General features: G+C 66.3%; 52 protein-coding genes and 1 tRNA gene (2 of these 53 cut by a window edge). 31 read left to right on the top strand and 22 right to left on the bottom strand.

Annotated elements, in window-relative coordinates; all coding sequences use genetic code 11:
* The 3 genes in view from DRW48_RS03890 to DRW48_RS03880 are tightly spaced (each overlapping or abutting the next) and all read right to left on the bottom strand, a layout consistent with a single transcriptional unit that may run on beyond the window.
* Positions 1-752 carry the 5' portion of an ABC transporter ATP-binding protein gene (locus DRW48_RS03890; protein WP_114075277.1) on the bottom strand. Its footprint begins 91 nt before the window's first position, so 752 of the gene's 843 nt are visible here — the first part of the coding sequence; it begins with the start codon at positions 750-752; its stop codon lies off the left edge, out of view.
* On the bottom strand, positions 749-1,117 hold the full coding sequence (locus DRW48_RS03885) for a VOC family protein (RefSeq protein WP_114075276.1): 369 nt from the start codon (positions 1,115-1,117) through the stop codon (positions 749-751). Before DRW48_RS03885 ends, DRW48_RS03890 begins: the two co-directional genes overlap by 4 nt.
* Positions 1,114-3,057 carry an AMP-binding protein gene (locus DRW48_RS03880; RefSeq protein ID WP_199286191.1) on the bottom strand — a complete coding sequence of 648 codons (1,944 nt, stop codon included), beginning with the start codon at positions 3,055-3,057 and terminating at the stop codon, positions 1,114-1,116. The genes DRW48_RS03885 and DRW48_RS03880 overlap by 4 nt, the downstream gene beginning before the upstream one ends.
* 233 nt (positions 3,058-3,290) lie before the next feature.
* Between DRW48_RS03880 and DRW48_RS03875 the strand changes: the two genes are divergently transcribed.
* The gene (locus DRW48_RS03875) at positions 3,291-5,168 is read left to right on the top strand and encodes a PAS-domain containing protein (protein WP_114075274.1); all 1,878 of its coding nucleotides are present in this window, start codon (positions 3,291-3,293) and stop codon (positions 5,166-5,168) included.
* Positions 5,158-5,895 (top strand): response regulator transcription factor, encoded by a 738-nt coding sequence (locus tag DRW48_RS03870; RefSeq protein ID WP_114075273.1) that lies wholly within the window; start codon positions 5,158-5,160, stop codon positions 5,893-5,895. Before DRW48_RS03875 ends, DRW48_RS03870 begins: the two co-directional genes overlap by 11 nt.
* A gap of 9 nt (positions 5,896-5,904) precedes the next feature.
* Here the strand turns inward: DRW48_RS03870 and DRW48_RS03865 are convergent, their stop codons facing one another.
* Together DRW48_RS03865 and DRW48_RS03860 are read right to left on the bottom strand one after the other, a co-directional pair.
* Positions 5,905-7,866 carry a bifunctional 2',3'-cyclic-nucleotide 2'-phosphodiesterase/3'-nucleotidase gene (locus tag DRW48_RS03865; protein ID WP_114075272.1) on the bottom strand — a complete coding sequence of 654 codons (1,962 nt, stop codon included), beginning with the start codon at positions 7,864-7,866 and terminating at the stop codon, positions 5,905-5,907.
* Between the two features lie 132 nt (positions 7,867-7,998).
* Positions 7,999-9,447 (bottom strand): aldehyde dehydrogenase family protein, encoded by a 1,449-nt coding sequence (locus tag DRW48_RS03860; protein ID WP_199286190.1) that lies wholly within the window; start codon positions 9,445-9,447, stop codon positions 7,999-8,001.
* 193 nt (positions 9,448-9,640) lie between these two features.
* Here DRW48_RS03860 and DRW48_RS03855 point away from each other — a divergent pair, with 193 nt between their 5' ends.
* Together DRW48_RS03855 and DRW48_RS03850 are read left to right on the top strand one after the other, a co-directional pair.
* Complete coding sequence (locus DRW48_RS03855) at positions 9,641-10,300, top strand: peroxiredoxin (RefSeq protein ID WP_114075271.1); 660 nt, start codon at positions 9,641-9,643, stop codon at positions 10,298-10,300.
* Positions 10,301-10,303: 3 nt separating this feature from the next.
* Positions 10,304-11,170, top strand: a complete 867-nt coding sequence (locus DRW48_RS03850) for a glycosyl transferase (protein WP_114075270.1) — start codon at positions 10,304-10,306, stop codon at positions 11,168-11,170.
* Positions 11,171-11,177: 7 nt separating this feature from the next.
* Here DRW48_RS03850 and DRW48_RS03845 read toward each other — a convergent pair whose 3' ends face one another.
* The 6 genes from DRW48_RS03845 to rph all read right to left on the bottom strand — a co-directional run bounded on the left by DRW48_RS03845 (position 11,178) and on the right by rph (position 15,040).
* Positions 11,178-11,504 (bottom strand): YbaN family protein, encoded by a 327-nt coding sequence (locus tag DRW48_RS03845; RefSeq protein ID WP_114075269.1) that lies wholly within the window; start codon positions 11,502-11,504, stop codon positions 11,178-11,180.
* 151 nt (positions 11,505-11,655) lie between these two features.
* Entirely contained in the window at positions 11,656-12,855 is a 1,200-nt protein-coding gene (gene hemW / locus DRW48_RS03840; protein ID WP_114075268.1) for a radical SAM family heme chaperone HemW, read from the bottom strand.
* A 51-nt stretch (positions 12,856-12,906) separates the two neighbouring features.
* The gene (locus DRW48_RS03835) at positions 12,907-13,290 is read right to left on the bottom strand and encodes a RidA family protein (protein ID WP_114075267.1); all 384 of its coding nucleotides are present in this window, start codon (positions 13,288-13,290) and stop codon (positions 12,907-12,909) included.
* Positions 13,291-13,299: 9 nt separating this feature from the next.
* Entirely contained in the window at positions 13,300-13,698 is a 399-nt protein-coding gene (locus DRW48_RS03830) for a nuclear transport factor 2 family protein (RefSeq protein ID WP_114075266.1), read from the bottom strand.
* Positions 13,695-14,330: an RdgB/HAM1 family non-canonical purine NTP pyrophosphatase gene (gene rdgB, locus DRW48_RS03825; protein WP_114075265.1), complete on the bottom strand. Its 636-nt coding sequence runs from the start codon at positions 14,328-14,330 to the stop codon at positions 13,695-13,697. The genes DRW48_RS03830 and rdgB overlap by 4 nt, the downstream gene beginning before the upstream one ends.
* On the bottom strand, positions 14,327-15,040 hold the full coding sequence (gene rph, locus DRW48_RS03820; RefSeq protein WP_114075264.1) for a ribonuclease PH: 714 nt from the start codon (positions 15,038-15,040) through the stop codon (positions 14,327-14,329). Before rph ends, rdgB begins: the two co-directional genes overlap by 4 nt.
* Before the next feature lie 84 nt (positions 15,041-15,124).
* On the opposite strand from rph, the gene hrcA reads away from it, so the two are divergent.
* The 6 genes from hrcA to DRW48_RS03790 all read left to right on the top strand — a co-directional run bounded on the left by hrcA (position 15,125) and on the right by DRW48_RS03790 (position 22,531).
* A complete protein-coding gene (gene hrcA / locus DRW48_RS03815) occupies positions 15,125-16,186 on the top strand; it encodes a heat-inducible transcriptional repressor HrcA (RefSeq protein WP_114075263.1) in 1,062 nt (353 codons plus the stop codon).
* 13 nt (positions 16,187-16,199) lie between these two features.
* Positions 16,200-16,721 (top strand): nucleotide exchange factor GrpE, encoded by a 522-nt coding sequence (locus DRW48_RS03810; RefSeq protein ID WP_422385746.1) that lies wholly within the window; start codon positions 16,200-16,202, stop codon positions 16,719-16,721.
* 153 nt (positions 16,722-16,874) lie between these two features.
* The gene (locus DRW48_RS03805) at positions 16,875-17,879 is read left to right on the top strand and encodes a TAXI family TRAP transporter solute-binding subunit (RefSeq protein ID WP_114075261.1); all 1,005 of its coding nucleotides are present in this window, start codon (positions 16,875-16,877) and stop codon (positions 17,877-17,879) included.
* A gap of 114 nt (positions 17,880-17,993) precedes the next feature.
* Positions 17,994-20,063: a TRAP transporter permease gene (locus DRW48_RS03800; RefSeq protein ID WP_114075260.1), complete on the top strand. Its 2,070-nt coding sequence runs from the start codon at positions 17,994-17,996 to the stop codon at positions 20,061-20,063.
* Between the two features lie 145 nt (positions 20,064-20,208).
* Positions 20,209-21,768: an acetaldehyde dehydrogenase ExaC gene (gene exaC / locus DRW48_RS03795; RefSeq protein ID WP_114075259.1), complete on the top strand. Its 1,560-nt coding sequence runs from the start codon at positions 20,209-20,211 to the stop codon at positions 21,766-21,768.
* Between the two features lie 109 nt (positions 21,769-21,877).
* On the top strand, positions 21,878-22,531 hold the full coding sequence (locus DRW48_RS03790; protein WP_114075258.1) for an ATP-dependent Clp protease proteolytic subunit: 654 nt from the start codon (positions 21,878-21,880) through the stop codon (positions 22,529-22,531).
* A 54-nt stretch (positions 22,532-22,585) separates the two neighbouring features.
* Here DRW48_RS03790 and argC read toward each other — a convergent pair whose 3' ends face one another.
* The gene (gene argC / locus DRW48_RS03785) at positions 22,586-23,494 is read right to left on the bottom strand and encodes an N-acetyl-gamma-glutamyl-phosphate reductase (protein WP_114075257.1); all 909 of its coding nucleotides are present in this window, start codon (positions 23,492-23,494) and stop codon (positions 22,586-22,588) included.
* A gap of 93 nt (positions 23,495-23,587) precedes the next feature.
* On the opposite strand from argC, the gene DRW48_RS03780 reads away from it, so the two are divergent.
* The 4 genes from DRW48_RS03780 (at position 23,588) to pnp (ending at position 28,547) form a co-directional block, all read left to right on the top strand.
* Positions 23,588-24,694 carry an NAD(P)/FAD-dependent oxidoreductase gene (locus DRW48_RS03780; protein ID WP_114075256.1) on the top strand — a complete coding sequence of 369 codons (1,107 nt, stop codon included), beginning with the start codon at positions 23,588-23,590 and terminating at the stop codon, positions 24,692-24,694.
* A gap of 96 nt (positions 24,695-24,790) precedes the next feature.
* Complete coding sequence (locus tag DRW48_RS03775) at positions 24,791-25,774, top strand: calcium-binding protein (protein ID WP_114075255.1); 984 nt, start codon at positions 24,791-24,793, stop codon at positions 25,772-25,774.
* A 136-nt stretch (positions 25,775-25,910) separates the two neighbouring features.
* Positions 25,911-26,180 (top strand): 30S ribosomal protein S15, encoded by a 270-nt coding sequence (gene rpsO / locus DRW48_RS03770; protein ID WP_114075254.1) that lies wholly within the window; start codon positions 25,911-25,913, stop codon positions 26,178-26,180.
* A gap of 225 nt (positions 26,181-26,405) precedes the next feature.
* Positions 26,406-28,547, top strand: coding sequence for a polyribonucleotide nucleotidyltransferase (gene pnp, locus DRW48_RS03765; protein ID WP_114075253.1), 2,142 nt, complete (start codon positions 26,406-26,408; stop codon positions 28,545-28,547).
* 116 nt (positions 28,548-28,663) lie between these two features.
* On the opposite strand, the gene DRW48_RS03760 is transcribed toward pnp, so the two are convergent.
* The 7 genes from DRW48_RS03760 to DRW48_RS03730 all read right to left on the bottom strand — a co-directional run bounded on the left by DRW48_RS03760 (position 28,664) and on the right by DRW48_RS03730 (position 35,885).
* Positions 28,664-29,542 carry a ParB/RepB/Spo0J family partition protein gene (locus DRW48_RS03760; protein WP_114075252.1) on the bottom strand — a complete coding sequence of 293 codons (879 nt, stop codon included), beginning with the start codon at positions 29,540-29,542 and terminating at the stop codon, positions 28,664-28,666.
* On the bottom strand, positions 29,542-30,330 hold the full coding sequence (locus DRW48_RS03755; protein WP_114075251.1) for a ParA family protein: 789 nt from the start codon (positions 30,328-30,330) through the stop codon (positions 29,542-29,544). The genes DRW48_RS03760 and DRW48_RS03755 overlap by 1 nt, the downstream gene beginning before the upstream one ends.
* The gene (rsmG, locus tag DRW48_RS03750) at positions 30,320-30,910 is read right to left on the bottom strand and encodes a 16S rRNA (guanine(527)-N(7))-methyltransferase RsmG (RefSeq protein ID WP_114075250.1); all 591 of its coding nucleotides are present in this window, start codon (positions 30,908-30,910) and stop codon (positions 30,320-30,322) included. The genes DRW48_RS03755 and rsmG overlap by 11 nt, the downstream gene beginning before the upstream one ends.
* Positions 30,907-32,739, bottom strand: coding sequence for a tRNA uridine-5-carboxymethylaminomethyl(34) synthesis enzyme MnmG (gene mnmG / locus DRW48_RS03745; protein WP_162784667.1), 1,833 nt, complete (start codon positions 32,737-32,739; stop codon positions 30,907-30,909). Before mnmG ends, rsmG begins: the two co-directional genes overlap by 4 nt.
* Positions 32,740-32,747: 8 nt before the next feature.
* Positions 32,748-34,001 (bottom strand): tRNA uridine-5-carboxymethylaminomethyl(34) synthesis GTPase MnmE, encoded by a 1,254-nt coding sequence (gene mnmE / locus DRW48_RS03740; RefSeq protein WP_114075248.1) that lies wholly within the window; start codon positions 33,999-34,001, stop codon positions 32,748-32,750.
* Between the two features lie 3 nt (positions 34,002-34,004).
* The gene (rho, locus tag DRW48_RS03735) at positions 34,005-35,279 is read right to left on the bottom strand and encodes a transcription termination factor Rho (RefSeq protein WP_114075247.1); all 1,275 of its coding nucleotides are present in this window, start codon (positions 35,277-35,279) and stop codon (positions 34,005-34,007) included.
* A gap of 150 nt (positions 35,280-35,429) precedes the next feature.
* Positions 35,430-35,885 carry a CopD family protein gene (locus DRW48_RS03730; RefSeq protein WP_114075246.1) on the bottom strand — a complete coding sequence of 152 codons (456 nt, stop codon included), beginning with the start codon at positions 35,883-35,885 and terminating at the stop codon, positions 35,430-35,432.
* Between the two features lie 386 nt (positions 35,886-36,271).
* On the opposite strand from DRW48_RS03730, the gene DRW48_RS03725 reads away from it, so the two are divergent.
* From DRW48_RS03725 to DRW48_RS15840, 12 genes are all read left to right on the top strand, one after another.
* The gene (locus DRW48_RS03725) at positions 36,272-37,168 is read left to right on the top strand and encodes a shikimate dehydrogenase (RefSeq protein ID WP_114075245.1); all 897 of its coding nucleotides are present in this window, start codon (positions 36,272-36,274) and stop codon (positions 37,166-37,168) included.
* Positions 37,165-37,764 carry a dephospho-CoA kinase gene (coaE, locus tag DRW48_RS03720; protein ID WP_114075244.1) on the top strand — a complete coding sequence of 200 codons (600 nt, stop codon included), beginning with the start codon at positions 37,165-37,167 and terminating at the stop codon, positions 37,762-37,764. Before DRW48_RS03725 ends, coaE begins: the two co-directional genes overlap by 4 nt.
* Positions 37,757-38,458, top strand: coding sequence for a DNA polymerase III subunit epsilon (gene dnaQ, locus DRW48_RS03715; protein ID WP_114075243.1), 702 nt, complete (start codon positions 37,757-37,759; stop codon positions 38,456-38,458). The genes coaE and dnaQ overlap by 8 nt, the downstream gene beginning before the upstream one ends.
* A gap of 105 nt (positions 38,459-38,563) precedes the next feature.
* Entirely contained in the window at positions 38,564-39,448 is an 885-nt protein-coding gene (locus DRW48_RS03710; RefSeq protein ID WP_114075242.1) for a YihY/virulence factor BrkB family protein, read from the top strand.
* The gene (gene fdhD / locus DRW48_RS03705) at positions 39,445-40,209 is read left to right on the top strand and encodes a formate dehydrogenase accessory sulfurtransferase FdhD (RefSeq protein WP_114075241.1); all 765 of its coding nucleotides are present in this window, start codon (positions 39,445-39,447) and stop codon (positions 40,207-40,209) included. The genes DRW48_RS03710 and fdhD overlap by 4 nt, the downstream gene beginning before the upstream one ends.
* 135 nt (positions 40,210-40,344) lie before the next feature.
* Positions 40,345-43,431, top strand: coding sequence for a formate dehydrogenase-N subunit alpha (fdnG, locus tag DRW48_RS03700; protein WP_114075240.1), 3,087 nt, complete (start codon positions 40,345-40,347; stop codon positions 43,429-43,431).
* Positions 43,428-44,432, top strand: a complete 1,005-nt coding sequence (fdxH, locus tag DRW48_RS03695; protein WP_114075239.1) for a formate dehydrogenase subunit beta — start codon at positions 43,428-43,430, stop codon at positions 44,430-44,432. Before fdnG ends, fdxH begins: the two co-directional genes overlap by 4 nt.
* The gene (locus tag DRW48_RS03690; protein ID WP_114075238.1) at positions 44,429-45,130 is read left to right on the top strand and encodes a formate dehydrogenase subunit gamma; all 702 of its coding nucleotides are present in this window, start codon (positions 44,429-44,431) and stop codon (positions 45,128-45,130) included. Before fdxH ends, DRW48_RS03690 begins: the two co-directional genes overlap by 4 nt.
* A 46-nt stretch (positions 45,131-45,176) precedes the next feature.
* Positions 45,177-46,121: a formate dehydrogenase accessory protein FdhE gene (fdhE, locus tag DRW48_RS03685; protein ID WP_114077337.1), complete on the top strand. Its 945-nt coding sequence runs from the start codon at positions 45,177-45,179 to the stop codon at positions 46,119-46,121.
* The gene (selA, locus tag DRW48_RS03680; protein WP_114075237.1) at positions 46,121-47,521 is read left to right on the top strand and encodes an L-seryl-tRNA(Sec) selenium transferase; all 1,401 of its coding nucleotides are present in this window, start codon (positions 46,121-46,123) and stop codon (positions 47,519-47,521) included. The genes fdhE and selA overlap by 1 nt, the downstream gene beginning before the upstream one ends.
* On the top strand, positions 47,518-49,521 hold the full coding sequence (gene selB / locus DRW48_RS03675) for a selenocysteine-specific translation elongation factor (RefSeq protein WP_114075236.1): 2,004 nt from the start codon (positions 47,518-47,520) through the stop codon (positions 49,519-49,521). Before selA ends, selB begins: the two co-directional genes overlap by 4 nt.
* Positions 49,474-49,566 (top strand) — tRNA-Sec (locus tag DRW48_RS15840). Before selB ends, DRW48_RS15840 begins: the two co-directional genes overlap by 48 nt.
* Before the next feature lie 9 nt (positions 49,567-49,575).
* Here DRW48_RS15840 and DRW48_RS16240 read toward each other — a convergent pair.
* From DRW48_RS16240 to DRW48_RS03660, 3 genes are all read right to left on the bottom strand, one after another.
* Positions 49,576-50,064: a hypothetical protein gene (locus DRW48_RS16240; protein WP_114075235.1), complete on the bottom strand. Its 489-nt coding sequence runs from the start codon at positions 50,062-50,064 to the stop codon at positions 49,576-49,578.
* 66 nt (positions 50,065-50,130) lie between these two features.
* Positions 50,131-51,186 carry a selenide, water dikinase SelD gene (gene selD, locus DRW48_RS03665; protein ID WP_114075234.1) on the bottom strand — a complete coding sequence of 352 codons (1,056 nt, stop codon included), beginning with the start codon at positions 51,184-51,186 and terminating at the stop codon, positions 50,131-50,133.
* 93 nt (positions 51,187-51,279) lie between these two features.
* Positions 51,280-52,080 carry a response regulator gene (locus tag DRW48_RS03660; protein ID WP_114075233.1) on the bottom strand — a complete coding sequence of 267 codons (801 nt, stop codon included), beginning with the start codon at positions 52,078-52,080 and terminating at the stop codon, positions 51,280-51,282.
* Positions 52,081-52,169: 89 nt separating this feature from the next.
* On the opposite strand from DRW48_RS03660, the gene DRW48_RS03655 reads away from it, so the two are divergent.
* The 5 genes from DRW48_RS03655 to DRW48_RS03635 form a co-directional block, all read left to right on the top strand.
* On the top strand, positions 52,170-52,316 hold the full coding sequence (locus DRW48_RS03655; RefSeq protein WP_114075232.1) for a NepR family anti-sigma factor: 147 nt from the start codon (positions 52,170-52,172) through the stop codon (positions 52,314-52,316).
* Positions 52,317-52,344: 28 nt separating this feature from the next.
* Positions 52,345-52,902, top strand: a complete 558-nt coding sequence (locus DRW48_RS03650; protein WP_114075231.1) for an RNA polymerase sigma factor — start codon at positions 52,345-52,347, stop codon at positions 52,900-52,902.
* A gap of 37 nt (positions 52,903-52,939) precedes the next feature.
* Positions 52,940-54,688 (top strand): sensor histidine kinase, encoded by a 1,749-nt coding sequence (locus DRW48_RS03645; protein ID WP_241963364.1) that lies wholly within the window; start codon positions 52,940-52,942, stop codon positions 54,686-54,688.
* A gap of 71 nt (positions 54,689-54,759) precedes the next feature.
* Positions 54,760-56,217, top strand: coding sequence for a tRNA (adenosine(37)-N6)-threonylcarbamoyltransferase complex ATPase subunit type 1 TsaE (tsaE, locus tag DRW48_RS03640; protein WP_114075229.1), 1,458 nt, complete (start codon positions 54,760-54,762; stop codon positions 56,215-56,217).
* A gap of 14 nt (positions 56,218-56,231) precedes the next feature.
* On the top strand, positions 56,232-56,453 hold the beginning of the coding sequence (locus DRW48_RS03635) for a nucleotidyltransferase family protein (RefSeq protein ID WP_241963363.1). Its footprint extends 447 nt past the window's final position; only the first 222 of its 669 coding nucleotides appear in the window; it begins with the start codon at positions 56,232-56,234; its stop codon lies beyond the right edge, outside the window.

The following is a 56,453-nucleotide window of genomic DNA, read 5'->3' as shown; positions in this document are numbered from 1 at the left end:
TCCATCACGACGACCCGGTCGGACAGGTCCATGACCACGCCCATGTCATGCTCGATCAGGGCAATCGTGGTGCCGAACTCGTCGTTCACGTCGAGGATGAAGCGGCTCATGTCCTCTTTCTCCTCGACGTTCATGCCGGCCATCGGCTCGTCGAGCAGCAACAGCTTTGGCTCAGCGGCCAGGGCGCGGGCCAGTTCGACACGCTTTTTCAGACCGTAGGGCAGGCGGCCGACCGGGGTCTTGCGGATCGCCTGGATCTCAAGAAAATCGATGATCCATTCGACCTTCTCGCGGTTGGCGTTCTCTTCGCGCTCGGCTGCGCCCCACCATAGCGCCTGTGGAAAAAGGCCGGCGCGCATATGTGTCAGGCGCCCGGTCATGATGTTGTCGAGGACCGACATCCCGTCGAACAGGGCGATGTTCTGGAAGGTGCGGGCGATCCCCAATCGGGCGATCTGATAGGGTTTCAGCGCCGACCGCCGCTCGCCGCGGAACCAGACCTCGCCCTCGCGCGGGACGTAAAAGCCTGAAATGACGTTCAGCATCGAGGATTTGCCAGCGCCGTTCGGGCCGATGATCGCCCGGATCTCGCCCTGGCGGATGTCGAAGCTGATGTCCTTGATGGCGGTCACGCCGCCGAACTTCAGAGTGATGTTGCGCAGGTCCATAAGCACGGGGCCGATGCGGCGCCCATCCGGGGTGAGGCCAGCCGGCAGCCCCTCGGCCTGTGTTACATTCGCGGGCGCCGTCATGCGCGGTCCCCGCCGTGCCAGACGGCCTCGATATTGTTGCCATCGGGATCGAGGACGAAGGCGCCGAAATAACCCGGGTGATAGTCGCGCGGGCCGGGCGTGCCGTTGTCGCGTCCGCCGGCGGCCAGCGCGGCTGCGTGAAAGGCGCGCACCTGCGCCTCGTCCGTCGCGGTGAAAGCCAGATGCACCCGGCTCGGGCCGTTTTCGTCAGCAGTCTCGACATAGAGGGCGCCAGCCTCGAAGGCGGTTTCGCCCTGCCATTCGATGCCGCCGCCGAACGCTTCGAGCACTGCGGCATAGAATGCGCGGCTGGCGGCGAAGTCCGCGACGCGCAGGTGGACGTGGTCGATCACGGGCGCGCTCATGCGGCGGCCCGCGCGGCGTCTACGCCAGGCGCCACGGGAAAGACGCGGGCATCCTCCAGATGCAGGGTCGCCTTCAACTTGCCCTTGCGGCCGTCCTCATAAGTCACCTCGGTTTCCGTATATACGCTGCTGCGCCCGTCGTAGAGCGCCTCGATCAGGTCGGCGAACTTGTCCGAGATCACGCCCCGCTTGACCTTGCGGGTGCGGGTCATCTCGCCGTCGTCGGCGTCCAGTTCCTTGTGCAGGACCAGGAACCGCGCGACCTGGCAGCCCGACAGGATGGGATCGCTGGCGAGGCTTTCGTTCACGGCCTCGATATGGCCGCGGATCGTGGCATAGACGCGTGGATGGGCCGCCAGCTCCTGGTAGCTCGCATAGGCGATATTGTTGCGCTCGGCCCAGTTGGCGACCGCCGTCAGGTCGATGTTGATCAGCGCCGTGCAGAACTCGCGTCCATTGCCCAGCACCACCGCCTCGAGGATGTCGGGATAGAACTTGAGCTTGTTCTCGACATATTTCGGCGCGAACAGCGCGCCATTGGCCATCTTGCCGACATCCTTGGCGCGGTCGATGATCCGCAGATGTCCGGTCGCCGCGTCGATAAAGCCGGCATCGCCCGTCGCAACCCAGCCTTCGGCATCCTTGGTCGCGGCGGTGCTTTCGGGGTTGCGGTAATATTCCACGAAACTGCCGGGGCTGCGATAGAATACCTCGCCCGAGGGGGCGATCCTGAGTTCGACTCCCGGTGATGGCACGCCGACCGTATCGGGGCGCACCTCGCCGTCGGGTTGCTGGGTGATGAACACGGTCGCCTCGGTCTGGCCGTAAAGCTGTTTGAGGTTGATCCCCAGGCTGCGATAGAAATCAAAGATCTCCGGTCCGATCGCCTCGCCTGCGGTATAGCCGACCCGCACCCGCGACAGGCCGAGCGTGTTCTTGAGTGGCCCGAACACGAACAACCGCCCGAGGCCATAGGCCAGCCGGTCCATCGGCCCGACCCCGCGCCCGTCAAGGATCGCCGGGCCCACGCGCCGGGCCAGCGCCATGCCGCGGCGGAACATCCAGCGTTTCACCCGTCCAGCGTCCTCCATGCGGATCATGACGCTGGTCAGCTGCCCCTCGAACACGCGCGGCGGGGCGAAGAAATAGCTCGGCCCGATCTCGCGCATGTCGGTCATCATCGTCGACGGACTCTCGGGGCAGTTCACGCAGAAGCCGCACCACAGCGCCTGCCCGACCGAGAAGATGTAATCTCCGACCCAGGCCATCGGCAGGTAAGCCAGCACGTCGTCGCTGGCCCCGAGGTTGTCGAAGGCGGCGCTGGCCCGGGCAGTCTCGATCACGTTGCGGTTCGACAGCACCACGCCCTTGGGCTTGCCGGTGGTGCCCGAGGTATAAAGCATCACGCAGGTACTGTCGGCGCCAAGTGCGGCGATGCGGGCGTCCAGCTCAGGCCGAAGACGCGCCTCGGCGGCCAGGCCGGCCGCCTGCACGTCTGCCAGCCAGCTGAGGCGCTTGTGGTCGTATTTCCGCATGCCGCGCTTGTCGGTGTAGATCATTCGGGCGATTCCGCTGCCGGCGGCCTCGGCCTCGATCACCTTGTCGACCTGCTCCTGATCGCCGGCGATGACAAAGCGGGCATGGCAATGGTCCAGCACATAGGCCAGTTCCGCCGCGACCGCGTCCTGGTAGAGGGGCACCGGCACTGCGCCGCACATCTGCGCGGCCAGCATCGCCCAATAATGCGCCGGCCGGTTGCGGCCGATGATCGCGACATGCTCGCCGGGCTGCAGACCAAGGTCCAGCAGGCCCAGCGCCAGCGCGCGGACCTCGGCAGCCGCTTCGGCCCAGGTCCAGCTTTGCCAGATGCCGAATTCCTTCTCGCGCCAGGCCGGACGGCCGGCGTGCAGCGCAACATTGCGCGCCAGCAGCCCCGGCATCGAGACGGGAGCGTTGCCGCCGTCGGGCGCGATGATGGCGTCGGCACGGGCGGCCGGCGTCGCATGTGCAGTCATCCTGTCCCCCCGGACGGGCGGCACCCCGTGCCGCTGCAGCTGTCCGGCGCAAAGCTCCCCCATCGCGCCGGACCTGAACCAGTCTAGGGGCAATCCTAACCTTGATGTTGCCCGATCCTAACGAATTGTTACAACGGGGTGGGACACGGGGAAAATCGATGCCGAGCGATGCCGCAACCCGCGCCGCCCTGACCCAGTCGGGCCTGAACCTGATCCCGCAGGCAATCTCGATCTTCGATGCCAATCTGCGGCTGGCGGCCTGCAACCGCAGCTACCGGGTGATGTTCACGCTGCCCGAGGAACTGACCGTGCCCGGCGCGTCGTTCGAGGACACGATCCAGTTCCTGGTCGAGCGCGGCGAATATGGCGCGGTGCCCGATATAGAGGACGCCGTCCGCCAGCGGGTCGATCAGGCCCGCACCTTCCAGCCCCATTACATGGAGCGGACCCGCGCCAACGGCCGCACCATCAGCGTCGAGGGCGCGCCCCTGTCCGAGGGCGGCTGGATCGCAGTCTATACCGACATTACCGACATCCGCCGCCACGAGGCGATGCTGCGCGCCCGCTCGGACGAATTGTCGGGCCAGGTGCTGGACCACACCGAACGCCTGTCGGCCGCCAACCGCGCGCTGGCCGCAACCAACGCCGCGCTGGAGGAAGCCAAGCGCGTGCTGACCGAGGCCGAGGCGCGCACCCGCCATGTCACCGCCATGGTGCCCGCCCATATCGCCCATATGGACGCCGCCCATCGCTACACCTTTTCCAATAACCAGCTGTCCGAGGTGTTTCCCGGCGCTGCGCATCAGGTGATCGGCCTGACCGCCGCCGAGGCGCTGGGCGAGGCGACCTGGGCGCGGATCGCGCCACAGATGGAGCGCGCGCTGGCGGGCGATCCGCAGGTGTTCGAGATCACGCACGAGCCATCGCTGCGCCGGGTGCGCGTCGCGCTGACGCCGGACCCCGGCGGGCCGGGGGTCTATATCCTGTCGACCGACGTCACGGCCGAGGTGCAGGCGCGCGAGGCGCTGACCCATGCCGCGCGACGGGCGCTGGGCGCGCAACTGACCTCGGGGTTGGCACATGATTTCGGCAACCTGCTGACGATCATCCTGGCGCTGCAGGACCGGCTGGCGCGCGCGACACTGCCGCAGACGGCGGCCGATGACGTCGCCGCCACCATCGCCGCAGCGCGACGCGGCACGGCGCTGCTGTCAGGACTCGCGGCCATCACCGCGCCGCGCCAGATTGTCACCCGGCCGACCGACCTGACGGCGCTGCTGTCGGACCTCGCCGCCATGGCGCGACCCAGCCTCGGCGCGGGCACGACCTTGGAGCTTGCTCTGGAGCTGCCGGGCGGACCGGCCATGATCGACCCCGGCCCGCTGCAGGACAGCCTGCTGAACCTGATCTTCAATGCGCGCGACGCCATGCAGGCGCAGGGCGGCGGGCAGGTGACCTTGGCCGCGCGGCTCGCCGGCCCCTGGCTGGAGCTATCGGTCACCGACACAGGGCCCGGCTTCGCCCCCGGCACGATTGAGCAGGCGACGCAGCCGTTCTTTACGACCAAGACCGGGCAGGGCAGCGGCCTGGGCCTCAGCATGGTCTATGACCAGACCAAGCTGGCAGGGGGCACGCTGCGGCTGCGTAACACCGGCACGGGCGCGCGCGTGACGATTCGTCTGCCATGGCGGCCGGTGATGCCGCGCATGGTCCTCCTGGTCGACGACGAGGCAGCGATCCGCGCCCAGGTCCGCGACTGGCTGACCGCCATGGGCCATGCGGTGATCGAGGCCGCGAGCCTTTCCGAGGCGCGAGATCTGGCCGACCTGCCGGGGCTGTCGCTGGTGCTGTCCGACCTGCAGCTGGGCGATGGCCTTGGGCTGGAGCTGGCCGGCGGCCCGCTGCCTGCGCTGCTGATGACCTCGCTGCCGCCCGAACATCCCCTGCGCGCCGGGGCGAGGGTTCCGGTGCTGCAAAAGCCGCTCGACCCCGCCACGCTCGCCGCCGCCCTGACGGAGATTCCCGATGCCCGCTGACGCCGCCCCTCTGGTCGCGGTCCTCGATGACGAGGCCGAGTTGCGCCGCCTGACCTGCACCGCGCTGGAGGAGGCGGGCTTTCGCACTGCAGCCTTTGGCCGCGCCACCGAGTTCGAGGCCGCCTTGCGCCGCATGTCGCCGGACGCGATCCTGATCGACCTCGGCCTGCCGGACCGCGACGGCCTGGCACTGGTCCATCGCCTCGCGACCGAGACCGGGGCCGCGATCATCATCATCTCGGGTCGCGCGCAGCTGCAGGACCGCATTACCGGGCTGGAGCTTGGGGCGGACGATTACATCGCCAAGCCGTTCGAACTGGCCGAGGTCGTTGCCCGCGTCCGCGCCCGCCTGCGCCGTCCCGCCGCCAGCCGCGACAGCGCGCCGCTGCGCCAGCAGGCCAGGTTCTCGGGCTGGGCGGCCGATTTCGACCGCTATGCTCTGATCGCGCCGGACGGCACCGAGGTGCCCTTCAGCCATGCCGAGGCCGAGGTGCTGCGCCTGTTCCTGGAAAGTCCGCGCCGCCTGATCACCCGCGCGCAGATGCTGGAGACATTGGGCGGCGCCGCTGGCGAGAGCTTTGACCGCGCCATGGACGTGCGCATCTCGCGCCTGCGCGGCAAGCTGAACGAGGATTCCAAGAACCCCCGGCTGATCAAGACGATCTACGGTGCGGGGTATATTTTTCTGGGCGAGGTGGCGTGGGCAAGCGCAAGCGGCACCAGCTAGGACGCGCCGTCAGAGCATCAGCCGATAGGTGACAAAGCCGCCCTCTGCGTCGCCGACCTTCTCGAGCACCAGCTTTTGTTCGGCCACATAGCGATCGGCGCCCGGTCCGGTCTCGAAGGTGACGCTGGTGGCCGGCATCGGCACGAAGCCCCAGTTGCCATCGGCCGACGGGTTGATCGTGCCCTGGTCGACGATGAACCGCACGACCACGTCGCGGTTCGTATCCGGTCCTTCGAACATGATCGTGGTGCCATCCGCGCCCGGGAAACTGCCGCCGCCGCCGGCACGATAGTTGTTGGTCGCAACGATGAACTGCGCGGCCGGATCGATCGGCTTGCCGTCGAACGCCAGATCGACGATCCGGCTGGCCTCGGGGTTCAGCGCCTCGCCCTTGGGACCGAACTTCGAGGGCTGCGACAGGTCGATCCGGTAGGTCACGCCGTCGATGACATCGAAGTTGTAGCTGGGGAAGTCGGTGTCCAGCAGCGGCTGGTCGGCCTTGCCGGGGGTGATCTGGTTGAACATCCCGGCACTGCGCTCCAGCCAGTCCTTGACCTCGGCGCCGGTAATTTTCACCGCACGGATGGTGTTCGGGTAGAGGTACAGGTCGGCGACGTTCTTGATTGCGACGTCGCCGGCTGAGACATCAGTATAGTAATCCGCCCCGCTGCGGCCGCCGGCCTTGAACGGCGCCGCCGCCGAAAGGATCGCCAGGCCTTGCCATTGCGTACCCTGCATCATCTGCCGGATGTACCATTCCTGCGCCTGGCTGACTATCTGGACGCTGGGATCGTCGGCGACCTGCGCGAAATAGCTGTAAAGCGGGGCCGAGGTCTTGCCCACCGGCCGGCGCACATAATCCAGCGTTGCCTCATGTTCGGGCTGCACGGCCTCCTCGATCCGTGCAACGCTGGCGACCAGCGGGACGACCTTCTTGTCGGCATCGCGCTCGTAGATCGGGCGCGCCTCCGAGGTGTGGCTGACAACCGTCCAGCGATCCCCCGACCGCTCGAGCAGCAGGTCGACCAGCCCCATGTGGCTGCCCCAGAAGCCAGCCATCACGCCGGGCTTGCCACTGATCGTGCCCTTTTCGCGGTCGACGCCCTCGGTGTCCGCGAAATCCTCTCCCGGAAAGACGAGGTGCTGGTGCCCGGTCAGGATCACGTCGATGCCGTCGACAGTGGCCAGCGGGACGGCCGCATTCTCCATCATCGGCTCGGCGGTGGCGCCGGCGATCCCCGAATGGCAGAGCGCGATCACCAGATCGCAGCCCTCGGCGCGCAGCTTTGGCACCCAAGCCTCGGCCGTCGGCACGATGTCGCGTGCCGTGACCTTGCCTTCCAGATGGTTGCGGTCCCACTGCATGATCTGCGGCGGAACAAAGCCGATCAGGCCGATGCGGATCGGGTGTTTGGCGCCCGCGCCGTCGGTCAACTCGCGGTCGAGGATGACGTAGGGCTTGACCAGCGTCTCATCCTCGGTCGGCGTCGCCCCCTCCTTGGTCGCCACGTTGGCGCAGACGATGGGAAACTCGGCTCCGAAGATGCAGTCGTCGAGGAACTGCAGGCCGTAGTTGAACTCGTGGTTGCCCAGCGTTCCGCCGTCATAGCCGAGCACGTTCATGGCCGAGACGATGGGGTGCATCAGCCGCTCGGTCATGCCGCGCTCGTAGGCGATGAAATCGCCCATAGGATTGCCTTGCAGGAAATCGCCGTTGTCGAGCAGGATCGAATTGCCTGCCTCGGCCCGCACCTGCTCGATCAGCGCTGCGGTGCGGGCGAGGCCCACGGTGTCGACCGGCTTGTCGGCGTAATAGTCGTAAGGCCAGACGTGCACATGCAGGTCGGTCGTTTCCATGATCCGCAGATGCGCCTGGTTCGCAGCGGCGCGGGCCGCATAGGGGTGCAGCGCGATCAGGGCTGCACCGGCGGCCGTGCCGGACAGAAATCCGCGGCGCGAGAGGGGGGACATGGCGAGGCCTTTCGACGGTGAACTGGCGGCAAGGCTAGCACGCCGAGGATGACGGACAAACGACGAGGCGCGGGCCGTTACTGCCCGCGCCTGCTTGTTTCCGAGGGCGGCCTTGACGCCGCCCCATGTGGCTCAGGCCTTGGCCGCGGTATCCCAGCCGCTGATGGCCTTGCTGTCGGTAAACTCCTCAAGGCCCATCACCCCGCCCTCGCGGGCACGCCCCGAAGCCTTGACCCCGCCGAACGCGCTGCCATCGCCGCGCGATTTGCCATTCATCTCGACCATGCCGGCCTTGAGTTGCCGCCCGAGGCGGTTGCGGCGCGCGCCGTCCTGGCTCTGCACATAGTTGGTCAGGCCGTAGATCGTGTCGTTGGCGATGGCGACCGCTTCCTCCTCGGTCTCGAAGGGGATGATCGACAGCACGGGGCCAAAGATTTCCTGCTGGGCGATGGTCATGTCGTTGCTGACATCCGCGAACACGGTCGGGCGAACGAAATAGCCGCGGTTCACGCCCTCGGGCAGGCCGGTGCCCCCGGCGACCAGACGTGCCCCCTCGTCGATCCCGGCCTGGATCAGGCCCTGGATCTTGTCCCACTGCTGCTTGCTGACGACCGGGCCGATGTGGCTGCCGGCCTCGTGTGCGCTGGCGACGGTGGTTTCCTCGGCGACGCGCTTGGCGGTCTCGATCGCCTTGTCGTAGACGCTGCGCTCGACCAGCATTCGGGTCGGGGCGTTGCAGCTTTGCCCGCTGTTGTAAAAGCAATGCTTGGCGCCGCGCTCGACCGCCTTTTCGTCGGCATCGGCAAAGATCAGGTTGGCACCCTTGCCGCCCAGCTCCAACGCAACCTTCTTGAGACTGTCGGCCGCGGCCTTGGTGATCGCGATACCGGCGCGGGTCGAGCCGGTGAAGCTGATCATGTCCACGTCCGGATGAACGGATAGCTGGGCGCCGACACCGACGCCATCGCCGTTCACCAGGTTGAAGACGCCCTTGGGCAGCCCGACGGAATCGACCACCTCGGCGAACACCATCGAGGACAGGGGCGCGATCTCGGACGGCTTCAGCACGACAGTGTTGCCGCCCATCAGCGCGGGGATGACCTTCAGCGTCACCTGGTTCATCGGCCAGTTCCAGGGCGTGATCAGCCCGACCACGCCCACCGGCTCGTACGCGATCATACTACCCGGGGCATGATCGCCCAGCGGCTTGATGAACTCGAACTTCTCGGCGGCCGTGATGAAGTTCTTGATGTGATAGCTGCCGGCGCCGGCCTGGTCGGCCAGGGCCATGTCGGCCGGGGCGCCCATTTCCATCGTCATCGCCTGGGCGATGTCCTTGGCGCGCGCGTTATAACCGGCCTCGATCTTGCGGATATATTCCAGCCGCTTGGCCGGCGGCAACGCTGCCCAGCCGGGCTGGGCCGCCTTGGCGGCCGCGACGGCGCGGTCGGTATCGGCTTGGCTGCCGATCGAGATGACGGCGACCGCCTCCTCGGTGGTGGGGTCGATTACCTCCAGATCGTTAGCCGCCGTCGGGGCGACCCACTCGCCATTGATGTAGAACTTACGCTTGTCCAGCAGATCGGCCATGATCCCCTCCATTTCGGATTTCGGGCAAAGCGTGGCAGGCGCACCCGCCGGCCGCAAGGCCGGTCTGGCTGGCATTGCGCCGCGTGCCGGTGGCAGTCTGCCCGGGCCAAAGGGCAACTGGAACCGGGCGGCGGCGTGGACTATGTTGCCGCCACGGTCCCCGCATTCCGAAAGGATGTCCAAAATGGCGTTGCGTATCAACGACGTTGCCCCCGACTTTACCGCTGACACCAGCGAAGGCGAAATCCACTTCCATGACTGGCTGGACGGCAAGTATGCCATCATCTTCAGCCACCCCAAGGACTTCACCCCGGTCTGCACGACCGAGTTTGGCGCCGTGGCACGTCTGGCCCCTGAATGGGAAAAGCGCGACGTCAAGGTTCTGGGCGTCAGCGTCGACAGCGCGGACGAGCACCGCAAGTGGAAGCGCGACATCGAGGCGTTTGCCGGCACCCCGGCCGATTTCGCTATCGTCGACGACACCAGCCTGACCGTCGCGAAACTGTATGACATGCTGCCGGCCGAGGCCTATCTGCCCGACGGCCGCACGCCGGCCGATTCGGCGACCGTGCGCACGGTCTACATCATTGGTCCTGACAAGAAGGTCCGCCTGATGATGACATATCCGATGTCCGTCGGCCGCAATTTTGCCGAGATCCTGCGCGCGCTCGACGCCGTGATGGCGACCGATGGCGTGCCGATCGCCACCCCGGCCGACTGGCAGCCCGGCGAGGACGTGATCGCCGCCCTGTCCCTGAACGACGAGCAGGCCGAGCAGCGGTTCGGCAAAATGGACAGCAAGTTGCCCTACCTGCGCTTCGTGAAACAGCCGGCGCTGGGCTGAACGATGTCGGACCGCCCCCTCGGGCGGTCCCTGATCCGCCTCGGCGCGATGGCGCTGGGGCGGGATCGGGCCCATCGCCAGGATATCTGGCCGGGCCTTGCGATTGACCGCGCCGCGGGCACGACGGTCTGGCACCGCCGGCCGCTGTGCCCTCTGTTGCCGCTGTCGGCCATCGTGACCACCGCACGGGACCTGATCGCCATCATCGGCACCGGCCCCTCGCTGGCCAACCAGCATCCGGAGCGTCTGCCGCCCGGATCAGCCATATTGCTCAACGGCGCGGCCAGCCTCGCCTCGAGTCTCGCGCCACTGGGGGTCATGGTCGAGGACGAGCGATTCGTGTTCCGACACCATGCGATGCTGGCCGGCCTGCAGGCAGGCGTGCCGCTGATGCTGTCGCCCGCAGCGCTGCGTGCCCTTGCAGAGCGAGCGCCCGACCTGCTGCGGCAGGGGCGGCCGGTGGCGCTGATCGACAATCTGGCTAAGCCGGTTAACGCCGCCCGCCGTTCGCTCGACGATCCGGCACTGGACGGCATCGTGACGCGGAGCGAGGGCGCTGCGCTGTCGCTGCAGCCTGACCGGGGCGTTGTGATCACAGGCACCGTGGCCTTCAGTGCGCTGCAGGCAGCGCTCGCCGCGCGCCCCGCCGAGATCTTGCTGGCCGGAATCGACCTTGGCAATGCTGCGAAGCCGCGGTTTTACGAGACTGCCGCGGACAGTGCGCCCTCCGGCCTGACCAAAGGGCTGCCGCGGATTCTGGCTGGCTTTGCGCTTGCCCTGCGCGAGGCAGGCGGCACGCGGCTGGCCTGCACTTCTCCGGTGTCGGCCTTGCTGGCCTTGGGCTATCCGCGCGACGTTCGGCTGGACTGACGAGCCATCAGCGGCTGGGTCGGGTCACCACGAACGAGGCGACGGCGAGGCAGATCGCAGCTTGCGTTCCGATCAACCAGACCGGCATGCCCAGCCAGATCGCGATGCCCACCCCCGACGCCATGGCCAGCACCGCCCACAGCTTTGCGGTCTTGCGAATCGCCCCGCGCTCGACCCAAGCACGGATCGGCGGGCCATAGGCGGGGTGATTCAGGATTCGGGCGCGGAGGGCAGGGGACGAGCGCGAGAAACACCAGACCGCGACCAGCAGGAACGGCACCGTCGGCATGACCGGCAGCACGACCCCGATCACCCCCAGGGCCAGTGCCGCCATTCCGCCCCAATGCCAAAGCCGCTGCTGCACACCGCACCTGATCCGGTTTCCCCGGACCGCACATAACCTTCCCAGGCGAAACGACAACCGCTTAGCGCTGCTGCGGGACGCACGTCTGTGCGAGTCGCGGGAAGTCCCAGTGAGCGGGCAATCAGCCCGCCAAGGCGCGCAGGATCCCGTTCAGCACCGGCCGGCCCGCAGCGGTCGCGGCCAGGCGGTCGCCGTCCGTCCGCACCAGACCCAGATCCGTCAGATCGGCCAGCGCCGGCCCCGGCGGCGCCCAGCCCATCGCGGCCAGACGGCCGAGCGATACCCCTTCGGACAGGCGCAAGCCCATGAGCAGGTATTCGACCGCGCGCTCGGGCGCTGGGATTTCCTCACGCAGGCTCTCGCCACTGCCCGTCCTCTCGACGGCCGCAAGCCACTGACCCGGCGCCCGGTGCGCCTCGGTCGCGATGCGAGTGGCCCCCAGGGTCAATCGGCCGTGCGCGCCGGGGCCGATGGCGGCCCAGTCGCCTTGCCGCCAGTACACCAGGTTATGCCGGCTTTCGGCACCAGGCCGGGCGTGGTTCGAGACCTCGTAGGCCGGCATCCCCGCGGCAACGCAAACCTCCTGCGTGTCTTCCCACAGGTCGGTGCCGAGGTCCTCGTCCGGCAAACCGCGCAATCCGCCACAGGCGTGGCGAGCACCAAAGGCGGTCCCCGGCTCGATCGTCAACTGGTAGAGCGAGAGGTGATCAGCGGCCATCGCCAGGGCCTCGCGCAGTTCGGCCCGCCATGCGGCCCGGGTCTGGTCCTGGCGTGCATAGATCAGGTCAAAGCTGATGCGCGGAAAGGCGGCGCGGGCGATATCAAAGGCAGCGCGCGCCTCGGCCGCGCTGTGCAGGCGCCCCAACCGGCGCAGGTCGGGATCGTTCAGCGACTGGATACCCATCGACAGACGGTCAACGCCGGCATCGGCATAGCCGCGAAACCGCCCGGCCTCGACGCTGGTCGGATTGGCCTCGAGCGTGATTTCGCAGTCATTGGCCAGGGGCCAGGCGGCTCGCGCGGCCTCGATGACTGCCGCCACCGTCTCGGGCGCCATCAGTGAGGGCGTGCCCCCACCGAAGAAGATCGAGCCGAGGACACGGCCGGGCAATTCTGCCGCCAGCCGGGCGATTTCCGTGTTGTAGGCGGTCGCCCAACGGGACTGGTCGACCGAGGCGGTGACGTGGCTGTTGAAGTCGCAATAGGGGCATTTCGCCGCGCAGAATGGCCAGTGGACGTAGAGGCCAAAGCCGCCGTGCCGCCAGTCCTGCGCGTCGGACAGGCGCACAGGGTCTGAGAGGCTGCGGTCGGCTGCGGGCATTTCAGGGGCCTTGGTCGCGGCGCGCGCGATGCGCTGGGCAGAGGGTTCAGGTCAACCGCGCAGGGCCGTGACCTCGATTTCGATCAGCATCTCGGGGCGGATGAGGCCAGCGATGACCATCGTGGCTGCCGGGCGGACCGGACCCAGCCAATGCGCCAGAACCGGCGCCGCCTGCTCGATCAGGGCGGCATCCGTCAGCGTATACTGGACGCGCACCACGTCGGACATGGCGAAGCCGGCCTCGGCCAGCGTCTTGTCGATAGTGGCAAAGGCGTTCTGTGCCTGGTCCGCCACCCCTTCGGGCATGGTCATCGTGGCGTAGTCGTAGCCGGTGGTGCCGCTGACAAAGCACCAGTCGCCCTTGATGAGTGCCCGGCTGTAGCCGAGCGTTGCCTCGAAGGGCGAACCGGAGGAAATGGTGCGGGTGCTGGACATGGTCACCTTTCAGAGCCGGGCATGGTCGGGGTCGATCACCAGCATCCCCTGCCGAAAGGCCGGGATTTCGGTCGCATCGGGCCAGAACTCGCGCTGCGATACAAGCTGCCCGTTGGCGATCGTGTGAAACGTGATCACACGCGCGAGGATCCCCAGCGGCAGGTTGGTCACGCGCATGTCGGTAACGACTTCGTTGCCGCCATCGACCAGCGCCATTTCCTCGAACTGCCAGTCACCGTCGCCGAGGAAGGCGGCCTGAACTTCGGCAAAGCGGGCGCTGGGTATGACCTCGCCAGTTTGCGGCCAAAGGGTGAAGGCATCCGGGGCCATCAGGCTCGCAGCGGCGGTCCAGTCATTGGCCGACATTGCCCGCCAGAACTGCCGGACCAGGTCGGCCGAGGCGCTCACAGAGCGGCTACCAGCTTGCGGAAGGCATCGGCGCGATGGCTGATCGCGTTCTTTTCTTCCGCCGACATCTCGGCAAACGTGCGCCCATCGCCGGCGTCGGGCACAAAGATCGGATCATAACCATGCCCCAACGCGCCACGCGGCGGCCAGACCAGATGGCCGGTGGCGAGGCCCTCGAATACCCGCTCGGTGCCATCGGGCTGCAGCAGAACCAGGGTGCAGCGGAATTGCGCGGTGCGCGGCTCGGGCACGCTGGCCGCCTCCAGTTCGGCCCAGGTGCGGGTCATCGCCTGCATGAAGTCGCGCCCGTTCGGTGTCTCGGCCCAATCGGCGGTGTAGACACCCGGCGCGCCGCCCAGCCCGTCGACGGTGATGCCGCTATCGTCGGCCAGCACCGGCAGGCCGGTCGCTGCCATCGCCGCCTGCGCCTTGATGCGGGCATTGCCGAGAAAGCTGTCTTCGGTCTCGGCCGGCTCGGACAGGCCCATGTCGGCCGCGCCCACGACCTCAATGCCGCGCGGCGCGAAGAGGGCGCGCATCTCATCCAGCTTGCCGGCATTATGGGTAGCGATCAGCAGCTTGTTCCACGTGAAACAATTGCCCGCCCCCAGCACGGCCGCCCCCGCGCTCATCCCAAGGCCGCCTTTTGCGCGGAAACCAACTGGGCGACACCTGCTTCCGCCAAATCCAGCATCTGGACCATCTGCACGCGCGAGAAAGCGGCGCCCTCGGCTGACATCTGCACCTCGATCAGCTGCCCCGCGCCGGTCATGACGAAATTGCCGTCGGTCCCGGCCTCGCTGTCCTCGGGATAGTCGAGGTCCAGCACCGCCTGCCCGGCATAGATTCCGCAGGACACCGCCGCGACGTGATCGAGGATCGGGTCGCCCAGCACCTGCTTGGCCGCGATAAGCTTGTTCACGGCCAGGCGCAGCGCAACCCAGCCGCCGGTGATGGCGGCGCAGCGGGTGCCGCCGTCGGCGTTCAGTACATCGCAGTCGACCACGATCTGCCGCTCGCCCAGGGCGCGGCGGTCGACGCCGGCACGCAGGGCGCGGCCGATCAGGCGCTGGATCTCGACCGTGCGGCCGCCCTGCTTGCCGGCCGCGGCCTCGCGCCGGGTGCGGCTGGTGGTGGCACGCGGCAACATGCCGTATTCGGCGGTGACCCAGCCCTGGCCGCTGCCCTTCAGGAACGGCGGCGGGCGGTCCTCGATGCTGGCGGAACACAGCACTTCGGTGCCGCCAACGCGGATCAGGCAGCTGCCTTCGGCGTTGCGCTGGACCCCGGTCTCGATTGCAATGGGGCGCAACTCGCTTAACTCTCGGCCGGAGGGGCGCATGTGGGTCGTCCTTGCTGTCGGGTTTGCCCGGCCCCGATACAGGGGCCCGAGGCGCATCCGCAAGCCTTACGGAGCTGTCTGCCGATGACAACGCCTGCCTCTGCCCTGCTGGCCGACCTGAACAGCCGCTCGCGCGAGGTCTTTCGCCGCGTGGTCGAGAGCTATTTGCAGACCGGCGATCCGGTCGGCTCGCGCACGCTGCAGGGTTCGCTCAGCGAGCAGGTCTCGGCCGCGACCATCCGCAACGTCATGCAAGATCTCGAAGCGATGGGACTGCTGGACCATCCGCACACCTCGGCCGGGCGCCGGCCCACGCATGTCGGGCTGCGCCTCTTCGTCGATGCATTGATGGAGGCCGGCCCGGTTGCCGCCACCGACCGCGCCGCGATCGAGGCGACACTGGGACCGGCCGCGGATCCGTCGATCCTGCTGGACCGGATGGGCATGGCCCTGTCGCAGTTGACTCAGGGCGCCTCGCTGGTGCTGACCCCCAAGCAGGAAGCGCCGATCCGGCACATCGAATTCGTCAGCCTGGCGCCAGATCGGGCCCTGGTCGTGCTGGTGTTCGCCGATGGCCGGGTCGAGAACCGGGTGTTCACCCCACCGCCCGGACAATCTGCCAGCTCGATGCGCGAGGCGGGTAACTTCATCAACGCCCATGCCCGCGGCCGCACGCTGGCCGAGCTTGCCGCGCATATCCAGACCCAGGTGACCGAGCGCCGAGCCGAGATCGACAGCCTCGCAGCCGAGTTGGTCGCATCGGGGCTGGCGCTGTGGCAGGGCGGCGAGGCGTCAGAGCCACGGCTGATCGTGCGCGGCCAGGCGAACCTGCTGGCCGAGGACGCGGCCGACCTTGACCGCATCCGCGTGCTGTTCGACGATCTGGAACGCAAGCGCGACATCGCCGAATTCCTGTCGCTCGCCGAGGAGGGCGACGGCGTGAGGATTTTCATTGGAGCCGAAAACAAGCTGTTCTCACTTTCGGGTTCCTCTCTGGTTGTTTCGCCCTATATGAATGCCGATCGCAAGATTGTCGGTGCGGTTGGCGTCATCGGTCCCACCCGGTTGAATTACGGGCGGATCGTTCCGCTGGTCGATCTGACCGCGCAATTGGTGGGCCGCGCCTTGTCAGGCCGGCATGAGTAAGAAAGCTGAGAGCATGAGTGATGCGCCGATGGACGACCCGCTGAACCCCGACGGGATGCCCCTGGACCAGAGCCCAGAGCCCCTGGCGGCCGAACTGGACGAGATGCGCGACCGCTGGATGCGCGCCCTCGCCGATGCCGAGAACGCCCGCAAGCGGGGCGAGCGGGACCGTCGCGAGGCGGAACAATACGGCAGCTCGCGCCTCGCGCGGGACCTGCTGCCAGTCTACGATTCGCTGCAGCGCGCGATCGAGATGCCGGACGAGGCCGCCCGCGCCGCGGCCGGTGCGTTGATCGAGGGGGTCGAGCTGACCCTGCGCGAGCTCGACAAAGTCTTTTCCAAGCACGGCATCACCGTCATCAAGCCCGCCATTGGCGAACGCTTCGATCCAACCATCCACGAGGCGATGTTCGAGGCCTCGGTTCCCGGCACCCGCGCGGGCGACATCATCCAGGTAATGGGCCACGGCTTCCTGCTGCACGACCGCCTGCTGCGCGCGGCGCAGGTTGGCGTCAGCTCGACCCCGGGCCAGTAGGCACGTTTAGCGGGCGGCAGTGGCCGCCCGCCCCCGCAGCCGCTTCTATCGCGTGGAGGTTGACCCAAGCCCTGCCTGAGGCCGGGTTGGGTGTTGCCCTCGGCAGCTCATTCCCCTTTAGTCACAGGTCAGTGAATTCGAGGGGGACCTGTAATGACATTCAACTTCAAGCCGCTGGCCGCTGCTGTGGCGCTGGCTCTGTCCGTCACCGGTGCAGCGGCGCAAGAGATGCAGTTCTTTCGCATTGGCACCGGCGGCACGGCCGGGACCTATTACCCTATTGGCGGGCTGATCGCGAACGCGATCTCTGCACCGCCCGGCTCCCGCGCTTGCGAGGACGGGGGGGCCTGCGGCGTGCCGGGCCTGGTCGCCTCGGCGCTGGCCTCGAACGGTTCGGTCGCCAACGTCAACGGCATCATTGGCGGGACGCTGGAATCGGGCTTTGCCCAAGGCGACGTCGCTGCCTGGGCCCAGACCGGCACCGGCATCTGGGAGGGTCAGCCGGCCGCCGACAAGCTGCGCGCCATTGCCAACCTTTACCCGGAATCGATTCACCTCGTCGCCTCGCAGGCCTCGGGGATCAAGTCAGTCGCCGATCTTAAGGGCAAGCGCGTGTCGCTGGACGAGCCGGGCTCGGGCACGCTGGTCGATGCCCGCATCATCCTGGAAGGCGCCGGGCTGACCGAAAAGGACATCACGCCCGAATTCATGAAGCCTGACGCGGCCGCCGACCGGATGCGCGACGGGGCGATGGACGCGTTCTTCTTTGTCGGCGGCTATCCGGCGGGCGCGATTGCCGAGCTGGCGAGCCAGTTGCCGGTGACCATCGTGCCGATCGACGGCGCGGCTGCTGACAGCGTGACGGGCAAGTACACCTTCTTTGCCCAGGACACTGTCCCCGCCGGCACCTACAAGGGTCAGGATGCCGACGTGAAGACCCTGTCGGTCGGCGCCCAGTGGGTCACCTCGGCCGACCAGCCCGAAGAGCTGATCTACCAGATCACCAAGGCGCTGTGGAACGACGCCACCCGCGCCCAGTTCGACGCCGGCCACGCCAAGGGCAAGATGATCCGCAAGGAGACCGCGCTGAACGGCCTTGGCCTGCCACTGCATCCCGGCGCCGAGCGGTACTACCGCGAAGCCGGCCTGCTGAAGTAACAGCGCTGAGGCGCGCCTTTGCGCGGGGCCGCCATCGGCCCCGCGCCTCGCGAGCGAGACCCGCAACGGTCGGCGCCGCGATCTTCAGCCCGCACGACCAGCGAGAACAGCCCGATGTCCAAGCCTGAACTCTATCCCCAGCTTTCCGCCGATGACCTGCAAAGGATCGAGGAAGAGTTCGACCCGGAGATGCGCTTTCGCCAGCTGCTCCGCCCCGTCGCGACGCTGACCGGCTGCCTGCTGTTCCTGCTTTCGGTCTATCACTTCTACACCGCCGGCTTTGGCATCCCGCGCGCGACCACGCACCGCGGGTTGCACCTCGCGGTGACGCTTTTCGTAATCTTTACCTCCTTCGCCGCAGGCCGCAGCCGCGGGGTTCAGCACGGGCCGCTGACGCTGCTTGGCCTGCCGCTGATCGATTGGGCCCTTGCGCTCGCAGGGGTCGTCGCCTCGCTCTATGTGCCGTGGATCTATGACCAGTTGGCCTTCCGCGTCGGCAACCCGCTGCCATTGGACCTGATCATGGGCACGACCCTGATCATCGTGTTGCTGGAGGCGACGCGGCGCTCGATGGGCTGGCCGCTGCCGGTGATCGCGATCCTGTTCATGGCCTACGCCTATTTCGGCCGCTCGATGCCCGGGGTGCTGGTCCATCCGGGCGCCAGCTGGTCCAACATCGTCAACCACCTCTATCTGACCTCGCAGGGCATTTACGGCACGGCGCTGGGGGTGATCGCAACCTATGTGTTCCACTTCGTGCTGTTCGGCGTAATGGCGACGCGGATCGGGCTGGGGCAACTGTTCATCGACGTGGCCAGTGCCGCCGCCGGGCGATATGCCGGCGGGCCAGCCAAGGTATCGGTCCTCAGCTCGGCCCTGCTCGGCTCGATCACCGGCTCGTCCATCGCCAACACGGTGACCACCGGCGCGCTGACCATCCCGGCGATGATCCGCGTCGGCTACCCGCGCCACTTCGCGGCGGCGGTCGAGGCCTCGGCCTCCACCGGCGGTCAGATCACCCCGCCGGTGATGGGCGCAGTCGCCTTCCTGATGATCGAATACCTTGGCGTTCCGCTGACCACGATCCTGATGGCGGCCATCGTGCCGGCCTTCATGCATTTCTTCGGCGTGCTGGTGCAGGTCCATCTCGAGGCAAAGCGGCGCGGCCTGCGCGGCCTGCACCCGGAGGAGTTGCCGAACGCATGGCGCGTGCTGCGGGCCGGTTGGCTGACGCTGGTGCCGCTGATTATCCTGATCGCGGTGCTGATGTCGGGCCGCACCCCCTTCGCCGCCGCCTTCTGGTCGATTACCGCCTGCATCGCCGTGCTGCTGTGGCAGGAGATCAGCAGCCGCGGCCTGACCCGGGGCCTGCAAGCCGCCGCCCACGGCCTTTTCGAGGGATTTGTCCTCGGCGCCCGGCAATCGCTGTCGGTAACGGCCGCGGCGGCCCTTGTCGGGGTCGTGATCGGTGTCGTCACCCTGACCGGCGTCGGCTTCAAGATTGCTTACATGGTCACCGGCCTCGCCGCAGACTGGGCGAGCTCGGTGCACGGACTTCTCGCGGCGCTGCCATTCGAGGTGATGGGCGTGCCGACCCTGACGCTGCTCTTCACGCTGCTGCTGACGGCCGTGGTCTGCGTGTTGATGGGCTGCGGCATCCCCACCACGGCCAACTACATCATCATGGTCGCCGTCGCTGCCCCGATCCTCGGGCTGCTGGGGGTCGAGGCGCTCGTCGCGCATTTCTTCGTGTTTTATTATGGCGTTCTGGCCGATGTGACGCCGCCAGTCGCGCTTGCGGCCTATGCCGCCGCGGGGATTGCCGGCGCGAACCCTTTCCACGCCGGCAATACGGCGTTCCGTCTGTCCATGGGCAAGGTGCTGGTGCCGTTCGTTTTCGTGTTCCAGCCGGCCCTGCTGCTGGTCACCCAGGACTTTACCTGGGCCAATTTCGCCCTCGCCTTCTTTGGCGCCGTGTCAGGGATCTTCACCCTCTCGGCCGCGGTTACCGGCTGGATGTTCTCACGCCTGTGGGGAATCGAGCGGGCGTTGCTGGCGATTGCGGCGATCCTGCTGATCGCGCCTGACCTGACCGCCACGCTGATCGGCCTTGCCCTCGCACTGCCCATCGCCGCCCGCTCGCTCATGATCGGGCGACGGGCAAATCCGCAGCTCGCGACCTGACCGGCCTGTCGGCAACCATACTTGAGGGCGGCGCGCTGCCTCCTCCTTAAGGCCCACCCGTCCCCCTTTTCCTTGAATTCGGGCACGGTCCGGGCAAGCCTTCCTTGCGGGGCAGTATGCCCGCCTTCCTGGGGAGGAGGATTCGATGGACGATATTTCCGCTGCCAAGGCCGGCGCCGGAGGGCGCTCGGCTGCGCTCGATCTCAGCCATCTGAAGGCCGACTGGCCACTCAAGGACCGATATGACAACTGGATCGGGGGCAAGTTCGTGCCGCCGCAGTCGGGCCGCTATTTCGATAACGTGACGCCCATCACCAACGAGGTGCTGTGCCAGATCGCCCGCTCGGACGCTGCCGAGGTGGAACTGGCGCTGGACGCCGCCCATGCCGCCCGCGAGGCCTGGGGCAAGACATCGCTGGCCGAGCGCAGCAACATCCTGTGGCGCATCGCCCAGCGGATCGAAGACAACCTGCAGACGCTGGCGATTGCCGAAACGCTCGATAACGGCAAGCCGATCCGCGAGACGATGGCCGCCGACCTGCCGCTGGCAGTGGATCACTTCCGCTATTTCGCCGGGGTGATCCGGGCCGAGCAGGGCCACATCAGCGAAATCGACGCGACCACCTACGCCTATCATTTCAAGGAGCCGCTGGGCGTCGTCGGCCAGATCATCCCGTGGAATTTTCCGCTGCTGATGGCGACCTGGAAGATCGCGCCCGCCCTCGCCGCGGGCAACTGCATCGTACTGAAGCCTGCCGAGCAGACCCCGGCCAGCATCATGGTGCTGATGGAACTGCTCGCTGATATCCTGCCGCCGGGCGTTCTGAACGTGGTCAACGGCTTTGGCCTCGAGGCAGGCAAGCCGCTGGCCTCGTCCAAGCGGATCGCCAAGATCGCCTTTACCGGCGAGACCACCACCGGCAGCCTCATCATGGGCTATGCTGCGGACAACATCATCCCCGTCACGCTGGAGTTGGGGGGCAAGTCGCCCAACATCTTCTTTGCCGACGTGATGGACCATGACGACGCCTTCTTTGACAAATGTCTGGAAGGTTTCGCCATGTTCTCGCTGAATCAGGGCGAGGTCTGCACCTGCCCGTCGCGCGCCCTCGTCCAGGCCTCGATATTCGATGCCTTCATGGAACGTGCGGTGGCGCGGGTGAAAAAAACCAAGGCGGGCAACCCCTTGGATCCCTCGACCATGATCGGCGCCCAAGCCTCGACCGAGCAGATGGACAAGATCACGTCCTATCTGAAGATTGGCCGGGACGAGGGCGCCAAGGTGCTGACGGGCGGCGATGTCGGCGCGATCACTGGCATCGACAACGGCAATTTCATCCAGCCGACGGTATTCCAGGGCGACAACTCGATGCGCATCTTCCAGGAGGAAATCTTTGGTCCCGTCCTGGCGGTCGCCCCGTTCGAGGACGAGGCCGAGGCGCTGCAGATCGCCAATGACACCAACTACGGCCTCGGCGCCGGGGTGTGGACGCGGGACGGCAGCCGCGCCTTTCGCATGGGCCGCGGCATCCAGGCGGGCCGGGTCTGGACCAACTGCTACCACGCTTACCCGGCGCATGCGGCCTTTGGCGGCTACAAGAAATCCGGCATCGGGCGGGAAAACCACCTGATGATGCTGGACCACTATCGCCAGACCAAATGCATGCTGGTCAGCTACAGCGACGACGCGCTGGGGTTCTTCTGAAAAATGCCGCGCAGGGCCGGGTTGCGAGGCCCGGCCGGCGCTACTAGCTTGGCGTCGATCTGGGGCGTGCGGGTCACCCGCGCGCCCTTGCCACGAAAGGACCGACGCCATGCTGCGCCACCGCCTCGATGATGACGACGATGATGACGACGACGACCAGCCGGGCGAGCGCCGCGAAAAGCAGGACGAGGAAAAGGGCGAAGGCCTGGGACTTCCGCAGACCGGCGCGATCGACAAGCTGTATTTCAAATCGCGCACGGTGATCGTCGCCGGCACCATCAACGACAAGCTGGCCCAACGCACTGTCGCCCATCTGCTGGCGCTGGCCGAGGAAAGCGACGCGCCGATCAACATGCTGATCAGCTCGCCCGGCGGTCATGTCGAATCGGGCGACATGATCCATGATGTGATCCGCTTTATCCGGCCCGTGGTGCGGACTATCGGCTCTGGCTGGGTGGCCTCGGCGGGCGCGTTGATCTTTATCGGCGCCCAGCGCGAGAACCGCTACTGCCTGCCGAACACGCGCTTCCTGCTGCACCAGCCCTCGGGCGGAATCGGCGGGACCAGCAGCGACATGATGATCCAAGCCGAACAGATCCGGCAGATGCGTGATCGCCTGAACAAGATCTTCAGCGAGGCCACCGGCCAGCCCATCGAGCGGATCGAAAAGGATACCGCCCGGGACTTCTGGCTGACGACGCAAGAGGCGCTGGACTACGGCCTGCTCGGAAAGATCATCCGAACGGTCGACGACCTGGGCTGACGTCTCGGCAACACGCCTGACGCCGGCCTAGGTGGCCGGCGTTTCCATTTTTGGCTAGAGGCCCAGCCCTTCGTCCGCGCCGATCATCAGGTTGAGGTTCTGGACCGCCGCGCCCGAGGCGCCCTTGCCGAGGTTGTCCAGCACCGCGACCAGCACGCCGCCCCTGGCATCGTCACCATGAACTGACAAATCTATGAAATTGCTGCCGTTCAACGCCGTCGGGACGACCCGCCCGGCATAGTCCCCGGCGCCCCGCACGCGCACGAAGCTCGCCGCGTCGTAATGCGCCCGCAGCGCATCGGTCAGCCCCGCGACCGTCCGCCCGTGCAGATGCAGCGGCACCTGCACCACCATGCCTTGCGCGAAACGACCGACCGAGGGTGCAAAGACCGGCCGCCCCGTCAGGCGCGCATGGGCGACGATCTCGGGCAGGTGCTTGTGGCTCTGCCCCAGAGCGTAGACGAAGAAATCGGGCGCCTCGCCGGTCTTGAATTCTGCGATCAACTCCTTGCCGCCGCCGCTGTAGCCGCTGACCGCATTGATCGTCAGGTCCTCTTCCGGGGCGATCAGCCCGGCGGCAACCAAGGGCGCCAGCAGGGCAATGGCGCCGGTGGCATAGCAGCCCGGGTTGCTGACCCGCTGTGCCGCAGCGATTCGGGCGCGGGCGTCGGCCGTCAGTTCCGCAAAGCCATAGGCCCAGCCCTCGGCCACGCGGTGGGCGCTCGAGGCGTCGATGATCCGCACCGGCAGGTCGGCCGCAAACGCAGCCGCCTCGCGCGCCGCGGCGTCGGGCAGGCACAGAATGGCGACATCGGCCTCGGCAAATGCCGCGCGGCGCGCCTCGGGGTCCTTGCGATGCGCGGAATCGATGCGAACCAGGTCGATGTCGGACCGTCCCGCCAACCGCTCGCGAATCTGCAGGCCGGTGGTTCCAGCCTCGCCGTCGATAAACACCCGCGCCATGCTTGCCCCTTCCTGTGCGACCGGCTGCCGCACCGTCTTGCATTCGCCGTGTCATAAGGCGAGGCTCCGCCGAGCACAACAAATGGGGCCAGAATGGATCGCGATATCATCGTCATCGGCGGCGGCATGGCCGGCATCAGCCTAGCTGCGCGGCTGGCGGAAACCGCCCGTGTCACGGTGCTGGAAACAGAAAGCCGGCCCGGCCACCATTCCACCGGACGATCGGCGGCGATCTTTATCCTCAACTACGGTGGCGCTGTCCTGCGCCGGCTGAACCAAGCGTCCCAGCCGTTCCTGCTGGATCCCGCCGAAATCAGCGAGACCTCGCTGCTGACCCCGCGCGGCGAGTTGCTGGTCTGCGGCCCCGGCGAAGGCGCGGCCTTTGCCGCCTACCTTGATGGCGCCGCTGACATGGAGCGGATCAGCGTGGCCGATGCCGTGGGCATGGTGCCGATCCTGCGCCCCGAGCGCATCGAGGATGCCGCCTACGAGCCCGCGGCCCAGGACATCGACGTGGACCGCATGCTGCAGGGCTTCCTGCGCCTGCTGCGCCGCCGCGGGGGCGAGCTTGCCGTCGGCGCGGGCGTCACCGGCATGTCGCGCGAGAATGGCGTCTGGAAGGTCACCACGATGGCCGGCGAATGGCGCGCACCGATCGTGGTGAACGCCGCCGGCGGCTGGGCCGAGACCGTGGCCGTCATGGCCGGCGCAAAACCCCGCGGCCTGCGTCCACTGCGCCGCTCGGCCGCGCTGATCCCGGCGCCCGCCGGTCATGACGTCAGCCGCTGGCCGATGGTCGCGAATGCCGGCGAAAGCTGGTATGCCAAGCCCGACGCCGGCAAGCTGATGATCTCGCCCGCTGACGAGGATCCGGTCGAGCCCCATGACGTCTGGGCCGAGGAAATGGTTCTTGCCGAGGGCCTCGCCCGGTTCGAGGAGGCGGTGACCATCGAGGTCACGCGCGTCGAGCATACTTGGGCTGGCATGCGCACCTTTGCCCCCGACCGGACCCCGGTTATTGGCTTTGACGGCGAGTTGGACGGGTTCTTCTGGCTGGCAGGCCAAGGCGGCTATGGCATCCAGACTGCGCCCGCGGTCTCTGCCCTTGCGGAAGATCTGATCCTGGGACGCAAGTCCGAACTGACGGAAAATCTGGCCGAGTCGGTCTCGCCCCTGCGCGCGGGGCTGCACCCGCATTGAGGCGACCGCGTTAACTGGTTCTTAACAATTCCGGCCCTAACGGCGCGATTCGCGCTTATGAGCAAGCTCTGATTCCCTGGGATTTGGGTTGCTCGCATGTTCATGATGGCCGGGTTGATGGCGATGCTGCTGGGCGGGGCGATGTCCGGCATCACCCTGTCCGCGCGTGACGACGATGAGGACGATCAGCCGATCGACTTCTGGCAGGACCAGCAAGGTGACACGGACACGGGCGAGAACTCCGCGCTGCCGGACGGCGGCGCGGAGGAGAGCTACACCCATGACGATGACGACATGGGTGATGATGCCGAACCCGAGGGCCCCCAAGGCCAGCATCTCGAAGGTGGCGAGGGCATCGACCTGCTGGGTGGAGATGCGGGTGACGACGTGGTGATCGGCCATGGCGGCGGCGACCTGCTGTCGGGCGGCATCGGTAATGACCGGATCGAGGGCGGCGCAGGCAACGACACTCTGCGCGGCGATGACGGCGCGACCTGCGGCCCTGACGGCCGCGACACGCTGGATGGCGGTGACGGCGATGACGAGATCGCCGGGCAAGGCAATGATGACGTTATCACGGGTGGGGCCGGCAACGACCGTCTGTTTGGCGGCGACGGAGCCGACCACATTGATGGCGGCGCTGGCAGGGACGAACTGAATGGCGGCGCCGGCAACGACACGCTGACCGCAGGGACCGGTGCGGATGACGATTTGTCCGGCAACGACGGGGATGACGTAATTGAAGGCAATGCCGACCCGGGGCGCGCATGGCTGCATGGCGGCAGCGGCGCCGACACCGTCACCGGCAGCGCCGGCGACTGGATCGAGGGTGGCGAGGGCGCCGACATCCTGCGCGTTCATCAGGGCGATGCGAACACCGTCATCGGCGATTTCGACCCGCTCGAGGATCGCCTGCACCTGGTGATCGAGGACCGCCCCGGATATCATCCACAGCTCGGCCTGACCGCCGACGGCAAGGATGCGGTCGTCACGCTGGACGGGCACACTGTCGCGCGGATTGCGGGCGGCGCCGGCCTGAACTTGGGCCACCTCGTCCTCGAGCGGATCGGCCCAAGCTAGGACGGTCGGTCGGGGCTTTTCTTTCCCGGCGAATCCCCGTATCAGCCGCCATCCACCACTCGGGTGGACAGCCTCCACGGGCCTTGCTGGACGACATCCCGGCCTGCGCCATCACCCTTTTATTCAGGAGACCCCGATGTCGATCACTGTCGAAGAAAAAGCCCGCGTCATGCAGGAATACGCGACCAAGCCCGGCGACACCGGCTCGCCAGAAGTACAGGTTGCGATCCTCAGCTCGCGCATCGCGACACTGACCGGGCACTTCAAGACCCACAAGAAAGACAACCATTCTCGCCGCGGGCTGCTGATGATGGTCGCCCAGCGCCGTAAGTTGCTGGACTACCTCAAGGCAAACGACGAATCGCGCTACACCGCGCTGATCGGCCGGCTGGGCCTGCGCCGCTAACCCTGCCACAGATATACTCGACCTCGACGCCCGTGCTTTGCAGCGCGGGCGTTTGGCATGACGTGCAGATCCCTTTCCAAATGGCGCATTTTGCTGTATGCGCCGCCGATCTGCGACGTGACGCCCCCAGCCTCCGGGCACATGCAATCAGGATTGGAGGCGGCGGCAATGGGGCCGCCGTGAAACGAGGGACCGGCAGGGGCCGGCGCCCTTTGAGGATATCAGATGTTTGATGAAGTGACGAAATCCATCCAATGGGGCCAGGACCTCCTGACCCTGCAGACGGGCAAGGTTGCCCGCCAGGCGGATGGCAGCGTGATCGCCACGCTGGGCGAAACCTCGGTCATGGCCAACGTGACCTTCGCGCGCGAGCCGAAGCCGGGCCAGGACTTTTTCCCGCTGACCGTCCACTACCAAGAAAAAACCTACGCTGCCGGCAAGATCCCCGGCGGCTTTTTCAAGCGCGAAGCGCGCCCGTCCGAGAAAGAGACGCTGACCTCGCGCCTGATCGACCGTCCGATTCGCCCGCTGTTCGTGCCCGGCTTCAAGAACGAAGTCCTGGTGATGTGCACCGTGCTGTCACATGACCTGGTGAACGATCCCGACATCGTCGCCATGATCGCCGCCTCGGCCGCGCTGACCATCTCTGGCGTGCCGTTCCGCGGCCCGATCGGGGCGGCCCGCGTCGGTTTCAGCAACGGCCAGTACGTGCTGAACCCGGAAGTCAGCGACATGGACAACCTGCGCGGCAACCCCGAGCAGCGGCTGGACCTGGTCATCGCCGGCACCCGTGACGCCGTGATGATGGTCGAATCCGAAGCCTACGAGCTGACCGAGGCCGAGATGCTGGGCGCGGTGAAGTTCGGGCACGAGCAGATTCAGCCGGTGATCGACCTGATCGTCGAGCTGGCCGAGGCCGCTGCCAAGGAGCCCTTCGACTTCCGTCCGGCCGACACCTCGGCCATCAAGAACCGGGTCAAGGAACTGGGCGAGGCCGCCATGCGCGCCGCCTATGCCATCCACGACAAGACCGAGCGCCGCGACGCCATCGAGGCGGCCAAGGAGCAGGTCAAAGCCCAACTGACCGAGGCCGAGTTGGCCGAGGCCGGCCTGGGATCGGCCTTCAAGGCGCTGGAATCCTCGATCCTGCGCGGGAACATCACCCGCGGTGGTGCGCGGATCGACGGCCGGGACAACAAGACCGTCCGACCGATCGACGTGGAAGTCGGCATCCTGCCGCGCACCCACGGCAGCGCGCTGTTCACCCGCGGTGAGACCCAGGCGCTTGGCGTGACCACGCTCGGCACCGGTGACGACGAGCAGATCATCGACGCGCTGCACATGAACTCGCGCTCGAACTTCCTGCTGCACTACAACTTCCCGCCCTATTCGGTCGGTGAGGTCGGCCGGGTCGGCAGCCCGGGCCGCCGCGAAATCGGCCACGGCAAGCTGGCTTGGCGCGCGCTGCAGGCGGTCCTGCCCGCGCCGACCGACTTCCCCTACACCATCCGTGTGGTGTCGGAGATCACGGAATCGAATGGCTCGTCCTCTATGGCTTCGGTTTGCGCCGGCTCGCTGTCGATGATGGACGCGGGCGTGCCGCTGAAGGCGCCGGTTGCCGGCGTTGCGATGGGCCTGATCCTCGAGGACGACGGCCAATGGGCCGTTCTGACCGACATCCTGGGCGACGAGGATCACCTCGGTGACATGGACTTCAAGGTGGCCGGCACTGAAAGCGGTATCACCAGCCTGCAGATGGACATCAAGATCGCGGGCATTACCCCCGAGATCATGGAGCAGGCCCTGGCGCAGGCCAAGGACGGCCGGCTGCACATCCTGTCCGAGATGAGCAAGGCCCTGACCGAAGGCCGGCGCGAGTTCAGCGCCCATGCCCCGCGGATCGAGACCATGCAGATCCCAACGGACAAGATCCGTGAAGTGATCGGCTCGGGCGGCAAGGTCATCCGCGAGATCGTCGAGGTTTCGGGCGCCAAGGTCGACATCAACGACGACGGGGTCATCAAGATCGCGTCGGCCAACGCCCAGGCCATCAAGAAGGCCTACGACATGATCCATTCGATCGTGGCCGAGCCGGAAGAAGGCAAGATCTACACCGGCAAGGTGGTCAAGCTGGTCGACTTTGGCGCCTTCGTGAACTTCTTTGGCAAGCGCGATGGTCTCGTTCACGTCAGCCAGATCAGCGGCAAGCGCCTTCAGCATCCGAATGAGATTCTGAAGGAAGGCCAAGAAGTTAAGGTCAAGCTTCTGGGCTTCGACGACCGTGGCAAGGTCAAGCTCGGCATGAAGATGGTCGATCAGGAAACTGGCGCGGAAATCGTTCCAGAAAAGGCCGAAGCCGAAGCCTGATTGTTATCACTGAATATGGAAAGCCCCGGACTTCGGTCCGGGGCTTTTTGTTTGGCGGACTATGGGAAGCCTCTCTGGTGGGCGCGAGGTGGGCTCGGTGAGGCCACCAAGGTGGCTTACGCCGTCCCACCCAGAAGAGCGCAAAGCCGATCCAGTTGTTCCAGATCGCGATAGGTGACGCTCAGCTTGCCGCCATCTTGGCCGGCATGCTCGATGCGGACCCGCATCTTCAAAGTTGCGCTGAGGTCGCCCTCCAGCGCCCGGGTGTCGGCGTCCTTGTCGCGCTTCACCTGGGAAGGGTTCGTCGACTTGCGCGCACCCTGCGCGAGTTGCTCCACCTCGCGCACGGACAGACCGCGCTCGATGACGCGACGTGCCAGCGCTGCTGGGTCCTTCGCTGTGACCAGCGCCCGCGCGTGGCCTGCGGTTAGCGTTCCTTCGCGGACCATATCCTGAACAGCATCGGGCAGCGTCAGCAGGCGCAATTGGTTGGCAACATGGCTGCGGCTCTTGTGCAGGGCCTCGGCCAGTTGTTCCTGCGTGTGTCCGAACCTGTCCATCAGTTGGCGAAAAGCCGCAGCCTCTTCGACTGCACTCAGGTCGGCACGCTGGATGTTCTCGATAAGCGCAACTTCTGCGACCTCGGCATCGGTAAATTCTCGAATGATAACAGGAACATCGTGTAGCTGCGCCTGCTGCGCTGCGCGCCAACGGCGCTCGCCCGCAACGATCTGGTAGAGCGCACCATCCTCGCCGTGGGGCCGAACGATGAGCGGCTGCAAAATGCCACGGCTCCGAATCGACGCGGCGAGTTCGTCCAACGCTTCGGGTGCAAAGCGGCGGCGCGGCTGGTCCGGGTTGGGCACGACCTGCTCGATCGGGACGCTGCGATGCGCAGGGGTGCTGGTCGCGTCGGTGGCATCCGAGCCGAGATCCGCCATCAGCGCAGTCAGGCCACGGCCTAACCCGCGACGTTCAGGTTTGACGCTCGCCATCACGTTCCTCGCTTGTTGTCGATGCGGCCTAGATATTCCGCCGCCAGCGCCCGATACGCTTGGCTGCCGCGAGATTGCGGGTCGTAACGCAGTGCCGACAGGCCATGAGAGGGTGCCTCGGACAGGCGCACGTTGCGGGGAATGATAGTATCAAAGACAACGCCGCCCAGCGTAGCCCGTGCGTCCGCTTCGACTTGCTGGGAAAGGTTGTTGCGCCCGTCCAGCATCGTCAGGACTACTCCATCCAGGCGGAGCGCCGGGTTAGCGCTGCGCCGCACCTCCCGCAGGGTCAGCATAAGTTGCGACAGCCCCTCAAGCGCGTAGAACTCGGTCTGCAAAGGTACCAGTAGGCCGTCGGCCGCGACAAGAGCGTTGAGAGTCAGCAGACCCAGCGTGGGCGGACAGTCGATGATGGTGATGGTTTGGCCGTCGGCGGTGGCGCGCAGGGCCGTGCGAAGCCGGTGCAGGCGGCCGCTACTGACACCGAGTTCCAGATCCAGCGAGGACAGGTCGGCCGTGGCCGGGATAAGGCTAAGCCGGTCGACGGAAGTCGACACCGACGCGTCGTCCCGCGTGGCCTCACCTGTCAGCAGATCGTAGGTCGTTACGTCACGGTCATCCGCCGCGATCCCCATTCCGGTTGAGGCGTTTCCCTGAGGGTCGAGATCCACCAAGCGGACAGTATGCCCAGAATCCGCAAGCGCCACAGCGAGGTTGACGGCAGTAGTCGTCTTGCCGACGCCGCCTTTCTGGTTTGCGATCGCTATGATCCTACCTTTACCGGGCATGGATGTCCCTGATCTCTAGCACGGCAGCCTCTGGCTGAGTCTTGCTTGGATGCGCTGTAAGCTCAAACTGCCAGCTTAGCTGCGCAGCCGCGACCTCTTCGCGCCAATTGCGTCCCTTGGGCAGAAGGGCGGTTCCGGACGGCCCCAGATGACGTTCGACATATGTCATGAGCTTTGGCAGCGGGGCAAGGGCGCGGGCGGTGAGTGTTGAGGCGCCCAGCCCGGAAATGACCTCAATCCGTTCAGCGATCACTCGCGTTTGTTGGATCTCCAGTGTGCGTATGACGTGTCGCAGGAACGCAGCTTTCCGCTGATCTGATTCGACCAACACTGTCTCTGTTTCCTGAGAGGGCAGTGCCATCGCGATAACCAAACCCGGAAGGCCGCCACCTGTCCCGAGATCCGTCCAGATTGGGCCCGGTGATGGCCGGAGATCGAGGAGTTGCAAGCTGTCTTCGATGTGTCGCTCCCAAGCGTCCTCAATCGTCGCGGGGGCAACGAGATTGATCTTTGCGGACCAGTTCTTCAGCAACTCCAGATAGGCTTGCAAGCGCTTGGATGTTTCACGTGAAACATTCATGCAGTTCGCTGCCGCGCGTGGAGAGATAGCAGCGCGAGCGCTGCGGGGGTCATGCCCTCGATCCTCTGTGCGTCTGCCAGGGTCTTGGGGCAATGATCCCGGAGCTTTGATTTCAGCTCGGTCGATAGGCCTGGAAGGCTCGCCGGGTCGAAATCCTCAGGTAGCCTCACCGAGGCGTCGCGCTTGAGATTTTCGATCTCCCGCTTCTGACGCTCGAGGTAGGGGGCGTAGGTCGCATCGATCTGCAACTGAGCGATCGTCGCGGTGGCGAAATTATCCAACTTGCCCAGGCTCGCCAACGCATCCCGCCCCCCGGCGAGACCAAGCACCTCCACCCCCGTCCGCATCTCGGCTGAGGCAAAGCCCACCGAAAGCAGTTCCCGGGGCGCTATGGTCGCGGACAATCCCGCCGAGGCTTTGCCCAGAGCCGACATCTTTTCCTCGAAAGCGTGTGCGCGCTCGGCTCCCACACAACCCAGCGCCATCCCAGCCGGAGTGAGGCGCTGATCGGCGTTATCGGCGCGCAGGGTCAGTCGATATTCAGCCCGGGACGTGAACATGCGGTAGGGTTCGGTAACGCCCCGGGTGATCAGATCGTCGATCATGACGCCAATGTAGGCTTGGTTTCGCCCGAGGGTGACCGGTGAGCGTCCCAGCGCCGTCAAAGCGGCGTTGAGGCCGGCGACGAGCCCTTGGGCTGCCGCCTCTTCGTATCCGGTTGTGCCGTTGATCTGGCCGGCGAGGTATAGCCCTGGCAGCGCTCGGAGCTGCAGTTCTGCCGTCAGCGCGCGCGGATCAATATAATCGTACTCGACCGCATAGCCCGGCTGGAGAATGCGCACGTCTTCGAGTCCAACTAGGGTGCGGACATAGGCCTCTTGCACCTCCTCGGGCAAGCTGGTCGAAATCCCGTTGGGGTAGATGGTGTGGTCGTCCAACCCCTCGGGCTCCAGAAAGACCTGATGACTGGTCTTGTCCGCGAACCGGGTGACCTTGTCCTCGATCGAGGGGCAATAGCGCGGGCCCACCCCCTCGATGTGGCCGCCGTACATCGCCGAGCGATGCAGATTGGCGTGGATGATTTCGTGGGTGTGCGGGTTGGTCGCCGTTACGCCACAATCAACCTGCTGATTACAGGTTCTTTTCGTCAGGGTAGAGAGGAACGATGGCTCCTGGTCCCCGGGCTGCGTGCCGACGCGATCCCAATGAATCGTACGACCATCCAGTCGCGGCGGGGTGCCGGTTTTAAGACGCCGTGTGTTTAAACCCAGATCCCGCACCTGGGCCGCGAGGCGCTGCGAAGCGTCGCTGTCCCAACGACCCGCTGGCCGCGACCAGTCACCGATATGGATGGTACCCCCGAGAAACGTACCCGTCGCTAGGACCACGGATGGCGCGCCCAGTCGCGCTCCCTCCACAAGCTGGATCCCACTGACCCGCCCGCCAACGACTTCCAGCCCGGAAACCTCTCCTTCGACAACGGTGAGCTTTGGGAGGGCGGCGACCGCATCGGCGGTTGCTCGGCGATAAAGCTTGCGGTCCGTCTGGGTCCGCGGGCCCTGAACGGCCGCTCCCTTGCTGCGATTCAGCAACCTGTACTGGATCGCCGCCGCATCACCGAGTCGCCCCATCAGACCGTCAAAGGCGTCGATCTCCCGGACAAGATGACCCTTGCCTATCCCGCCAATAGCAGGGTTGCAGGATAGCGTCCCCAGGTCGGAACTACGAAGGGTGACCAGGGCCACCCGCGCCCCGACGCGAGCTGCGGCAGCGGCAGCCTCGACGCCGGCGTGCCCGCCGCCAACCACGATGACGTCAAAATGTTTCACGTGAAACATCACTTCCCAATGCAGAAGGCCGCAAAGACCACGTCCAGATACTCGTCGATATCGACCTTGCCGACCAGCCCTTCAAGGGCACGGACCGCCGCCTGGATATGGTCGGCGATCAACTCTGCCGGCAGACCCTCCGCGGATTTCAGTGCCCGTAGCGCGACCTTCAGGTGTCCCGCCTGCGCCTCATGCGCGACAAGCCCCGCATCCGCAACCCGATCGCCCAAGACCTTCCGGATTTCCTCAAGGAGGCGATCGACCCCAGCCCCGGTCAGGCCAGAGACCCCGGACCCGTTAACGTCGGCCTTGGTGCGAACCGCAATGTCACCTGCGACCCACAAACTGTGGTCGACTTCCCCGCTGACAGACAGATGCAGCCGCAGATCCGCGGCCTCTGCACGCTCGCGGGCACGCGCAATCCCCATTCCCTCCACCAAGTCCTCGGTCTCGCGCAGGCCCGCAGTATCGACCAAGGTCACGGCGAGCCCCCCAAGATCGCAGATCACCTCAATTGCGTCGCGAGTGGTGCCGGGTTGGTCGGTGACCAAGGCGACATCACGTTGCGCAATCCGGTTCACCAAGGTCGACTTGCCGGCATTTGGCGGGCCAATGACTGCCACGGTAAATCCGCGCCGTACGCGCTCAGCCCCCTGATGGCCGCTCAGCGCATGCGCAATCTCCGACTGGACCTCGGCCAACAAGACCCAAACCTGCTTGGGGACCTCCTCTGGCGTTTCCTCGTCGGGAAAATCCAGCACCGCCATGACCATGGCGGCAGCACGGACCAGCTTGCTGCGCCAGCCATCCGCCATCCGGCCCAACTCGCCCGAGGCGTTGCGCATTGCCAGCACACGCTGCGCCTCGGTCTCGGCCTCAAGCAGGTCGGAAAGTCCCTGTACCTCCGTCAGGTCGAGCTTGCCGGTCATGAACGCGCGGCGGGTAAACTCTCCTGCCGTGGCAGGTCGCGCGCCCCTTGCCGCGAGCGCCGCACCAAGGCGCCGAACGACGACCGGCGCGCCATGCAACTGAAATTCCACCACCGGATCGCCGGTAAAGCTCTGCTGGCCTTCGAAATAAAGCACAAGGCCCCGGTCGATCGCCTCATCCCCGTCGCGAATCACGCGCAGCGTGGCAACCCTCGGCTCCGGAACTTCGCCGCACAGGTCGGCGCAGATGCTCGCCGCGTCCGGGCCAGACAGCCGGACGATAGACACGCCGCCCCTGCCGGGCGGTGTCGCCTCGGCAAAGATCGTGTCCATGGCTTACCCGGCGTTCATCGAGTCGAAGAATTCGGCATTCGACTTGGTTTGTTTCAGCTTGGTGATCAGGAACTCGACGGCATCGGTCGTGCCCATCGGATTCAGGATGCGGCGCAGCAGATAGGTTTTCTGCAGATCCTTCGCATCGACCAACAGCTCTTCCTTGCGGGTGCCGGACTTGAGGATGTCGAGTGCCGGGAACACGCGCTTGTCGGCGACCTTTCGGTCCAGCACGATCTCGCTGTTGCCCGTGCCCTTGAATTCTTCAAAGATCACTTCGTCCATGCGCGAGCCCGTATCGATCAGGCCGGTGGCAATGATCGTCAGCGAGCCGCCCTCCTCGATATTGCGCGCCGCACCGAAGAACCGCTTGGGGCGTTGCAGCGCATTGGCATCCACACCGCCGGTCAGCACCTTGCCCGAGGACGGGACGACCGTGTTGAAGGCCCGGCCCAGACGCGTGATCGAATCGAGCAGGATCACGACATCGCGCTTGTGCTCGACCAGACGCTTGGCCTTTTCGATCACCATTTCGCTGACCGCGACGTGACGCGTCGCCGGCTCGTCAAAGGTCGAACTGATGACCTCGCCCTTCACGCTGCGCTGCATGTCGGTGACTTCCTCGGGCCGCTCGTCAATCAGCAGCACGATCAGGTAACATTCCGGGTGGTTCTTGGCGATCGAGGCGGCGATGTTCTGCATCAGGACTGTCTTGCCGACCCGCGGCGGTGCAATGATCAGCGCGCGCTGGCCCTTGCCGATCGGAACGATCAGGTCGATCATCCGGGCGCTGCGGTCCTTGATGGTCGGATCGTCAATTTCCATCTTCAGTCGCTCGTCGGGGTAAAGCGGCGTCAGGTTATCAAAGGCAACCTTGTGGCGGGCCTTCTCGGGATCCTCGAAGTTGATCGTCTCAACAGTCGTCAGGGCGAAATAGCGCTCGTTCTCGCCTGGCGCGCGGATGACGCCGCTGACCGTATCGCCAGTGCGCAGTGAGTATTGCCGGATCATGTCGGGGCTGACGTAGATGTCGTCAGGACCAGGCAGATAGTTCGCTTCGGTCGAGCGCAGGAAACCGAAGCCGTCCTGCACCACTTCCAGCACGCCGTCGCCGCCAATGATGACGCCATCCTCGGCATGCTCCTTGAGCAGCGAGAACATCATCTCGCCCTTGCGCATGGTCGACGCGTTCTCGATTTCCCACTCTTCGGCCAGCGCCAGCAGCTCAGCCGGGCTCTTTGCCTTCAGATCGGATAGGTTAAGACGCTCGTCGCTCATGGAAAATCACCGGCAGTCCACCGCCGCGATCCCTGCCAGGGCAGAGGGCGGAACGGGTATGTGAATGGGAAGGCCCTGATGGCCGGATGGCCGGGGTCGCGCGTTCATACAGTCAATGGCCGGGCGCGTCAATTGTGGGGGCTATCGCGGTCAGAAACGAACGATCACCGACAAGACGATCACGATCATCAGCAGGGTGGGGACCTCGTTCATCATACGGTAACGGCGTCCCGGCGCGATCTGTCCGGCTGCAATGCGCCGCCGCTCCCCCGCGCACCACATGTGAAATGCGGTCATGCCGATGACGCCGGCGGCCTTGGTCCAAGGCCAAGTGCTGCCCCAATCAACTACACCCGGCGTTGCAACCAGCGTCAGCCCCGCGAGCCAGGTGACGATCATCGCAGGGTTCATGATGACCCGCAGAAGCTTGTCCTCCATCACGGCAAACGATCGCCCCGGCTCTGCCGTCCCTTGACCGATGCCACCACGCTCCGCGTGATAGACGAACAGACGCGGTAGATAGAAAAGCCCAGCCATCCACGAGATGACGGCCATCACGTGCAGCGCCTTGATCCATGGATAAATGATCAGCAGTCCATCGCGCATGACGCCTCCTTCCCGAGTCTTCTTAGAACTTAAGAAAGAAGGCTTAAAGGATGATGAGGTAGAAGGGGTTGGGGACGACGGGACAAGGTTTGTCTCCCGAACTTGCCCACAGCAGGCACTGGTCAGATAGGCATCCGGATGGTAACAATACCTTGTAGATAAAGGGATATATCGGACGTCGGCCAAACGATCCCCAGTCTGGGCACAAAGTCAGACAAGCTGTGCCCCTGTGGTCAGTTTTCACCCGTTCCCCGCCCGTTCTCGCCTGTTGCCCACACCCCGCAAACCTGACGAGTCGCCCCCAGTTGATACCCATGCCACACCGCAGCTTACCCACAGGGATCGGGGGACTGTTCAGGCCGCCCGCGGGCCGATATCACGGAGCCATGCTGGACCCGACCGATCCCGTTGTGCCCGCCGCCCCGTCTTCGGCCGAGGTTGCCGGCATCGTCCCCCACGCCGACATTCCACTGGCGGGCGTGATCGGCTGGCCTGTCGCGCATTCGCGCTCGCCGCGGCTGCACAGGCACTGGCTCGACCGGTATGGCATCAACGGCCATTACGTCCCCCTGCCGGTCCGGCCAGAGCATCTGGCTGCCGTTCTGCGTAGCCTGACCCAGGCGGGTTTTGTCGGGGCGAATGTTACCATCCCCCATAAAGAGGCCGTGCTGGCGCTGGCCGATGTCGTGACCGACCGCGCGGCGCTGATGGGTGCCGCCAACACGCTGATTTTTCGCCCCGACGGGCGCATCCATGCCGACAATACCGACGGCTATGGCTTCATCTCGAACCTCAAGCAGTACGCACCGGACTGGGCCGCTGAGCGTGGCCCCGCCGCCGTCATCGGCGCAGGCGGCGCGGCGCGCGCCGTGGTCGCCTCGCTGCTAGAGGCCGGCGTGCCAGAGCTGCGCATTGCCAACCGCACCCGCATCCGGGCCGAGCAGATCAAGGCCGAGTTCGGTGCCAAGATTGTTGTCTATGACTGGGCCCATTTCGGCAACATGCTCGATGGTGCCCGCACGGTGATCAACGCCACCTCGCTCGGGATGGACGGCCGCCCGCCGCTTCGCCTGCCGCTCGATGCGCTGGCCGCCGGGACACTGGTGACCGACCTTGTTTACACCCCGCTGCGCACCACCTTCCTGGCCGAGGCCGAGGCCCGAGGCGCGCGCATTGTCGACGGCCTTGGCATGCTGCTGCATCAGGCCGCCCCGGGGTTCGAACGCTGGTTCGGCCCCCGCCCCGAGGTTGACGCGGCCGCCCGCGCCGCGGTGCTTGCGTGACCTTTCGCCTGGGGCTGACCGGCTCGATCGGAATGGGCAAATCAGCAACGGCCGCGTTGTTCGCCGCCCGTGGATATCCGGTCTGGGATGCCGACCAGGCAGTCCATGATCTCTATGCCGTCGGTGGCGCGGCTGTCGTGCCCGTGGCTAATGCTTTCCCCTTGGCCTTGCGCGACGGCGGTATTGACCGCACTGCGCTCAAGGTGGCGCTGGCGCGCGACCCCGGCCAGCTTTCCAGCCTCGAGGCAATCGTTCACCCTCTCGTCTCTGCGGATCGCGCGGCCTTTATCGCTGCAGCCGAGGCAGCAAACCTGCCGCTCATCGTCCTTGACATCCCGCTGTTGTTCGAGACGGGCGCGCAGGCCATGTTGGACGGCGTGGCGGTTGTCTCGACTGATCCTGCGATCCAACGTGCGCGCGTTCTGGCACGGCCGGGGATGACCGAGGCCGCGCTGGACCTTATTCTCGCCCGGCAAATGCCCGACGCCGACAAACGGTCCCGCGCCCGCTGGGTCATCCCGACCGACACGCGCGAGGCCGCGGCCGCCGCTGTCGACGCCATCATTGCAGAAATCCTGAAGGCCAAAGATGCGTGAGATCGTTCTCGATACGGAAACCACCGGCCTCGATCCCGCGACCGGGGACCGCATTGTCGAGATCGGCGCGGTCGAGATCGTGAATTACCTGCCCACCGGCAGAACCTATCACCAGTATATCGACCCGCAGCGGCCGATGCCGGCCGATGCCTTCGCCGTCCACGGCCTCGGCGATGAATTCCTGCGCGGCAAGCCGGTTTTCAACCAGATTGCGGCCGAGTTTCTTGCCTTCATTGGCGACGCCCCGCTGGTGATCCACAATGCCAGCTTTGACATGCGTTTCCTGAATGCCGAATTGAAAAACTGCGGCCACCCTGAACTGCCGCACAGCCGCGCGGTGGACACGCTGGCGCTGGCACGCGACAAACTGCCGGGCGGTGCGTCGGCCTCGCTCGACTCGCTCTGCCAGCGCTTCGGAATCGACAATTCCGGTCGCGAACTTCACGGCGCCTTGCTCGATAGTCAGCTGTTGGCCGAAGTCTATCTGGAACTGGTCGGCGGCCGGCAGACCACCATCACCTTCGCCAGTGAAACGATCGCCACCGGCCCGGCCGACGACACGGTTCGCGCCCTCGTCGCCCGCAGGCCCCGCCCTGTGCCCCTGCCGTCCCGCTTGAGCGAAGCCGAGGCCGCGGCCCATGCCGCCCTTGTGGCTCGCATGGGGCCCGGCGCGCTGTGGCTAGCCAGCGCATGAGGCCGCGGCGCAACGTCGCCGCCTCCATCCGGCCGCCCGCGAGTTGTGCGGGGCGGCGAAAGGGGCGAACGTGCCCCTGATCATGCCTTGGCCGAGCGGGGCACCATGCTGACGCAACTGCGGGATTCCTGGCAATTCCTGTCCGCCCTGATGGAGCGGATGGACAAGATCCACATGGGTCTGATCTCGGCCGGTGTGGCCTTTTACGCCATGTTTGCCGTCTTTCCCGGCCTGGCAGCGATCATCGCGCTGTGGAGCCTGTGGTTCGATCCCAATGTCATCATGACCTACGTCACCATCGCGGACGAGTTTATCCCCCGCCAGGCCGCGGACCTGCTGCATGCCCAGGTCGCGGCGCTGATGTCGGGTGGCCGCACGCAGTTGGGCTGGGCCTCGGTGGTCTCGATCCTTATCGCCACATTTGCCGCGCGCGCCGGGGTCGATGCCCTGATCCGGGGGCTGAACGCCGCCCATGGGGTGCGCTCGCACTCGACCATCATGGGCTTCGTGCTGGCCTATGCGCTGACGCTGGCGATTGTCGGCGTGGTGCTAATGGGCCTCGCGACCATCGTCATCGTACCGCTGCTGATCAATTTCCTGACCTTCGGGCCGTTGCGCACCTGGCTCATCACGGCGCTGCCTTGGGGGGCGATGTTCCTGATCGTCATGATTGGCATCGGCATCCTTTACCGCTATGGCCCCAACGTGAAGGCGCCACGCACGCCGATCTTTACCCAAGGCTCGCTGTTCGCGGCACTGGCTTGGGCGGTCGCCTCGATCGGATTTTCCGCCTATCTTACCAGCTTCAACAGCTACAACCGCATCTATGGCTCGATCGGTGCGGTGGTCGCGCTGCTGATGTGGTTCTATCTGGCCGGCTTTTCGGTGCTGCTCGGCGCGCTGATCAATGTCGAGAACGCCCGCCGCCGCCGCATCGCCGCCGCCCGCATCGCCCGTGCTGCGGCTCTGGCCGCATCGTCCGGGCAATGACCGTGCCGGTGCCATCCTCGACCGACCAGCGAAGCGGCGCAGCCCGGCCGCTGGCGACAGAGGTGGCGGTCGCCCTCAGCTACAACGGCTCGACCGAGGCGGTGCTGATGGCCAGTCCGACCGATCTGATTGATTTCGCCTACGGTTTTTCGCTGACCGAGGGCCTCGCGACGCCGCAGCAGATCGAACGGATCGAGCCCTTGGTCACGCCCCTCGGCATCGATCTGCAGATCTGGGTGTCCGAGGAGGTCGCCGGCCGCCTCGCCGCCCGCCGCCGCCGCCGTGTCGGTCCGGTCGGTTGCGGGCTCTGCGGGATCGAAACGCTGGCCGAGGCGATGCGCGGCCTGCCACAATTGCCCGCCACCCCCCTGAGGCTGAGCGATACCGAGGCCGAAGCAGCCGTCGCCACCCTCGACGCCGCCCAGCCACTGCGTGATGCCACGCGCGCCACCCACGCCGCCGGGTTTTGGACCCCCGCAGAAGGCCTCGTTGCCCTGCGCGAGGATGTTGGCCGGCACAACGCGCTCGACAAGTTGGCCGGCGCCTTGCGGGGACGCGATCCCCCTGCAGGCGCGGTGGTCCTGACCAGCCGGGTGTCGGTGGATCTGGTGCAGAAATGCGTGACTCTGGGGGCGCCGCTTTTGCTCGCGGTTTCTGCGCCGACCACCGCTGCCGTCGACGCAGCCCGCGCCGCGGGGCTGATGCTGGCCGCCCCGGTGCGACGTGGACGGGTGGATTGGCTTAGCCGGGGCGAGGGCTGACCCGTCCCCAGGACGCGCCGTCAAAACCGCCTCAGGACGCGCAAGGGGTCAAACAGGTTGACAGAATCTCTCATCGGCCCAACACTGAAGGGACCAAAGGCGCTGTTTTTGCGCGATTAGGCAAGGGGGGTGGCGATGAACGTCGATCTCTCGCGTCGGGGCTTTTTCAAGCTCGCGGGTGCGGGGGTCGTGGCAACGACCGCGCTGGGGGCCTTCGGGTTCAGCGAGGCAGAGGCAGCAGTTGCGGCATATACGCGGCCCTTCAAGCTGACCGCCATGACCGAAACCCGAAACACCTGTCCCTACTGCTCGGTCGCCTGCGGCGTCATCCTCTATTCCAAGGGCGACCTGCGCAATGGCGAGGTGGCGGAGTTGGTCCACGTCGAAGGGGACGCCGACCACCCGACGAACCGCGGGACGCTCTGCCCCAAGGGCGCCGCGCTCAAGGACTTTGTGCGGGCTGAAACGCGCCTCAGCCAGCCGATGATCCGCCGGCCCGGTGCGACGGCGTTCGAGCCGATTTCGTGGAATGACGCGTTCGACCGCATCGCCCGGGCGATGAAGGACGACCGCGATGCCAACATGGTTGCGTTCAATGACGTCGGCGTTCCGGTAAACCGTTGGACCACCACGGGTTTTCTGGCCGCATCGGCCACCACCAACGAGACAGCCTGGGCGACTTTCAAGGTCGTCAAGGGGCTCGGCATAGCAGGATTCGACAACCAGGCGCGCGTCTGACACGGCCCCACGGTGTCCAGTTTGGGCCCGACATTTGGCCGTGGAGCGATGACCAACTCCTGGACCGACATCAAGAATACCGACCTCGTGATCGTCATGGGCGGCAATGCCGCCGAGGCCCATCCGTGCGGCTTTAAATGGGTGACCGAGGCCAAGGCGCATCGAGGCGCCAAGCTGATCGTGGTCGATCCGCGCTTTACACGCACGGCGGCGGTTGCCGACTATTACGCACCGATCCGTCCGGGCAGCGATATCGTTTTCCTGATGGGCCTGATCCGCTGGATGATCGCCAACGACAAGGTCCAGTGGGACTACGTCAAGGCCTTCACCAACGCAGCCTTCATCGTGAAGGACGAGTTCGGCTGGGCGGACGGCCTCTTCACTGGCTACGATGAGGCCAAGCGCGACTATGACCGGGCCAGCTGGGACTACGTCATCGACGAGGACGGCATCGCCAAAACCGACCCGACGCTGCAGGACCCGCGCTGCGTGTGGAGCCTGCTCAAGGCGCATGTCGAGGTTTACACGCCCGAGTTTGTCGAGAACATCACCGGCACGCCCAAGGACAGGTTCCTGCACATCGCCGAGATGATCGGCGAATGCTCGTCGCCGACCAAGACGATGACGTCGATGTATGCGCTGGGCTGGACGCAACATTCGAAAGGCTCGCAGAACATCCGCGGCATGGCGATGCTGCAGCTGATCCTGGGGAATATCGGGGTTCGCGGTGGCGGCATGAACGCCTTGCGCGGTCATTCCAACATCCAGGGCCTGACCGACATCGGCCTGATGTCGAACCTCCTCGCCGGTTACCTAAACGTGCCGACCGAGAAGGAGGTGGACTGGGCGACCTACATGAATTCGCGCCAGTTCAAGCCGCTACAACCAGACCAGACCAGCTACTGGCAGAACTATCCCAAATTCATGGTCAGCTTCATGAAGGCCATGTGGGGCGACGCGGCGCGGGCCGAGAACGACTGGGCCTATGACTACCTGACCAAGCTGGATGTTCCGGCCTACGACATGCTGCGCATGTTCGAGTTGATGAATGACGGGCACGTCAATCTCTACTTCTGCCAGGGTTTCAACCCGCTGCTGGCCCTGTCCAACAGGGGCAAGCTGACCGAAGCGCTCGCCAAGCTCAAGCTGCTGGTCGTAATGGACCCGCTGCAGACGGAGACCGCCCGGTTCTGGGAAAATCACGGCGAATACAATGACGTCGACTCGGCTGCGATCCAGACCGAGGTGATCCAACTGCCCTCGACGTGCTTTGCCGAGGACGAGGGCTCACTCGTCAACTCCAGCCGGTGGCTGCAATGGCACTGGGCTGGCGCATCGCCGCCGGGCGAGGCCAGGAATGACGTCTGGATCATGGCGCAGCTGTTCCTGCGGGTGCGGGAGCTTTACCGCAAGGAAGGCGGCACTGTTCCCGAACCTGTCCTGAACCTGACCTGGGACTACGCCGACCCGGACGAGCCGTCGCCCGCCGAACTCGCCAAGGAACTGAATGGCCGCGCGCTGACTCCGGTGGCGGATCTGACCGATCCGTCCAAGGTAGTGGTCGAGGCCGGCAAGCAGGTCCTGAACTTCAGCCAGTTGCGCGACGACGGATCGACCGCCTGCGGCTGCTGGATCTATTCCGGCTGCTGGAACGAGGACGGCAACAACATGGCCCGGCGGGATAATACCGATCCCGACAATACCGGGATGTACTCGAAATGGGCGTTCAGCTGGCCGCTGAACCGCCGCATCCTCTACAACCGCGCCTCTGCGGACCTCACGGGCAATCCCTGGGATCCCAGCCGGAAGGTGATCGCTTGGAATGGCGAGAAATGGGACGGCTACGACGTCCCGGACATCGCGCCCACCGCAAAGCCCGGTGTGGTCATGCCCTTCATCATGAACCAGGAGGGCGTGTCGCGCCTGTTCAGCCGCGCGCTCATGCGCGACGGACCATTCCCCACGCATATGGAGCCGTTCGAGAGCCCGGTGCAGAACGTCTTCAACCCCCGGATGCGCGGCAACCCCGTCGCCCGGGTGTTCGAGCGGGATGTTGCGACCTTCGGCACCAGCGACGAGTTCCCGTACGTCGGCACCAGCTACCGCCTAACCGAGCATTTCCACTACTGGACCAAGCACAACTGGGTGAACTCGGTCCTGCAGCCCCAGGCCTTCGTCGAAATCAGCGAAGAGCTTGCGGCCGAAAAGGGGATCAAGGGCGGCAGCACGGTACGGGTCTGGTCCAAGCGTGGCTCGATCACCTCGAAGGCGCTGGTGACCAAGCGGATCCGGCCGTTGACCTGCGACGGAAAGGTCATCCATGTGGTCGGAATCCCTCTGCACTGGGGCTTTCTCGGGGCGGCACGCAAGGGCTTCGGACCGAACTCTCTGACGCCCTATGTCGGTGACGCCAATATCGAAACGCCTGAATTCAAGGCGTTTCTGGTCAACATCGAACCATATGCAGGGGAGCCGGTCGCATGACAACGCAACCCGCCAGCGGAGTCGCCGAACAACCCACCACTGCGGTATCCAATCCGGTCGTGGCGCCGCTGGGCGTCGGGTTCGATGCCCGCGACGTGGTCCGGATCTCGGCGACGATGGATGTGCCGGCGCCCGAACGGCAGCTGGAAAAGGTCGCCAAGCTAATCGACGTCAGCAAATGCATCGGCTGCAAGGCCTGCCAATCGGCCTGCATCGAGTGGAACGACACGCACCCCGCGATCGAGGAGAACGTCGGCCACTACGAGAATCCGCACGATCTGACACCGGAAATGTTCACCCTGATGCGCTTCAACGAATGGGTGAATCCGGAGACCGACAACCTCGAATGGCTGATCCGCAAGGACGGCTGCATGCATTGCGAGGATCCCGGTTGCCTCAAGGCCTGCCCGGCGCCCGGGGCGATCGTGCAGTATTCCAACGGCATCGTCGATTTCATCACCGACAACTGCATCGGCTGCGGCTACTGCATCACGGGGTGCCCGTTCAACATCCCGCGCGTCAGCGAGGTTACGCACAAGTCGCACAAGTGCACACTGTGCAGCGACCGGGTGGCTGTCGGGCAGGGCCCGGCTTGCGCCAAGGCGTGCCCGACGCAGGCCATCGTCTTTGGCACCAAGGAAGACATGGTCGCCCATGCCGAGGAACGGGTCGCCGACCTGAAATCGCGCGGCTACGACAACGCCGGCATCTATGATCCGGCCGGCGTCGGCGGCACGCATGTGTTCTATGTACTGCAACATGCCGACAAGCCGCAGATCTACAACGACCTGCCCTCCGATCCCAAGATCGCGGCCTCGGTCGAGGTCTGGAAAGGTCCGGCCAAGACGGCGGGCCTTGCCGCCATCGCGCTGGCTGCGGTCGGCAGCGCCGTCATGGGCCTGACCACCCGCGCCAACAGGGTCCGCCTGACCGACGAGCGTGAGGCCGAGGAGCTGGTCGAGGTCGAGCACGTCGTTCCCGCCGGAAAGGACAGCGCATGAGCGGGCCCCGCCGCAAACGCCAGTTCTCTCAAAGCGGCGATGCCATCATCGCGGTCGCGCCGGAGGTCGAGGTCAGCCGCTATCGCGGCTTTACCCGCGTCAACCACTGGATCACTGCAACCGCGCTTATCCTGCTTCTGCTGTCCGGCCTCGCGCTGTTTCACCCGGCCCTTTACTTCATGACCGGGCTGTTCGGCGGGGGCCAGACGACGCGCTGGATCCATCCCTGGATCGGAATAGTGCTGGTCCTCAGCTTCCTCATCCTGTTCGCCCAACTCTGGCGGCTGAACCTGCTGCGGCGCGAGGACATCGTCTGGGCCCGCAACATCCGAGATGTCGTCACCGATAACGAGGAGCGGTTGCCGGAGTTGGGAAAATACAACCTCGGGCAAAAGTTCGTCTTCTGGGCGATGTTCGCCCTGATCCTGGTGCTGATTGCCACGGGAATCATGATCTGGCAGCAATATTTCGGCACGCTCGTCAGCATCCCCACCCGACGGCTGGCGATGCTGATCCACTCGATTGCCGCGGTGGCGATCATCCTGGTCTTCATCCTGCACGTCTTCGCAGCATTCTGGACCCGCGGTACCATCCGCGCCATGACGCGCGGAACCGTCACGGGCGGCTGGGCGTGGAAGCATCACCGCAAGTGGCTGCGCGAGATGGCTAGACGTCAGTCCCGCGATCCCGCAGACTAAAGGGGTTCCGCCGGAACCCATGGCCGGTCGGCTTCGGGGGATGTTGATGACGCAAACTGCGACACCCATCACCGGCGGCGTCCCAACCCCGCCTTTTGCCTTCCTGCCGGACCCGGCGCGCATCTTCGCGGCTCGTGCCAGCCGATGCCGCGCCCTGGCTCCTGGGCATCCGGCCTCGGCCTATCTGTCCTTTCTTGCCACGCTGATGGACGCCCAGGCCGAACTGGCCGGGAGGCTCGGGCCAGCCCAGCCGCCAGCGCACGACAGGATGGCGCAGTTGCGCGGCATGGGAATGCCGCCAATCGATCGGACTGCTCTTTTGGACGAACCCGAGTCTGAGGGGGCCTTAAAGGGCTATCTCGACCTCTTGCGGGATGCCCACTTGCCGCCTGCTGCCGCACAGGCCCGCGATGCAGTCGTCGCGGCAACTCCGGCAGAGCGACGCGATTTGCGCGCTGCGGTCCTGGAGGATCGGGTGCCGACTGACGCAATCGCGGCCTATATCCTCGCCGCGGCCGCCGCGCAGGTCGATCTCGCGCGCCGCGCGGCAGCCCTCGGCCCCGAGGCGCTGGAGCCCGTCGCAACCGGAATCTGCCCAGCCTGCGGCGGCCGCCCGGCGGCATCCGTCGTGACCGCCGGTCTCGAGACGCTGGAGGGCAGCCGCTACGCCTGCTGCGCAGCCTGCAGCAGCCGCTGGAACGAGGTCCGGGTCAAATGCCTCAGCTGCGGGTCAATGAAATCAATGTCCTATCGCGGCCTCGAGGAAGCTGGGGACGCACCGGCTAACGACCGGACCGCGCGCGCCAGCGAGCCGGCGATCAAGGCCGAATGCTGCAACGAATGCGGCACATGGCTGAAGGTATTCTACCAACTGCGCCTGCCAGGGGTCGAACCGATCGCCGATGATGTTGCCAGCCTGGGACTGGACCTGCGCATGGCCGACAGCCGCTGGCGCAGGGCGGGGGCGAACCCGTTTCTTGCAGGCTACTGATGGAGCCGGGGCTACGCGCGCTGCCCTCGGTGGACCAGTTGCTCATGGCTCCCGACGGACAATCTTTGGCGCGACACTACGGCAAGGCGCTGGCAACCGGCGCCCTGCGCGCCGCACTGGCGGAGCTGCGCAGCGCCATCCGCGAGGGCGCACCCGCCTCGGCCGCCCCAGCAGCGCAGGTCATCGCGACCGCCGAGGCCAATCTGGCCGCCGCCGCCCTCAGCCCCCTGCGCACGGTGCTCAACCTGACTGGCACGGTCCTGCACACCAACCTCGGCCGCGCCCTGCTGGCAGAGCCTGCCATCGCCGCCGCGACCGAGGCGATGCGCGATCCCATCGCGCTGGAATACGACCTTGCGACCGGCGCACGGGGCGAGCGCGACGCCCACCTGCGCGCCTTGCTGTGCGAGCTGACCGGGGCCGAGGACGCCACGGTCGTCAACAACAACGCCGCCGCCGTGTTGCTGGCGCTGAATACCCTCGGGGCTGGCCGCGAGGCCATCGTTTCGCGCGGCGAGCTGATAGAGATCGGCGGCGCCTTCCGCATGCCTGACATCATGGCGCGCGCCGGCGTCCAACTGCGCGAGGTCGGCACGACCAACCGCACGCATGAGCGTGATTATCGCGGTGCCCTCGGGCCCCAAACCGGCCTGATCCTCAAGGTCCATACCTCAAACTACCGCATCCAGGGGTTCACCGCCGAGGTTTCAGCCCCGCGCCTCGCGGCACTGGCTGACGAGGCCGGCGTGCCCTTGCTCAACGACCTCGGCTCAGGCTCGCTGGTCGATCTGGGCCGCTGGGGCCTGCGGCGCGAGCCGACCGTCGCTGAGGCAGTTGCCGAGGGTGCCCATGTCGTGACGTTCTCTGGCGACAAGCTGCTGGGCGGCCCGCAAGCCGGCTTTATCGTCGGACGGCGCGAGGCGATCACGGCCATCAACCGCAACCCGATGAAGCGCGCACTGCGCCTCGACAAGATCCGCATCGCGGCGCTGTACGCGACACTGCGCCTGTATCTCGACCCGGACCGCCTGACGGAGCGGCTGCCGGTTCTCGCCATGTTGAGCCGTTCGCAAGCCGAGATTGCCGCACAGGCCGAGGCGCTGCTGGGTCGGGCCAACGACGCCTTGGGCGCATCTGGCATCACGGCTTCTGTAATTTCATGCGACAGCCAGGTCGGTTCGGGTGCGCTGCCGACTGACCTGATCGCGTCGGCCGCCTTGGCGCTGGCACCGCCCTCAACTGACGGCGCGGCCCCTGATCGTCTGGCAGCCAGGCTGCGCAGCGGCGGGCAGCCGGTAATCGGCCGGGTGCGGGATGGCGCCGTGATCCTCGATCTGCGCTGCCTGCGGCCCGGCGACGAACCGGCGCTGCTGTCGGCCATCGCCGAGGCGGTTCGGTGATTGTCGGCACGGCCGGGCACATCGATCATGGCAAGACCGCCCTCGTGCTGGCGCTCACGGGCACCGACACCGACAGGCTTGCCGAGGAAAAGGCACGCGGCATCACCATCGCGCTGGGATTTGCCTATACCGACCTCGGCAATGGCCGCATCACCGGCTTTGTCGATGTGCCGGGCCACAAGCGGCTGGTCCACGCCATGGTGGCGGGTGCGGGCGGGATCAACCTCGGGCTGCTGGTGGTGGCCGCCGACGACGGCATCATGCCACAAACACGCGAGCATCTGGCGATCCTCGACTTGCTCGGCGTGCCGCGCCTGGTGGTGGCACTGACCAAGGCGGACCGGGTGCCTGCAGCCCGGATCACGGCGGTGACGGCCGAAATCAACGCGCTCCTAGCGCCGACCTCCCTGACGGGCGCGCCGGCACTGCCAGTTTCCGCCCTGACGGGCGAGGGTATTGCGGCGCTGCGGGCAATACTGGCGGCGCAGGATGTGGCGCCCCCTCAGCAGGGCCGCGGCTTCAGGCTCGCGGTCGATCGCAGCTTCACCCTCAGCGGGGCGGGAACGGTGGTCACCGGAACGGTGCATTCGGGCAGCATCGCGGCCGGCGCGAGCGTGGTGGTCAGCCCAACCGGCCTTGCCGCACGGGTGCGCGAGTTGCGGGCGGAGAACCAGGCAGTTGCAACGGCCGTGGCGGGGCAGCGAGTCGCACTGAACCTCGCCGGGCCGGCCATTACGCGCGAAGCCATCAGGCGTGGGGACGAAATCGTTGACCCGAGCCTCCACGCACCCACGGCGCGCATCGACGCCACGCTGCGGCTGCTCGCGTCCGAGATTGCGCCCCTCCGGAGCGGAGCGCAGGTGCATCTGCACACTGCCACGGCCGAGGCGGTCGCGCGGGTGGTCCCCCTGGGGGCCGCGGCGCTGCCGGGAGGCCCCGCCGCCTGGGTTCAGCTGGTCCTCGACCGGCCGATCGCCACGTCCTGGGGACGGCGATACATCCTGCGCGACGCCTCGGGCCAACGCACGCTCGGCGGGGGGCAATTCATCGACCTGCGCCCGCCGGCCAGAAAACGTGCGACGGCGGCCCGCCGCGCAGCTTTGATGGCGTCGCTCCCGCCAGTCCCGGCGGAGGCACTTTCGGCACAATTGGAGCTGCCCGGGGGTAGCGTCGATCTCGACAACTTTATCCGCGACCGCGCCCTGACGCCGGGCGAGGGCGACGCTGCGCTTCAGGCGACTGCCACGGTGACCATCGGCGTCGCGCCGCAGCGCCTCGTGCTATCGGCGGCAACGATCCACAGCCTACGGACAGCGATGTCAAAGCGGCTGCAAATGTTTCACGTGGAACATCCCGATCTGCCGGGCATCGCGGCAGAGCGTTTGCGCCTTTCCCTGACCCCACGCCTGCCAGCCTCTGCCTTTGCGACCTTGCTGAAGGCCGAGGCGGCCCGGGGAGCCCTCCACCTAAAGGGCGGCTTCGTTGCCCTGCCTAGCCACGCCCCCACGCTCACACCGCCCGACGAGGCCCTCTTCACCCGCATTGCGCCGGCCCTCCTCGGCGAGGGCCGCTTTCGCCCGCCCCGCGTGCGCGACTTCGCCACCGAATTGTCCGAGGACGAAGACAATCTTCGCCGCATCCTGCGCCTCGCTGCGCGCATGGGCCGCGTGGATCAGATTGCCCGCGACCACTTCTTCGACCGCGCCGTCACTTCAGAAATGGTCCAGATCGCGCGGGCCCTGTCAGAGGCCGCCCCGACCGGCTGGTTCGCTGCCCCGGCGTTTCGCGACCAGCTGCGCAATGGACGCAAGGTCGCGATCGAGATTCTGGATTTCTTTGATCGTCACCGGATAACCTACCGCAGGGGGGATTTGAGGCGCATCAATCCCCTGCGCGCCGATCTGTTTGCCGCAGAACAGCCCTCGGACGACACGACGACCCGGGCGCCCGATGGAGGAGAATCGTCCCCGGTGGGGCGGCCGGACTTCAAATCCGGTTGAGGCAGCCAGCCTGTCTCGGGTGGGTTCGACTCCCATTCTCCTCCGCCGGCGGGCTCAACCCTTGTCCGGCGCAGCGCCCATCATCAGGTCGATCCCGCGCGCAGTCGGTGGCTGCCACGTCTTAGATGTCGCGATCTTGCCCGACGGGTTGGTCCCGATCATCGAGCCGCCGGTTCCCCCCGTCCAGCCGGTCGAGCCGGAGTTACTCGGCGCGGTGCCGTCAGTGGTGGCGGTCTGCGGCGTTGCCGCGGGGGCGGTCGCAGGATGGGTAGAGACTGCCGCACCACTGGCGGACGGGGTCGCAGCAGCAGTCGCGCCGGTGTTCGCCGCCGCTGGATCAGGCGAGGCAGCTTGAGCAGGCTCGGCCGGCGCACCTGCGGGCGCAGCCGAGGTGCCGGCGGTGGTAGCCGGCTCGGGCGTCGAGGTCGGGACAGCCGCAGCAGGCGCGACCGGCGGCGGCGCAACTGCATCGGTGCTCGGGCTTTGCGCGATGACCGGCCCGGCCAGCAGCATGGCGGCGAGGGTGAGTGGCAACAGGCGCATGGCGCGTTCCCCCTATGGATCAGCCTAGAATGCCGCAAACCCTGCCATGCGGCAAGCTTCGTCCCTTCAGACGGCGACGGTGATGCCGCTGCCCGGCGCGACGCGGCCGATGATCGCGGCAGCCGAGTGGCCGGCCTCGCGAACTCGCGCCAGGACCGCATCCGCGTCCTCAGCCGCCACGGACAGCAGCAGGCCGCCCGAGGTCTGAGGATCAGTCAACAGCACCTTCCACCAATCGGCCATCCCGTCCGGCAGAGTCACCTCGGCGCCATAGGCGGTCCAGTTGCGCCCCGAGGCCCCTGTGGCGAGGCCCCGTTGGGCGAGCGTGGCAGCCTCACCCAGCAGCGGCAGCCGGCTCGCGTCGATCACCAACTGGACGTCGCTGCCCCGCGCCATCTCCAGCCCGTGGCCGAGGATGCCAAAGCCGGTCACGTCGGTCATCGCATGGACAGCCGGCTCGCGCGCAAGGTCGGTGCCAATCCGGTTCAGCGTGGTCGTCGTGGCGATCATTGCGGCCAGGCCATCGGCGTCCAGCAGTTGCTTCTTGATCGCCGCCGAATAAACCCCCACGCCCAGCGGTTTGGTCAGGATCAATGCATCGCCCGGCTGTGCGCCGTGATTACGGCGCAGGTCCTTGGGCGCACAGAGCCCGATTACCGCGAGGCCATAAATAGGTTCAGGCGCGTCAATGGAGTGGCCGCCGGCAATCGGAATGCCGGCCTCGGCGCAGATCGACGCGCCGCCCGCGAGAATTTCGCGGATCATGGCGACGGGCATGCGATCGACCGGCATCCCCAGGATAGCCAAAGCCATGATCGGCCGGCCGCCCATCGCATAGATGTCAGAGATGGCGTTGGTCGCGGCAATCCGGCCGAAATCGCGCGGATCGTCGACCATTGGCATGAAAAAATCGGTCGTCGCGATCACGCAGGTTTGCGCGTCGATCTGCCAGACGGCGGCATCGTCGGCAGTCTCGTTGCCGACCAGCAGTTGCGGGAAGGCCGCGGCCAGCGGCTGATCGGCCAGCAATTGTTGCAGCACGGAAGGCGCCAGCTTGCAGCCGCAGCCGCCGCCATGGGCAAGCTCGGTCAGGCGCGGCGTGGGGATCGTGGTGTCGGACATGGCATGCAGCCTCGCGCCGGCGAGCGGGCCGCCGCGCGGCGGCCGGCGCGTCGGGGCGGCTGGATCGTGAGTGACCGGATGGACGGGCGGCCCTCAGGCCGCCTCGATCCCTTCGCTCGATGCAAAGAACATCGCCTGGCTGACGGCCGAGCGGACCTGCTCTTCGGTATAGGGCTTGCTGATCAGGAACGCCGGCTCCGGGCGGTCGCCGGTCAACAGGCGCTCCGGGAAGGCGGTGATGAAGATTACCGGGATATCGCCCATCGCGCCCAGCAACTCATTCACCGCATCGACGCCCGAGCTGCCGTCGGCCAGCTGGATATCGGCGAGGATCAGGTCCGGCCGACGCTCGCCTGCCAACTGGATCGCGGCGCTGTGGGTCCGGGCGACGCCAGTCACCTCGTGGCCCATGGCCTGAACGATGCCCTTAATATCCATGGCAATGATCGTCTCGTCCTCGATGATCATGACCTTGCCGCGGATCGCCCGGCCCATCTCGGTCAAGGCGATCTGGACCAGTTCCTCGGCTTCGTCCTGGCTGATGCCCATGATCTCGGCGATCTGTTCGTAGCGCAGTTCTTCGATGGTGCGCAGCAACAGGGCTTCGCGCGAATTCGGGGTCAGCGCCGTCAGGTGCGATTGCACGCGTGCGGCGCGGTCGTCGCTTTCGTCACCGGCGACCGGCTGGCCGCTGGACTGCCAGATGGCGTGAAACGTGCGGTAAAGTGCCACACGCGGATTGTCACCCTCCATCAGCGAGCGGTCGCTGAGGATCGCCTCCAGGGTCGCCGCGGCGTAGCTATCGCCGGCCTGCTGGCTTCCTGTGAGGGCGCGCCCATACCGGCGTAGGTAGGGCAGTTCGCGTCCGATGGACTGTGCGAGATCGGAAGACATGGCGCCCCTCTTTAAATACCGACCATTGTCGGAACCTGCCGGGCTGCTTATCCGTTGCGGCTCGTGCACACAAGTTCCGGGACTGCAGAATGAACACCAAGCGAGAGGAGCGCAAGCGAGCGGCCATCGAGAAACAGATCGATGAAAACCTGAGGCGGGTCTACGAACAAGATGCTACGCAGGACGTGCCGGATCGCTTCATGACGCTGCTGGCGCAACTCCGCGAGAAGGAATGACCGGTTGACCATACGTGAACGCGCTCCGATGTCCGGGGCCGATCCTCGGTCCGAGCTTGTCGATCACCTGCCCGCGTTGCGCGCCTTTGCCCTGTCCCTGACACGCGAGGGTGCGTCGGCGGACGATCTGGTGCAGGACACCATCGTCAAGGCATGGACCAACATCGAGAAGTTTCAGGCCGGCACCAACCTGCGCGCCTGGCTGTTTACCATCTTGCGCAACACGTTCTACTCCGCGCGCCGCAAGACCCGCCGCGAGGTGTCTGACAGTGATGGGCTGCACGCCGCCCGCTTGGCCACCCGGCCGGAGCATGACGGCCGTCTCGCGCTGAACGATTTTCGCGCGGCCTTCGTCCAGCTGCCGGACGAGCAGCGCGAGGCGCTGATCCTCGTTGGCGCGTCCGGCTTTTCCTATGACGAGGCGGCGCGCATGACCGGTGTCGCCGTCGGCACGGTGAAATCGCGCGCCAACCGAGGTCGCAGGCGGCTTGCTGAGTTGCTGCATCTGGCCGAGGGCGAAGAGCTGGACATGACCGATCGGGCGACCTTGGCGGTGATGGCACAGAACAGCGCAATCTCGCGTTAGGACGATGCCGGCACGGATCTACGACAGGCTGGACTTCATGAACGGCCTGGGTTTCAGGCTGGGGTTCCTGCTGTCGCTCGCGATCCTGCCCATCGGTCTGATCTCGCTGATGCAGACGCTTAACCTCTCGCGCGAGGCTGAGCGCGCACGCGAGGTCGCGCTGCTGGGCCGCACTGCAGCCGCAGCAGCAGGCGAGCGGGCGCTGATCCAGGGCGCGCTCGGCACCGCGGACGCGCTGGGGCCCGCGGTGCTTGAACGGCTGGACGATCCCGCCGCCTGCGCCGCCATCATGCGGGGCTTCGTCCAGCGGAACGCGACTTATGTCTATGCCGGCTTCACCGGAATGGATGGCATCACCTCGTGCAACTCCGGCGGGGTGGTTCTGGATGTCAGCGACACGCCGACATTCCAGAAGTTCATGGTCCGGCGCTCGACCGTGATCGCGGCCAATCCCAACGGGCCGGTCTCCGGCCGTTCGGTCGTCTCGATGGCCCAGCCGGTCTACCGCGACCGCGAATTGCTCGGCTATGTGCAGGTCTCGTTAACGCATGACCTCCTGCGCTCGACCCATTCCAGCGATTTCGGGCAAGGCACGGCGAATATCGTAACCTTTGCCAACGACGGCTCGGTGCTGTCGACCTATGCGGTGGACGATCTGCCGCTGAGCGAGCTTTTACCCCGCAACGTGCCCTTGTCGGAACTCGTCAACCGGCCCGAAAGCACGTTCCACAACGCCACCGAGGATGGCGAGGATCGCATCTTTGCTGCAGTGCCCATCGTGCCGGGCCTTGCACATGCCTTGGGCAGCTACAGCCCCGCGGAATCGGGCGTGCGCGGGCTTGCCGCGGCGCGGGCCGGCGCGGTGATGATCCCGCTGGCGCTGTGGCTGGTGTCGATCGGCGTCTCCTATCTCGCCGTCTATCGCCTTGTGCTTCGGCATGTGCAGGAATTGCGAGGCCAGATGCGCCGTTTTGCCATCGGCGATCGCACCGAATTGCCGCGCATCATTCCCGATGCCCCGGCCGAGCTGAAAGACGTCAGCCGCACCTTCCACAACCTCGCCCGCATCCTGGTTCACGACGAACAGCAGCTTGAGGAGGCGGTCGCCGAAAAGACTGTACTGCTGAAAGAGGTCCACCACCGGGTCAAGAACAACCTTCAGCTCATCGCCTCGATCATCAACATGCAAAGCCGCATGATCGACGATCCCGACGCCAAGGGCGTGCTGCGCAGCGTTCAGGACCGGGTCGCCAGCCTCGCGACGATCTATCGCAACCTTTATCAAGCGGAGCATCTGGATTCCGTCGCCGCCGACCGGTTGCTCAGCGACATCGTCAGCCAGATGTCGGCCGCCACCGCCGGCGTGAACCGGGGCATCCGGATCGAAACCGATATCCAGCCGCTGACGCTGCTGCCCGACCAGGCAGTCCCGCTCTCCCTGCTGGCGACCGAGGCGCTGACCAATGCCCTGAAATACGCGAGCCCCGAGCCGGGGGAGGATCGGCCCTGGGCCTGCGTCGTCCTGCGGTTGGAGGGGCCGGGGCGGGCGCTGCTCGAGGTGTCGAACTCGATGGGCGCGGGGCAGACAGCGATCGAGGGCACAGGCCTTGGCGGTCAACTGATCGACGCCTTTGCCCTGCAGCTGGATTCTGAAATCGTCAAGACGCCCGAGCCGACGCGCTATACCATTTCGCTTCGCTTCGATGTGCATGATCTGCCGGGACGCTCGGACGAAAGCCGGGCGGTCGTGCTGACCTCGGCCGCGCGGCAGGGCGCAACGCACTGAGGCGTTGTCTCAGGCGTGATATGCCTGCGGCACCTGCTTTCCCCGCACCGGATGCGGCGATAGAACGCCTCATGGCTACCGCTGACCCCATCGCCATTTTCCCTGCTGCCGAACAAGGTGCCGTCGCAGCCTTGGCGCGGCACCTCGCCCTGACCCTCAAGGGCGGCGAGGTCATCCGGCTTGAGGGGCCGCTCGGCGCCGGCAAGACCCATTTCGCCCGCGCCCTTGTCCGCGCGCTTCTGGACAACCCGTGCGAGGATGTCCCGAGCCCCAGCTTCACGCTGGTCCAGACTTACGATCTGCTCAGCGGCGGCAGCCTGTGGCATGTCGACCTGTATCGGCTGGACGGCTCCGAGGGCACGGCAGAACTGGGCCTCGACGATGCCGGACCGGACGACATCAGCCTGATCGAGTGGCCTGACCGCCTCGGCCCCGCGCCTATGGGCGCGCTGACGATCTCGCTGCAGCCCGTGCCGCAGGCGCCCGACCTGCGCGAGGTGACGCTATCCGGCGACGCCGTTCGCTGGGGACCGGCCGCGCGCGCGGCGGAATGCGCGCAGCTGGCCGCCCGCGCCGGCTGGGCCGATGCCCGCGTGGAACCACTGGCGGGCGATGCATCTGCGCGGCGCTACCTGCGCCTGACGCTGCCGCAGGGCAGCGCGGTTCTGATGGATGCCGCGCCCGGCAGTTGCGGGCCGTATCTGCACATGACCGACTGGCTGCGCAGCCGCGGTTTTCACGCGCCCGAGGTGCTGGCGGCCGACACCGCCCGCGGCCTCCTGCTGCTCGAGGATCTGGGTGACAACCTGCTGGCCCGCGCGATCGACGCGCAGCCCGCGCTGGCGCAACCCGCCTATCTGCGCGTCGCCGACCTCCTGGCCGCCTTGCATCGCGAGCCCCCCGCCCCCGAGATTCTGGCGCTAGACGGGCGCGAGTTGGCCCAGCAGGTCGGGCTCTTCGACGAATGGTACGCCCCGGCCGTCGGCGCGGCGCTTGGCGCGGCCGCGCAGGTCGGTCCGGCCATCGCGGAACTGCACGCCGCGCTGGCGAAGGCTCAGCCGCCTGTCACCGCCCTGCGCGATTTCCATGCCGAGAACATCGTCTGGCGCGGCGATGCGCCGCTCGGCCTCCTCGATTTTCAGGACGCGGTCGCGGCCCATCCGGCCTATGACCTCGTCTCGGCCTTGCAGGACCCGCGCCGCGATGTGCCGCCCGAAATCGAGGCTGCCGCCATCGCGCGCTACTGCCAGCAGACCGGCACCGACCCTGACGAATTCGCCGCCGCTTATGCGCTGCTCGGCGCACAGCGCAATCTGCGCATCATGGGAATTTTCACCCGCCTCTGCCTGCGCGATGCAAAGCCGCGTTACCTCGCCTTCATGCCGCGGTGCTGGGGATTGATCGCGCGCAACCTTGCACATCCCGCGCTGGCCCCACTGGCCGAGGCGGTGAGGGCGGTCCCGCCCCCCACCCCCGATCTGGTCGAAAGGATCGCGCAGCGATGCGGCACGATGCGAGAATCGGCGTGAGGCCGGATGCGCTGATGATGTTCGCCGCCGGACGCGGCACGCGCATGGCGCCGCTGACCGACCGGTTGCCAAAGCCGCTGATCCCGGTCGCCGGGCGGCCGCTGATCGACCGCGCCCTCGATCTGGCACGCGCCGGCGGCGCGCGGCGGATCGTGGTCAACACGCATCATCTGGGCGAGCAGATCGCGGACCATATCGCCGGCGCGGCCGACATCGCCCTGTCGCCTGAGGATGAA

Source organism: Paracoccus suum (genome assembly GCF_003324675.1).
GTDB classification, from domain to species: Bacteria; Pseudomonadota; Alphaproteobacteria; order Rhodobacterales; family Rhodobacteraceae; genus Paracoccus; species Paracoccus suum.
The sequence above is the reverse complement of the archived record's forward strand: the minus strand, read 5'-3'. Positions and strand labels throughout refer to the sequence as shown.

Excerpts from the sequence above, each read along its gene's own strand:
- rsmG (WP_114075250.1), bottom strand. The coding sequence starts at position 30,910 with ATGAATGTTTCACGTGAAACATCCAAGCGCTTGCAAGCCTATCTGGAG.
- DRW48_RS03810 (WP_422385746.1), top strand. The coding sequence starts at position 16,200 with ATGAGTGATGCGCCGATGGACGACCCGCTGAACCCCGACGGGATGCCC.
- DRW48_RS03780 (WP_114075256.1), top strand. The coding sequence starts at position 23,588 with ATGGATCGCGATATCATCGTCATCGGCGGCGGCATGGCCGGCATCAGC.
- DRW48_RS03725 (WP_114075245.1), top strand. The coding sequence starts at position 36,272 with ATGCTGGACCCGACCGATCCCGTTGTGCCCGCCGCCCCGTCTTCGGCC.
- hemW (WP_114075268.1), bottom strand. The coding sequence starts at position 12,855 with ATGCCCGCAGCCGACCGCAGCCTCTCAGACCCTGTGCGCCTGTCCGAC.
- DRW48_RS03800 (WP_114075260.1), top strand. The coding sequence starts at position 17,994 with ATGTCCAAGCCTGAACTCTATCCCCAGCTTTCCGCCGATGACCTGCAA.
- dnaQ (WP_114075243.1), top strand. The coding sequence starts at position 37,757 with ATGCGTGAGATCGTTCTCGATACGGAAACCACCGGCCTCGATCCCGCG.
- rpsO (WP_114075254.1), top strand. The coding sequence starts at position 25,911 with ATGTCGATCACTGTCGAAGAAAAAGCCCGCGTCATGCAGGAATACGCG.
- DRW48_RS03655 (WP_114075232.1), top strand. The coding sequence starts at position 52,170 with ATGAACACCAAGCGAGAGGAGCGCAAGCGAGCGGCCATCGAGAAACAG.
- selD (WP_114075234.1), bottom strand. The coding sequence starts at position 51,186 with ATGTCCGACACCACGATCCCCACGCCGCGCCTGACCGAGCTTGCCCAT.
- rho (WP_114075247.1), bottom strand. The coding sequence starts at position 35,279 with ATGAGCGACGAGCGTCTTAACCTATCCGATCTGAAGGCAAAGAGCCCG.
- DRW48_RS03775 (WP_114075255.1), top strand. The coding sequence starts at position 24,791 with ATGTTCATGATGGCCGGGTTGATGGCGATGCTGCTGGGCGGGGCGATG.
- rdgB (WP_114075265.1), bottom strand. The coding sequence starts at position 14,330 with ATGAGCGCGGGGGCGGCCGTGCTGGGGGCGGGCAATTGTTTCACGTGG.
- DRW48_RS03645 (WP_241963364.1), top strand. The coding sequence starts at position 52,940 with ATGAACGGCCTGGGTTTCAGGCTGGGGTTCCTGCTGTCGCTCGCGATC.
- DRW48_RS03730 (WP_114075246.1), bottom strand. The coding sequence starts at position 35,885 with ATGCGCGATGGACTGCTGATCATTTATCCATGGATCAAGGCGCTGCAC.
- DRW48_RS03855 (WP_114075271.1), top strand. The coding sequence starts at position 9,641 with ATGGCGTTGCGTATCAACGACGTTGCCCCCGACTTTACCGCTGACACC.
- DRW48_RS03755 (WP_114075251.1), bottom strand. The coding sequence starts at position 30,330 with ATGCCCGGTAAAGGTAGGATCATAGCGATCGCAAACCAGAAAGGCGGC.
- pnp (WP_114075253.1), top strand. The coding sequence starts at position 26,406 with ATGTTTGATGAAGTGACGAAATCCATCCAATGGGGCCAGGACCTCCTG.
- DRW48_RS03710 (WP_114075242.1), top strand. The coding sequence starts at position 38,564 with ATGCTGACGCAACTGCGGGATTCCTGGCAATTCCTGTCCGCCCTGATG.
- fdhE (WP_114077337.1), top strand. The coding sequence starts at position 45,177 with ATGACGCAAACTGCGACACCCATCACCGGCGGCGTCCCAACCCCGCCT.
- fdhD (WP_114075241.1), top strand. The coding sequence starts at position 39,445 with ATGACCGTGCCGGTGCCATCCTCGACCGACCAGCGAAGCGGCGCAGCC.
- DRW48_RS03870 (WP_114075273.1), top strand. The coding sequence starts at position 5,158 with ATGCCCGCTGACGCCGCCCCTCTGGTCGCGGTCCTCGATGACGAGGCC.
- fdxH (WP_114075239.1), top strand. The coding sequence starts at position 43,428 with ATGACAACGCAACCCGCCAGCGGAGTCGCCGAACAACCCACCACTGCG.
- DRW48_RS03790 (WP_114075258.1), top strand. The coding sequence starts at position 21,878 with ATGCTGCGCCACCGCCTCGATGATGACGACGATGATGACGACGACGAC.
- DRW48_RS03875 (WP_114075274.1), top strand. The coding sequence starts at position 3,291 with ATGCCGAGCGATGCCGCAACCCGCGCCGCCCTGACCCAGTCGGGCCTG.
- DRW48_RS03845 (WP_114075269.1), bottom strand. The coding sequence starts at position 11,504 with ATGGCGGCACTGGCCCTGGGGGTGATCGGGGTCGTGCTGCCGGTCATG.
- mnmE (WP_114075248.1), bottom strand. The coding sequence starts at position 34,001 with ATGGACACGATCTTTGCCGAGGCGACACCGCCCGGCAGGGGCGGCGTG.
- DRW48_RS03880 (WP_199286191.1), bottom strand. The coding sequence starts at position 3,057 with ATGCCGGGGCTGCTGGCGCGCAATGTTGCGCTGCACGCCGGCCGTCCG.
- DRW48_RS03885 (WP_114075276.1), bottom strand. The coding sequence starts at position 1,117 with ATGAGCGCGCCCGTGATCGACCACGTCCACCTGCGCGTCGCGGACTTC.
- rph (WP_114075264.1), bottom strand. The coding sequence starts at position 15,040 with ATGCGCCCCTCCGGCCGAGAGTTAAGCGAGTTGCGCCCCATTGCAATC.
- argC (WP_114075257.1), bottom strand. The coding sequence starts at position 23,494 with ATGGCGCGGGTGTTTATCGACGGCGAGGCTGGAACCACCGGCCTGCAG.
- DRW48_RS03850 (WP_114075270.1), top strand. The coding sequence starts at position 10,304 with ATGTCGGACCGCCCCCTCGGGCGGTCCCTGATCCGCCTCGGCGCGATG.
- DRW48_RS03690 (WP_114075238.1), top strand. The coding sequence starts at position 44,429 with ATGAGCGGGCCCCGCCGCAAACGCCAGTTCTCTCAAAGCGGCGATGCC.
- selA (WP_114075237.1), top strand. The coding sequence starts at position 46,121 with ATGGAGCCGGGGCTACGCGCGCTGCCCTCGGTGGACCAGTTGCTCATG.
- DRW48_RS03650 (WP_114075231.1), top strand. The coding sequence starts at position 52,345 with ATGTCCGGGGCCGATCCTCGGTCCGAGCTTGTCGATCACCTGCCCGCG.
- tsaE (WP_114075229.1), top strand. The coding sequence starts at position 54,760 with ATGGCTACCGCTGACCCCATCGCCATTTTCCCTGCTGCCGAACAAGGT.
- DRW48_RS03805 (WP_114075261.1), top strand. The coding sequence starts at position 16,875 with ATGACATTCAACTTCAAGCCGCTGGCCGCTGCTGTGGCGCTGGCTCTG.
- hrcA (WP_114075263.1), top strand. The coding sequence starts at position 15,125 with ATGACAACGCCTGCCTCTGCCCTGCTGGCCGACCTGAACAGCCGCTCG.
- DRW48_RS03660 (WP_114075233.1), bottom strand. The coding sequence starts at position 52,080 with ATGTCTTCCGATCTCGCACAGTCCATCGGACGCGAACTGCCCTACCTA.
- exaC (WP_114075259.1), top strand. The coding sequence starts at position 20,209 with ATGGACGATATTTCCGCTGCCAAGGCCGGCGCCGGAGGGCGCTCGGCT.
- DRW48_RS03760 (WP_114075252.1), bottom strand. The coding sequence starts at position 29,542 with ATGGCGAGCGTCAAACCTGAACGTCGCGGGTTAGGCCGTGGCCTGACT.
- DRW48_RS16240 (WP_114075235.1), bottom strand. The coding sequence starts at position 50,064 with ATGCGCCTGTTGCCACTCACCCTCGCCGCCATGCTGCTGGCCGGGCCG.
- DRW48_RS03835 (WP_114075267.1), bottom strand. The coding sequence starts at position 13,290 with ATGTCCAGCACCCGCACCATTTCCTCCGGTTCGCCCTTCGAGGCAACG.
- DRW48_RS03865 (WP_114075272.1), bottom strand. The coding sequence starts at position 7,866 with ATGTCCCCCCTCTCGCGCCGCGGATTTCTGTCCGGCACGGCCGCCGGT.